The 57671-nt window shown below is 48.8% G+C and carries 51 protein-coding genes (2 of these 51 cut by a window edge); 31 read left to right on the forward strand and 20 right to left on the reverse strand.

Annotated features, from left to right (window positions below):
* The 3 genes from BP71_RS12415 to BP71_RS12425 all read left to right on the forward strand — a co-directional run.
* Positions 1-319: the 3' end of an Nramp family divalent metal transporter gene (locus BP71_RS12415; protein WP_496379599.1), read on the forward strand. Its footprint begins 1034 nt before the window's first position; 319 of the gene's 1353 nt are visible here — the last part of the coding sequence; its start codon lies off the left edge, out of view; it ends in the stop codon at positions 317-319.
* 87 nt (positions 320-406) lie between these two features.
* Positions 407-2353: a KUP/HAK/KT family potassium transporter gene (locus BP71_RS12420; RefSeq protein WP_496379601.1), complete on the forward strand. Its 1947-nt coding sequence runs from the start codon at positions 407-409 to the stop codon at positions 2351-2353.
* A 92-nt stretch (positions 2354-2445) separates the two neighbouring features.
* Positions 2446-4653, forward strand: coding sequence for an alpha-galactosidase (locus tag BP71_RS12425; RefSeq protein WP_496379603.1), 2208 nt, complete (start codon positions 2446-2448; stop codon positions 4651-4653).
* An 89-nt stretch (positions 4654-4742) separates the two neighbouring features.
* Here the strand turns inward: BP71_RS12425 and BP71_RS12430 are convergent, their stop codons facing one another.
* The 8 genes from BP71_RS12430 to BP71_RS12465 all read right to left on the reverse strand — a co-directional run bounded on the left by BP71_RS12430 (position 4743) and on the right by BP71_RS12465 (position 12372).
* Positions 4743-5261, reverse strand: coding sequence for a phosphoribosyltransferase family protein (locus tag BP71_RS12430; RefSeq protein WP_496379605.1), 519 nt, complete (start codon positions 5259-5261; stop codon positions 4743-4745).
* 59 nt (positions 5262-5320) lie between these two features.
* Positions 5321-6025 carry a glutamine amidotransferase-related protein gene (locus BP71_RS12435; RefSeq protein ID WP_496379607.1) on the reverse strand — a complete coding sequence of 235 codons (705 nt, stop codon included), beginning with the start codon at positions 6023-6025 and terminating at the stop codon, positions 5321-5323.
* Positions 6022-7416: an aldehyde dehydrogenase family protein gene (locus tag BP71_RS12440; protein WP_496379609.1), complete on the reverse strand. Its 1395-nt coding sequence runs from the start codon at positions 7414-7416 to the stop codon at positions 6022-6024. Before BP71_RS12440 ends, BP71_RS12435 begins: the two co-directional genes overlap by 4 nt.
* A gap of 76 nt (positions 7417-7492) precedes the next feature.
* On the reverse strand, positions 7493-8266 hold the full coding sequence (locus BP71_RS12445; protein ID WP_496379611.1) for a glucose 1-dehydrogenase: 774 nt from the start codon (positions 8264-8266) through the stop codon (positions 7493-7495).
* Between the two features lie 153 nt (positions 8267-8419).
* Complete coding sequence (gene tnpA, locus BP71_RS12450; RefSeq protein ID WP_496379613.1) at positions 8420-8887, reverse strand: IS200/IS605 family transposase; 468 nt, start codon at positions 8885-8887, stop codon at positions 8420-8422.
* Positions 8888-9326: 439 nt separating this feature from the next.
* Positions 9327-10703 carry a glutamine synthetase family protein gene (locus BP71_RS12455; protein WP_496379615.1) on the reverse strand — a complete coding sequence of 459 codons (1377 nt, stop codon included), beginning with the start codon at positions 10701-10703 and terminating at the stop codon, positions 9327-9329.
* A gap of 28 nt (positions 10704-10731) precedes the next feature.
* Entirely contained in the window at positions 10732-11355 is a 624-nt protein-coding gene (locus BP71_RS12460) for a DUF4230 domain-containing protein (RefSeq protein ID WP_496379617.1), read from the reverse strand.
* 3 nt (positions 11356-11358) lie between these two features.
* Positions 11359-12372, reverse strand: a complete 1014-nt coding sequence (locus BP71_RS12465; protein WP_496379619.1) for a bile acid:sodium symporter family protein — start codon at positions 12370-12372, stop codon at positions 11359-11361.
* A gap of 222 nt (positions 12373-12594) precedes the next feature.
* Here BP71_RS12465 and BP71_RS12470 point away from each other — a divergent pair, with 222 nt between their 5' ends.
* Positions 12595-13386 (forward strand): glycoside hydrolase family 16 protein, encoded by a 792-nt coding sequence (locus BP71_RS12470; RefSeq protein WP_496379621.1) that lies wholly within the window; start codon positions 12595-12597, stop codon positions 13384-13386.
* Between the two features lie 17 nt (positions 13387-13403).
* On the opposite strand, the gene BP71_RS12475 is transcribed toward BP71_RS12470, so the two are convergent.
* Positions 13404-14561, reverse strand: coding sequence for a PepSY-associated TM helix domain-containing protein (locus BP71_RS12475; RefSeq protein WP_496379623.1), 1158 nt, complete (start codon positions 14559-14561; stop codon positions 13404-13406).
* Positions 14562-14782: 221 nt separating this feature from the next.
* The gene (gene can, locus BP71_RS12480) at positions 14783-15412 is read right to left on the reverse strand and encodes a carbonate dehydratase (protein ID WP_496379625.1); all 630 of its coding nucleotides are present in this window, start codon (positions 15410-15412) and stop codon (positions 14783-14785) included.
* A 178-nt stretch (positions 15413-15590) separates the two neighbouring features.
* Between can and ileS the strand changes: the two genes are divergently transcribed.
* From ileS to BP71_RS12510, 6 genes are all read left to right on the forward strand, one after another.
* Complete coding sequence (ileS, locus tag BP71_RS12485) at positions 15591-19037, forward strand: isoleucine--tRNA ligase (protein ID WP_496379626.1); 3447 nt, start codon at positions 15591-15593, stop codon at positions 19035-19037.
* Complete coding sequence (locus BP71_RS12490) at positions 19037-19480, forward strand: DUF6934 family protein (RefSeq protein ID WP_496379628.1); 444 nt, start codon at positions 19037-19039, stop codon at positions 19478-19480. The genes ileS and BP71_RS12490 overlap by 1 nt, the downstream gene beginning before the upstream one ends.
* 25 nt (positions 19481-19505) lie before the next feature.
* Complete coding sequence (locus tag BP71_RS12495) at positions 19506-19664, forward strand: hypothetical protein (RefSeq protein ID WP_496379630.1); 159 nt, start codon at positions 19506-19508, stop codon at positions 19662-19664.
* A 6-nt stretch (positions 19665-19670) separates the two neighbouring features.
* Positions 19671-20450 (forward strand): 3-hydroxyacyl-CoA dehydrogenase, encoded by a 780-nt coding sequence (locus tag BP71_RS12500; protein ID WP_496379632.1) that lies wholly within the window; start codon positions 19671-19673, stop codon positions 20448-20450.
* A gap of 14 nt (positions 20451-20464) precedes the next feature.
* On the forward strand, positions 20465-20836 hold the full coding sequence (locus BP71_RS12505) for a hypothetical protein (protein WP_496379634.1): 372 nt from the start codon (positions 20465-20467) through the stop codon (positions 20834-20836).
* Between the two features lie 99 nt (positions 20837-20935).
* A complete protein-coding gene (locus BP71_RS12510) occupies positions 20936-21085 on the forward strand; it encodes a hypothetical protein (RefSeq protein ID WP_496379636.1) in 150 nt (49 codons plus the stop codon).
* Between the two features lie 13 nt (positions 21086-21098).
* Here BP71_RS12510 and BP71_RS12515 read toward each other — a convergent pair whose 3' ends face one another.
* Positions 21099-21848 (reverse strand): DeoR/GlpR family DNA-binding transcription regulator, encoded by a 750-nt coding sequence (locus BP71_RS12515; RefSeq protein WP_496379638.1) that lies wholly within the window; start codon positions 21846-21848, stop codon positions 21099-21101.
* Between the two features lie 113 nt (positions 21849-21961).
* Here BP71_RS12515 and BP71_RS12520 point away from each other — a divergent pair, with 113 nt between their 5' ends.
* Positions 21962-22513, forward strand: a complete 552-nt coding sequence (locus tag BP71_RS12520) for a 5' nucleotidase, NT5C type (RefSeq protein WP_496379640.1) — start codon at positions 21962-21964, stop codon at positions 22511-22513.
* On the opposite strand, the gene BP71_RS12525 is transcribed toward BP71_RS12520, so the two are convergent.
* From BP71_RS12525 to BP71_RS12535, 3 genes are all read right to left on the reverse strand, one after another.
* Positions 22503-22637 carry a hypothetical protein gene (locus BP71_RS12525; RefSeq protein WP_496379642.1) on the reverse strand — a complete coding sequence of 45 codons (135 nt, stop codon included), beginning with the start codon at positions 22635-22637 and terminating at the stop codon, positions 22503-22505. The two genes, BP71_RS12520 and BP71_RS12525, sit on opposite strands and share 11 nt — an antisense overlap.
* Positions 22638-22708: 71 nt before the next feature.
* Complete coding sequence (uvrB, locus tag BP71_RS12530) at positions 22709-24727, reverse strand: excinuclease ABC subunit UvrB (protein ID WP_496379644.1); 2019 nt, start codon at positions 24725-24727, stop codon at positions 22709-22711.
* A 79-nt stretch (positions 24728-24806) separates the two neighbouring features.
* A complete protein-coding gene (locus tag BP71_RS12535; protein ID WP_496379645.1) occupies positions 24807-25661 on the reverse strand; it encodes a cupin-like domain-containing protein in 855 nt (284 codons plus the stop codon).
* 272 nt (positions 25662-25933) lie between these two features.
* Here BP71_RS12535 and BP71_RS12540 point away from each other — a divergent pair, with 272 nt between their 5' ends.
* The 7 genes from BP71_RS12540 (at position 25934) to BP71_RS12570 (ending at position 32614) form a co-directional block, all read left to right on the forward strand.
* On the forward strand, positions 25934-26743 hold the full coding sequence (locus BP71_RS12540; protein WP_496379647.1) for a DUF6597 domain-containing transcriptional factor: 810 nt from the start codon (positions 25934-25936) through the stop codon (positions 26741-26743).
* A 67-nt stretch (positions 26744-26810) separates the two neighbouring features.
* Positions 26811-27197 carry a VOC family protein gene (locus BP71_RS12545; protein ID WP_496379649.1) on the forward strand — a complete coding sequence of 129 codons (387 nt, stop codon included), beginning with the start codon at positions 26811-26813 and terminating at the stop codon, positions 27195-27197.
* Positions 27198-27213: 16 nt separating this feature from the next.
* Entirely contained in the window at positions 27214-27588 is a 375-nt protein-coding gene (locus BP71_RS12550; protein ID WP_496379651.1) for an avidin-fold protein, read from the forward strand.
* Between the two features lie 24 nt (positions 27589-27612).
* Positions 27613-28149, forward strand: a complete 537-nt coding sequence (locus BP71_RS12555) for a YceI family protein (RefSeq protein WP_496379653.1) — start codon at positions 27613-27615, stop codon at positions 28147-28149.
* Positions 28150-28266: 117 nt separating this feature from the next.
* Positions 28267-30534, forward strand: coding sequence for a TonB-dependent receptor (locus BP71_RS12560; protein WP_496379655.1), 2268 nt, complete (start codon positions 28267-28269; stop codon positions 30532-30534).
* 35 nt (positions 30535-30569) lie between these two features.
* Complete coding sequence (locus tag BP71_RS12565) at positions 30570-31964, forward strand: HmuY family protein (RefSeq protein WP_496379656.1); 1395 nt, start codon at positions 30570-30572, stop codon at positions 31962-31964.
* Positions 31965-32032: 68 nt separating this feature from the next.
* On the forward strand, positions 32033-32614 hold the full coding sequence (locus BP71_RS12570; protein ID WP_496379657.1) for an HmuY family protein: 582 nt from the start codon (positions 32033-32035) through the stop codon (positions 32612-32614).
* A 41-nt stretch (positions 32615-32655) separates the two neighbouring features.
* Here BP71_RS12570 and BP71_RS12575 read toward each other — a convergent pair whose 3' ends face one another.
* Entirely contained in the window at positions 32656-33273 is a 618-nt protein-coding gene (locus tag BP71_RS12575) for a YdeI/OmpD-associated family protein (RefSeq protein WP_496379658.1), read from the reverse strand.
* 42 nt (positions 33274-33315) lie between these two features.
* Entirely contained in the window at positions 33316-34359 is a 1044-nt protein-coding gene (locus BP71_RS12580; protein WP_496379659.1) for a GNAT family N-acetyltransferase, read from the reverse strand.
* 443 nt (positions 34360-34802) lie between these two features.
* Between BP71_RS12580 and BP71_RS12585 the strand changes: the two genes are divergently transcribed.
* From BP71_RS12585 to BP71_RS12600, 4 genes are all read left to right on the forward strand, one after another.
* A complete protein-coding gene (locus tag BP71_RS12585) occupies positions 34803-35222 on the forward strand; it encodes a hypothetical protein (protein WP_496379661.1) in 420 nt (139 codons plus the stop codon).
* Between the two features lie 186 nt (positions 35223-35408).
* The gene (locus BP71_RS12590) at positions 35409-36560 is read left to right on the forward strand and encodes an efflux RND transporter periplasmic adaptor subunit (protein WP_496379663.1); all 1152 of its coding nucleotides are present in this window, start codon (positions 35409-35411) and stop codon (positions 36558-36560) included.
* 29 nt (positions 36561-36589) lie between these two features.
* Positions 36590-39745, forward strand: a complete 3156-nt coding sequence (locus BP71_RS12595) for an efflux RND transporter permease subunit (RefSeq protein WP_496379665.1) — start codon at positions 36590-36592, stop codon at positions 39743-39745.
* Positions 39746-39800: 55 nt separating this feature from the next.
* A complete protein-coding gene (locus BP71_RS12600; protein ID WP_496379667.1) occupies positions 39801-41243 on the forward strand; it encodes an efflux transporter outer membrane subunit in 1443 nt (480 codons plus the stop codon).
* Positions 41244-41311: 68 nt separating this feature from the next.
* Here BP71_RS12600 and BP71_RS12605 read toward each other — a convergent pair whose 3' ends face one another.
* Positions 41312-43435, reverse strand: coding sequence for a carboxy terminal-processing peptidase (locus tag BP71_RS12605; protein ID WP_496379669.1), 2124 nt, complete (start codon positions 43433-43435; stop codon positions 41312-41314).
* Positions 43436-43447: 12 nt separating this feature from the next.
* Positions 43448-44206, reverse strand: coding sequence for a BamJ family beta-barrel-assembly machinery protein (gene bamJ / locus BP71_RS12610; protein ID WP_496379671.1), 759 nt, complete (start codon positions 44204-44206; stop codon positions 43448-43450).
* 289 nt (positions 44207-44495) lie between these two features.
* On the opposite strand from bamJ, the gene atpA reads away from it, so the two are divergent.
* The 7 genes from atpA to BP71_RS12645 all read left to right on the forward strand — a co-directional run bounded on the left by atpA (position 44496) and on the right by BP71_RS12645 (position 51475).
* The gene (atpA, locus tag BP71_RS12615; protein WP_496379673.1) at positions 44496-46073 is read left to right on the forward strand and encodes a F0F1 ATP synthase subunit alpha; all 1578 of its coding nucleotides are present in this window, start codon (positions 44496-44498) and stop codon (positions 46071-46073) included.
* Between the two features lie 85 nt (positions 46074-46158).
* Positions 46159-47043 carry an ATP synthase F1 subunit gamma gene (atpG, locus tag BP71_RS12620; RefSeq protein ID WP_496379675.1) on the forward strand — a complete coding sequence of 295 codons (885 nt, stop codon included), beginning with the start codon at positions 46159-46161 and terminating at the stop codon, positions 47041-47043.
* Between the two features lie 124 nt (positions 47044-47167).
* Positions 47168-47902, forward strand: coding sequence for a LolA-like protein (locus BP71_RS12625; protein WP_496379677.1), 735 nt, complete (start codon positions 47168-47170; stop codon positions 47900-47902).
* Positions 47903-48028: 126 nt separating this feature from the next.
* Positions 48029-48556 carry a YceI family protein gene (locus tag BP71_RS12630; RefSeq protein WP_496379679.1) on the forward strand — a complete coding sequence of 176 codons (528 nt, stop codon included), beginning with the start codon at positions 48029-48031 and terminating at the stop codon, positions 48554-48556.
* 186 nt (positions 48557-48742) lie between these two features.
* A complete protein-coding gene (locus BP71_RS12635; RefSeq protein ID WP_496379681.1) occupies positions 48743-49738 on the forward strand; it encodes a mevalonate kinase family protein in 996 nt (331 codons plus the stop codon).
* 165 nt (positions 49739-49903) lie between these two features.
* On the forward strand, positions 49904-50767 hold the full coding sequence (gene galU, locus BP71_RS12640; protein WP_496379683.1) for a UTP--glucose-1-phosphate uridylyltransferase GalU: 864 nt from the start codon (positions 49904-49906) through the stop codon (positions 50765-50767).
* An 18-nt stretch (positions 50768-50785) separates the two neighbouring features.
* The gene (locus BP71_RS12645; RefSeq protein ID WP_496379685.1) at positions 50786-51475 is read left to right on the forward strand and encodes an SDR family NAD(P)-dependent oxidoreductase; all 690 of its coding nucleotides are present in this window, start codon (positions 50786-50788) and stop codon (positions 51473-51475) included.
* 1 nt (position 51476) lies between these two features.
* Here the strand turns inward: BP71_RS12645 and BP71_RS12650 are convergent, their stop codons facing one another.
* The gene (locus BP71_RS12650) at positions 51477-51608 is read right to left on the reverse strand and encodes a hypothetical protein (protein ID WP_496379687.1); all 132 of its coding nucleotides are present in this window, start codon (positions 51606-51608) and stop codon (positions 51477-51479) included.
* A 278-nt stretch (positions 51609-51886) separates the two neighbouring features.
* Positions 51887-53191, reverse strand: a complete 1305-nt coding sequence (locus BP71_RS12655) for a hemolysin family protein (RefSeq protein ID WP_496379689.1) — start codon at positions 53189-53191, stop codon at positions 51887-51889.
* A 145-nt stretch (positions 53192-53336) separates the two neighbouring features.
* Between BP71_RS12655 and BP71_RS12660 the strand changes: the two genes are divergently transcribed.
* Together BP71_RS12660 and BP71_RS12665 are read left to right on the forward strand one after the other, a co-directional pair.
* Complete coding sequence (locus BP71_RS12660; protein WP_496379691.1) at positions 53337-54542, forward strand: DUF763 domain-containing protein; 1206 nt, start codon at positions 53337-53339, stop codon at positions 54540-54542.
* 187 nt (positions 54543-54729) lie between these two features.
* Positions 54730-57671: the 5' portion of a PVC-type heme-binding CxxCH protein gene (locus tag BP71_RS12665; protein ID WP_496379693.1), read on the forward strand. The gene runs 487 nt beyond the window's last position; 2942 of the gene's 3429 nt are visible here — the first part of the coding sequence; the start codon lies at positions 54730-54732; its stop codon lies beyond the right edge, outside the window.

Here is a 57671-nt window from a genome sequence, read left to right on the forward strand (position 1 = left end):
CGTCATGGAGGGCTTTCTGAACATCCGGCTAAAACCCTGGATACGTCGCTTGCTTACCCGGGGCATCGCCATCATTCCGGCGTTGATCATATCCTACCTGTATGGAGAAAGAGGCACGGCGGAGCTGCTGGTATTCAGCCAGGTTATCCTGTCGTTGCAGTTGAGCTTCGCAGTGGTACCGCTGGTATTTTTCACATCCAACAGCAAAATCATGGGACGTTTTGCCAACTCCCGCCCGGTTAGCATGCTGAGCTGGACCATCGCTTTGATTATTATCGGGTTAAATGGCTACCTGCTTTACAATACGTTCGGAGGTTAAGCATCACTCAACAAATTAAATTTCGATTCCATAATATCTTCTTTGCAAGCGGTTTCCTAACTTTCGCCGTTTTCTTAAAATAGGTGGATGGAATCAAAACACAAAGTTGACAAGGTAACGGCAGCCGGTTTACTGGTGGCGTTCGGTATTATATACGGAGACATCGGGACGTCGCCACTCTATGTAATGCAGGCGATCATCATGAATGAGCTCATTACCGAAGAGATTATCTACGGGGCTATCTCCTGCATCTTCTGGACACTCACACTCCAGACCACCATCAAATACGTGATCCTGATCCTCCGGGCCGATAACCGCGGAGAAGGTGGTATTTTCGCATTGTACGCGCTGGTTCGAAAGCACGCTAAGTGGCTTACCGTTCCCGCAGTGATCGGCGGAAGTACACTGCTTGCCGACGGGGTAATCACCCCCCCCATTTCCGTTTCTTCCGCGGTAGAAGGTTTACAATTATTGTATCCTAATATCCAGACAGTTCCGATCGTCATCGCGATCCTCACGATGATCTTTGTCATCCAGGCCTTTGGTACGAAAGTCGTAGGCCGTGCGTTTGGCCCGCTGATGGTCACCTGGTTTGTGATGCTGGGCGTGCTGGGTCTGAACCAGATCAAGGATCATCCCGAGATCCTGAGAGCCCTCAATCCGATGTATGGCTATGACCTGCTTACCAAACATCCGGGAGGCTTCTGGATGCTGGGTGCCGTGTTCCTCTGTACTACCGGGGCTGAGGCACTTTATTCCGATCTGGGCCACTGCGGCCGCGAGAACATTCGTATCAGCTGGATTTTCGTCAAGATATGTCTTCTGCTAAATTACTTCGGCCAGGGCGCGTGGTTGCTTACTGAAATGGGTAATCTGCTGGATGCCCGCAAACCTTTTTATGAAATCATGCCGGAATGGTGGCTGCTGCCTGGCGTTGTTATCGCTACACTGGCTGCCATTATCGCGAGCCAGGCTGTCATAACGGGCTCATTCACTTTAATTTCCGAAGCGATCCGGCTGAATTTCTGGCCCAAAGTGCGACTTATCTACCCGAGCGATCAGAAAGGACAATTGTACGTACCTAGCATCAACTGGCTGCTGTGGCTTGGCTGCTGCGGAGTAGTGCTCTTCTTTCGTAAATCGTCGAATATGGAAGCGGCATACGGACTCGCCATCACGCTGACGATGATCATGACGACGATCCTCTTCTCGTACTACTTGTACGTGAAACGGGTGAACCTCTGGATCGTGATCGTGTTCATGCTGCTGTACCTCTTCATCGAAGGCATGTTCCTGGGCGCCAATCTGTTGAAATTCACTCATGGAGGCTGGTTCACGATCATGGTCGGTACGATTGTGGCGGGGCTGATGGCCGTGTGGCTGAAAGCATTTTATATCAAACTGCGTCTTACTGAATATACCAAACTCGAAACCTACCTCCCGGCCCTGCACGAGCTCAGCAGAGATATCAGCATTCCGAAGTATACGACACACCTGGTGTTCATGACCAACGCTTCCCGCGCTACGGAGATCGAGACGAAAGTGATTTATTCGATTTTCCAAAAACGCCCGAAACGGGCCGACGTATACTGGTTCATCCACGTCGACATTATGGATGATCCCTATACCATGGAGTATAAAGTACTGTCCGATGAAGACAACCACGACAATGTGATTAAAATCAACTTCCGGCTCGGGTTCCGCGTCGATCAGCGCATCAATATGTTCTTCCGAAAAGTGGTGGAAGACATGGTGTTGAACAAGGAAGTGGACATTACCAGCCGTTACGAATCCCTGAGTAAGCAGAATATCACCGGTGATTTCCGATTTGTGGTACTCGAACGGTTCCTCTCGTTTGAAAACGACCTGCCATTCCTGGAACAGCTCGTAATGAAGACTTATTTCTTTGTGAAAGACTTCACGACACCGGAAGACAAATGGTTCGGTCTCGACAGCAGTTCCGTGAAGATCGAGAAGGTACCGCTCATCATCCGCCCCGTCGAGAATGTCAAACTGAGGCGGGTATTCTCCTGACCTCCCCTGAAACCTTTTACAGGATCAATTCTGGCAAGTAACCCGGCCATGGTTGGTCCTTTTTTATTGCAAACCATTACTATTCCGTTCCCATGAATTTTCTCCGGCGCATTCCTATTCTCCTGTTATTATTTTGCCTGCACGCATTTGGATCTACTGCTCAAAACCAGGTGATTATTCCCGTAGAAACATCCCAAAATGCACTCGTTCTCCAAACCGACCGGGAGAAGCATTTGTCGATCATCTATTTTGGAAAAAAACTCAATCAGCCTGCCGAATACGAACTCGTAACCTCTCAAAGCAGACAGCGGGACGGCAATGCAGGCATCTATAGCTCGGCTTACACCCCGGCAGGTTCTTGGAGTGTCTCCGAACCGGCATTGCAGATTACGCACGCAGACGGGAACAGGTCGACGGACCTGGTTTACGTCAGCCATCAAACCCGCCGTGAAGGTGATAATGTAGCTGTTACAAGTATTCAGCTTAAAGATCCGGCGTATTCAGTAGAAGTGACGCTATTCTACAAAACCTACTTTCGCGAAAACGTCGTGGAACAATGGAGCGTGATCAAAAGCAGTGAAAAAGGAGAAGTTACCTTAAACAAGTATGCTTCCGCTAATCTCTATTTTGCAGGAAAGGACTTTTACCTAACCCATTACAACGGAACCTGGGCAAAGGAAATGAACCCCGAGGAAGAGCAATTGACAGCTGGAATCAGGGTATTGGACTCCAAACTGGGTACAAGGGCTAATCTATTCCAACCTCCCAGTTTTCAACTTTCCTTTGGTCAGCCCGCGACCGAAACAGAAGGAAAAGTCCTGCTGGGGACGCTTGCCTGGTCGGGTAATTTCAGGATGGATTTCGAAGTGGATTCCTACCATAATCTCCGTTTGATAGCCGGGATCAACAACTATGCCTCCGAATATCCGCTTGCTTCCGGCAAAGAGTTTAAAACACCATCATTTATCTATACTTTCTCGGAAAACGGCAAAGGCGAAGCAAGCCGTAATCTCCACGACTGGGCCAGAAAATACCGCATTCTCGACGGCGAAGGTTCCCGCCTGACCTTGCTGAACAACTGGGAGGCCACCTATTTCGATTTCAATGAAGAAAAACTAGCCGGGCTCTTCAAAGATGGTAAAAAACTGGGTGTCGACCTGTTTCTGCTCGACGACGGCTGGTTTGCCAACAAATATCCCCGCAACGATGACCGGGCCGGCCTGGGCGACTGGCAGGAGAATGTCAAAAAATTACCGCATGGCATTGGTTACCTGGTGAAAGAAGCCCAAAACGCTGGTATCAAATTCGGGATTTGGGTAGAACCGGAAATGGTGAACCCCAAAAGCGAATTGTATGAGAAACATCCTGATTGGGTGATCCGTCAGCCGCAGCGTCCGGAGCACTATATGCGTAACCAGCTACCGCTCGACCTCGCTAACCCTGAAGTGCAAAACTTCGTTTTCGGTATGCTCGATAAACTGTTCACAGAAAACCCCGGCATCGCTTACATCAAATGGGATTGCAATGCGATTACATTCAATGCACATTCGGCTTATCTTGAAAAGAGTAAACAGAAGCAGTCGCAGCTTTACGTGGATTATGTGAAGGGTTTATATCATGTACTGGAAAAACTGCGCGCCAAGTATCCGAAAGTGCCGATGATGCTCTGCTCCGGAGGGGGCGGCCGCGTCGATTATGAGGCATTGAAATATTTCACGGAGTTCTGGCCAAGCGATAATACCGATCCGCTGGAACGTATTTTCATGCAATGGGAATACTCCTATTTCTTTCCCTCGCTCACACAAAGCGCACACGTGACCGACTGGGGTAAGCAGCCATTGAAATTCCGCACCGATGTGGCGATGATGGGTAAACTAGGCTATGACATCGTGGTGAGCCATTTAAACGAGAAGGACCTGCAATTCAGCCAGCAGGCGGTGGCAACATATCATGCGATCAAAGATATCGTCTGGCATGGCGACCTGTACCGGTTGGCGGATCCCAAAAAGAACGATTTTGCTTCCCTGTTATTCGCCTCGAAAAACAAGGATAGGGCGATTGTATTCTCCTACCTGGTGAGCAACCGCAATGGCGCCGGTTCGGACGTTGCGGTAAGACTGCAAGGCCTGGATGCGGCAAAAAAATACAAAGTGAAGGAGTTGAACCTCTATCCCGATACCAAGAGCGCGGTCAAAGAAGATCAGATCTACTCCGGCGACTTCCTGATGACGGCCGGATTTAATCCGGTTGTGAATGCAGGAAGAGCCAGTGTGATCTTAGAAATTATGGAGGTGAAATAGGGCAAAAATAGCTCTGCTTTTCTCAATGATACATTTTTGTCAATCTAATGCAGATCAGTCTATATTAAATTGACAAAAATGTATACCTGTCACTTTAAATAAACTCCCTCCTCATCCGCACGACTCAAAACAACTTCCACTTTCTCGGTAAGCGTAGTACTGAGTGAGTAACCCACGTAATCGGCATGGATCGGGAATTTGTGATGGCTACGGTCGACGATCACGGCAACCTGCACCTTTTTCATCGGTACTTTCAGAAATGGTTCCAACGCGAACGCGAGCGTCCGGCCTGTATTGAGGACATCATCAGCAACGATCACGACCTGGTTTTCCACGTTAAGCTCACGGTCAAACAGGATCGGGCTTTGCTGGTGTACATTCTTATCAAACCGTAATTCGATCAGTTGAACGTCCAGCGGCGATATTTCCACCAGCTCTCCTGCCAGCCGTTTGGCAAAAGCATATCCTTCACCCGCTATTCCGGCGATGATAATGCCGCTTTCCTCAAAATTCTGTTCATATATTTCGAAAGCGATCCGGCGTATTTTCTGGCCTGTATGATGCGCGCTCAGAATCTGACGCCTGGATACCGTACTATTTTCAGTCATTGCAGGAATTGGTCTGTTAAAACTAAGTAGTGGTAAAATTAACAATACATATCACTACTTCATAACGCCGCAAAATTCTTTAACCAATTCGCAAAAGTCAATTCATGCAACGGAAGTTCGAGGCTTACAATGCCCATTTCGACTTTTGTTTTGCCAATACGCTCCGTCCGAATCTCCATCAGCGCCCTTTCGTAAGCTTTGGGAAATTCAGGATGCGCCTGGATACCGATCATGTGATCACCTACACGAAACATCCCAATCGGGCAATCCTGCGTTTCGGCGAGGAGTGTACTGTCCGGCGGCATTTCCATCACCTGGTCCTGGCACATCATCAGCAGGTTAAAGGATGTCCGGGCTGGCACCATCCATTCTTCATGGCTTAGTACCTGGAAATTATGCACGCCTACACACCAGCCCACTGCCGATTTCTGCACCTTACCACCTAATGCCTCAGCCAGCATCTGATGCCCGAAACAAATGCCGAGGTATTTTCTACCCGAGTCATATATTTCCTTTACAAATACTTTGAGACGTTCAATCCACGGCTCCTGGTCATACACCGAAAATTTGGACCCGGTACAGACATAAACGTCACATTCAGCCGCCGAACCGGGAAAATGCCCGTTGCAGACATCATAAAACATAAACTCCCAATCCGAGGCTACCTGCGAAAACAACGCAGGGAACATCTCCCGGTAATCGCCCGCGATCGGCAACAGTTCTTCGCGCACATGGTCGCATTCCAGCAGTCCCACTTTTGTCATGCCTGCCCTATTTTCAAATGGAAAGATTTCGGCCGGGTTAATGCCTCGTAACCGACCGTCGAAAGCGTGCAGCCGCGGCCGGAGTTCTTCACACCTGTCCAGGCCAATGCAGGGTCGAGGTAATCGCAGCGGTTCATAAACCAGGTCCCGGTTTCCACCTGCTCTCCGATCTGCAACGCCGCATCGACATCCGACGTCCATATTGAGGCGGTAAGGCCATATTGGCTGTCGTTCATCAGTTTGATCGCCTCTTCGTCGCCCGAAACCGGCATTATTCCAACCACGGGCGCAAAAGTTTCCTCGGTCATGATGTCCATCGAATGGCTCACATTCACCAGTACCTGCGGTGCCAGATAGGGCGTTCCCGACTGATGGGCAGGGAACAATGCAGGGTCGATCAGCGCGGTTGCGCCGTTTGCAATGGCTTCGTCGATCTGTTTTTGGGCAAAATTGGCTGCGGATGTTCTTACCATCGGCCCCAATGTCGTTTCAGGCTTGCGGGGATCACCGAGGACATAGGTTTTTGTCAGTTCTTCAAAACCTTTGACAAACTCATCATAAATATCCTGGTGTACATAAATTCGCTCGATCCCGCAACACGACTGGCCTGAATTAAAGAACGAGCCGTCGACCAAATTTTCCACAGCATCGGCCAGGTTTGCGTCCGCACGTACGTAGGCGGGATCTTTTCCGCCCAGTTCCAGCCCACCGATGATAAAACGCTCGTTAATGGCTTTCTGCACTGCATGGCCACCTTCCACCGAACCGGTAAAGGCAACGTAGTCAACCCGCGTGTCGCCGATCACCTGTGCGACCTGGTCATGACTCAAATGCAGATATTGAAATACCCCATCAGGCAAACCTGCATATTCGAAAGCGGCCGCATAACGCTCGGCACAAAGCGGTGTTTGCTGCGCATGCTTCAACAGCACCGCATTTCCTGACATGATCGCCGGAATCACCGAGTTTACAGAGGTCAGATAAGGATAATTCCACGGCGCGACGACGAAAACTACTCCCAGCGCTTCCCTTTTTACAAATCTTCTGAAACCCGGGATTTCATCGACTTCCACATCGGCCAATGCCTTTTCGGCCACCGAAATCATATAGTTAGCCCTTTCCTGAAAACCGCGACGGATTTCATTCGCCGTATAGCGTACAGGCCGGCCCATTTGCCACGTCAGTTCCAGACCGATCTCATCGGCATTATTCAGAAAATACTCTACGGCCTTGCGGCATATCGCTTCGCGTTCGGCCAGCGTTGTTTTTTTCCACTCCTTTTGCGCTGCAACCGCTTTTTCCAAAGCAGCTTCCACAGCTGCGGGGCTCGCCAATTCACGCTCCACATACACAGAGCCGTCGATCGGGCTTATCGTTTTTTGAATCGTCATTTTCTTGAAGGAGAAAAGGAAGGGGAGGAAAGGGAAAAAGAGGACTCCTCCATCCTCCCTTTCCTCCATCCTCCCGTTAAAGAGGTGTTACATAGGCAGAAGTAATACCGCCGTCGACCAGGAAGTCGGTGCCGGTCACGAATGATGCCTCGTCGGATGCCAGGAACAAGGCGGCATAGGCCATTTCTTTGGCTTCGCCGAAACGCCCCATCGGGATATGAACGAGCCTGCGCTGCTTTTTCTCTTCGGTATTCAAAAACTTCATCAGCAGTTCTGTGCGTAACGGGCCCGGGCACAATGCGTTCACACGGATGTTTTCACGTGCATGTATGACCGCAAGCTCGCGGGTCAGCGCGAGCACCGCGCCTTTACTGGCCGTGTAAGCCACCTGCGGGGTGGCCGCTCCCAAAATGGCCACAAAAGATGCGGTATTGATAATCGACCCGCCTCCTGCACGCTGCAAGGCCGGTATACCATATTTACAACCCAGGAAAACACCTTTCGCATTGATATTCATGGTGAGGTCCCAGATCGATTCTTCGGTGGTCATCGCATTGTCGTCGTCGCTGTGCATAATGCCCGCATTGTTGAAGATGATATTCAGTTTCCCGAATTTCTCTTCTGCAAATGCGACTGCGGCCTCGCAATCTGCCGCTTTGGAAACATCTGAATGCAGGAAGAAAGCCTCTCCCCCATTTTTTACGATTTCATCCGCAGTTTCCTGCCCGGCAGCGTCATTCACATCGGTCACGACGATTTTAGCACCTTCTTTTGCAAATAAAATAGCGGTTTCACGGCCTATCCCGCCGCTCCCTCCTGTAATAAGCGCGACTTTGTTTTCTAAGCGCATGGGGTTGTGATGTTATGGTTTGATAAATAGTAATTGAGTTAATACGTGCCGAACCGATTACGATCAGATATTGTTTTCGGGCCATTTTATGATGTACTAACATCTGTAAGGAGGCCGCTCTCCCAGGCCCGGGAGGGATCTCCCTACCGCATTTCAATCCTGGTCAAAGAATTCAAACAAATATCTCTCTTCGAACGGCACCTCAAATTTCTGCAACATATCCCGATATTCTTGGGCAAATGTGTGCTTTCGATGATGTTCCTCCTGACCGTGAATATACCGCACGACGCGATCTATATGCGATCGGGAATATGAAAAAACACCATAACCTTCCTTCCATCCAAATTTATGGTTTGTCCACCTTTTTTGGTTAACAAATTCATTGCTTTCAACCTTTATTTCCTTTATAAAATCAGAAATGGATAACGCCGGCTTAAATCCTACAAAAATATGTGTGTGATCAGGCATACAATGGATTGCGAGCATCTTGGCATTTCGCTTTTGTACCAGGCCGGTTATATACCGATGTAGTTCTTCCTTGTGGAATTTCGGTATCAGGCATTGACGATGTTTAACACTGAATACAAATTGAAGGTAGATCTGCGAATAAGTATTAGCCATTATTGTTCAAATTATAGTGTGCAAATGATGATAATGCCGTGTGTTGAGGGCCGCTTTGCGGCCGAACTCTTCGCATTGCTGCCTCGAAGAGGCATTCTGTTTATAGCACCAGGCATTTCTCCACACCGTCTTGGCTCTGTAGGAGCTTCTTGCAATCTCACAAACCAACATTTTTCATAAACCAGTTGCCGCTCTGCGGCCAAACTTTTGGCGGTACTGCCTCGGAGAGGCATTCCGTTTGTAGCACCAGATATTTCTCCACGCCGTTTTCGCTCCGTAGCCTTCAATCCTACCGACCGGGTTTTTAAAAACACGTCGCCGCTTTGCAACCAAACTTTTGCCGTTACTGCCTCAGAGAGGCATTCTGTTTATTGCATTGGGCATTTCTCCACACCGTTTTAGCTCCGTAGGAGCTTCCTGCCTGCTAAAACGCCACAAATCAAATCTGTTCAAAATACCGCTTCCGCTCCCAATCCGTTACGGACGTATCATATGCCCGCTGTTCGGTTTTGAAAAAATGGGTGTAATGCTCCACCACTTCCGGCCCGAACGCCTCTTTTGCAAAAGGACTGTGTTCGAACAATGTAATGGCTTCCGCCAGCGTGTAAGGCACTCGCGGCAGGTGCGCAGCCGCGTAAATGTCGCCGATAAAGCATTCTGGTGGTTCGATGCGGTTTCTGATGCCGTTGAGACCCGATGCCAGGGAGGCGGCAAATGCAAGGTAAGGATTGCAATCGGCACCCGGTATCCTGCACTCGATACGGAGACTTGCACCGCTTCCTACCACGCGGAAGCCCGCAGTACGATTGTCATAACTCCACGCAAGACGCGTGGGCGCCCAGGAGCCATCGACAAAACGTTTGTAGGAATTGATGGTAGGCGCGTAGAAAGGCATGACGTCCGGCACGTGTTTGATCCAGCCACCCAGAAACCAGCGGAAAATATCCGAGCCTTTGACCGGACCGAACTGCTGATCGCCATCGAAGATGTTCTGGCCATCTTTCCATAAACTCATGTGAATATGACTGCTGGAACCCGCCTGGTCGGTTGCGAACTTCGCCATGAAGGTCACGGAAACACCCATGGTATCCGCTACCTCTTTCAGGCATTGTTTGTAGACAATATGATTATCAGCCATGGAGAGCACATCGGCATACTTTACATTTAGCTCATGTTGTCCAAGCCCCCATTCCCCTTTGGAAGTTTCGACTGCTATACCCGAGTTTTTCAAATGCCTGCGTACTGCGGACGTGAACTTTTCATTTCGTGTACCCTGCATAATGTGGTAATCTTCCAGATAGTAGCCTGCCGGGCTCAGATTCTGATAGTTTTGCTGAAATGCCTGCTTGTAGCTGTTTTCCAACAAGTAGTATTCAAGCTCGGAGGCTGCAAAGCATTGCATACCGTTGCCATCGAGCGCCCCAAGCTGCTTTTTCAATATCGATCTCGGAGCTACGGATTCCAGGCTGTGGGATTTGTCGTTGTGAACATCGCAGATGACGATTGCGGTTTTATCGAGCCAATCGGCGGTCCGCAGGGTATTCATATCAGGTACCAGATGAAAATCGCCGTAGCCGAGCTCCCAATTGGCGTAACGGTAACCGGGAACGGGATCCATAGCCATATCGGTAGTGAGCAGGTAATTGCAGCCATGCGTCCCGGACTGCGCGACTGATTCCAGAAAATAATCGGCATCTACCCTTTTGCCCATCATCCGGCCGTAATGATCTGTAAATGCAACGACAACGGTCTCTATCAATCCCTCCCCTACCTTTACCGAAAGTTCACTTTGTGTCAGAAATCCTTTTGTAGTCATCAGAAAGGGTTAGTTTACAGCTTATATCTTATCGCAATTTCTCAACCTTGGTATTTAATGGAAATTTGATCACCACCTTTTTCCCGGATGCTTTTTCCAGCATCGGTGTCAGTATTTTCCTAGCATTCACTTCGGTTTGTTCCAGAATACCCATATCCAATGCCGATTTCTGGATCTGTTTTTCAGCCTGTTTATATGCCTCCTGAACCAACTTTGCCTCATCGGTGAATGCATATTCGGTATTGTAAACCTTGGATTTGCTATGGTCTATTTTAAAAACACACAACTCCGGCTCCGGCATGTTGATGACCAGGTTCTCGTCGTCGGAGGTAATGTCCTCCATCGATATTTTTGACAGATCCACACAGCCGATAGCCTCTCCCTGCACGATCAGGATGGCTTTCGCATTGGGTAACCACATCTTGACGATTTCCTGCTCCACTACATCTTTGAAATTGTACTTCACCACTTCCAGTTTACCCATGGAACTGATCTCCTGCAATACGACTGTATGCATGGTTTCTGTTTCATCTTCGCCCGTAAGCCAGCCCGGCCACCAGCTTCCCGAACGAAAACCTGACCATAATGCATGGATTCCCGCCAGCAATAAAACGAGCACCAGCAGGCGCACCAGCCATGATATGAGCCGCATAAGCTATTGTTTTAATAAAATACCTTCTGTTTCCTCTGCCTTCCGGGCTAACCGCTGAGCAATGACACTCGCCGCGATCAGCTGTAATGCGTGGTAGATCATGATCGGTAATAGCATCAGTCCGGCCTCTGCGCCTGAGAACAACACTTTTGACATGACCGCCCCCTGCACCAGCGATTTCTTGGAACCGCAAAAAACGGCAGTAACATTATCCTCCCGGCTGAAGTCCAACAGCCTTCCGATAAAAGTCAGCAGAAAATAGATCCCGAAAAACAGGCCAAGCATTCCTGCTCCTAAAAATACAATTTCTTTCCATCCCATCGAATCAAAGAGGTGCTCTCCGAATGACTCGGCAAAAGAAGTGTACACGATGAGCAGGATCGACGACTGGTCGAAGTAACGAATGTACTTTTTATTTCGCTCCGCCACATGGCCCCAGCGGCTGTTCAACGCGATACCGGCAAATACCGGTATTAATACTTGCACCGCCAGTTTTCCGACTACCGAAAGCAGATCGAATTGTCCGGGACCGCTTTCGAGCACCAGTCCCATCCATAAAGGCGTAATGAAGACGCCGATCAGACTGGAAATACTCGCATTGAAAATCGCCGCGGGGATGTTACCTCGTGCAATGGAAACCATCACCACCGAGGATGAAACCGTGGAGGGTAATGCCGTAAGAAAGAAAATCGCCACCCACAGATTCTGCCCTTCGTCGCTATGAAAAATAGGCCGAAAAGCCAGCGCGATCAATGGAAACAACAGGAAGGTCGACAAATGTACCATGACGTGCAACCGCCAGTTGACCAGCCCTGCCTTTAATTTTTCCGGACTCAATCGAAGGCCATAAAAGAAGAATATGACCGAAACGGCATAGGTTGAAACCGTTGAAAGGTGCAGCGGGCTGTGCTGCATACCGGGTTCAGGCCATAGCCAGGCGAGCGTGATCATGCTCAACAATGCGAGCATAAAACCGTCCAGCCCGGCCTTTTTAGCAGTATCAATGAATTTACGCATATTAAAAATCAACACCAGCCGGCAGACGCAGTGGCAAGCTGTTGTTTACAAGAAAAAGGAAAACTGTCAAAAATAAAACCCGGCACAACGATTAATAGTGTCAATTCTTTTCAATTTGCTATTTCGGGTAAATGACCGGCCAGGAACACTTTGCCCAATAACAACAAGAACCACAAATGACTCCCAATGACCAGGCCTGGTAAAATACTTCTTTCAATCATCATGACTCTCACCAGCCTCGTACCTGCGAGCGCACAATACAAGCTCGTGTGGGCCGACGAATTCGACAGCGAAGGCGCGCCGGATACCAATGTCTGGCAACCCGAAAAAGGTTTTACACGAAACCACGAAGATCAATGGTATCAGGGTGAAAATGCTTACTGCAAAGGCGGCTATTTGATTATCGAGGCGAAAAAAGAAAGGGTAAAGAACCCGAAATATGTCGCGGGAAGCACGAATTGGAAGGAAAACAGGGAGTATGCCGAATACACTTCTGCCAGCATCATTACCCGTGGCAAAAAAAGCTTTCAGTATGGCCGTTTCGAAATGCGTGCCAAGATCGACACGCGCTCAGGATTGTGGCCGGCATTCTGGACACTGGGCGAAAAAGGCGAATGGCCGGATAATGGCGAGATCGATATCATGGAGTTTTACCGGGGAATGCTGCTCGCCAACCTGGCCTGGGGCTCCAATGAACGTTATAAACCCATTTGGAATACCAATAAAAAGCAGATCAGTAGCTTCAACGACCCGGATTGGTCTTCCAAATTCCACGTCTGGCGGATGGATTGGGACGAAAATGCGATTAAAATCTATGTTGACGACGCACTTATCGCTTCACAGGATCAGGCCAAGGCGATTAATGCCAAAAACAAAGACATTATGCCTTTCAAACAGCCGCATTACATCCTGCTCGGACTCGCGCTGGGTGGCGATAACGGCGGTGATTTGTCAAAAACAGACTTCCCCGCCCGCTTTGAAGTGGATTATGTAAGGATTTATCAAAAACAATAATGTATTCCGGCGACCGATCAGATCGCTGCTTTCATTGCCGGAACACTTTTGCGAACTTTTTTGGGCGCTTTCTTCCTTCTCCCCCACCAGATCACAAAACCGGTGACGGGCAGCGACGCGCAGATCAGACTGGCAAAGAATACCAGGATCTTGCCGGGTAAACCGAGAATGGCACCGGTATGGATATCGTAGTTCATTCGACGAAGCAATTGAGCAAAATTCGCATCGGCATATTTGCCGGTATACGGGCCTTCCGCATCGATCTTTTTGACCGAATACTGATCGAAATAATTATAGTCGACATGATAGTAAGTTCCTTCCCGGAAATTCACATAGGAATAAATGGATTCCGCTTTTTCTGTCGGGAATGAGATGTTCAGACTGGAATATTTTGGATACTCCTTTTGTAACTTATACCAGGCTTTATCCACAGCCTGCATCGGGCTGGTAACTGACGCGGTTGAAACGGTGTCCGAAGGCGGATTATAATACATATCCGAACCTTTTCCACCGGTGACCGTATACAAGCCCTGCGAGAACCACTGAAAGCCCCAAACCAGTCCCGTTACCGCCAGTATGACACCGATTGATATGATGTAAAAGCCCAGCACATTGTGCAGGTCATAGTTCTTACGCCGCCATGCCGCATTCCACTTGATTGAAAAGCGCTGTTTGGCGGCCGATTTATTTTTGGGCCACCAGAGCACCATTCCGCTGATCATCATGAAAAAGAAAACCAGCGTCGCTGACGCTGTCACCGGCTGTCCGATCTTTTCAGGTAACCAGAGATAGTAATGTCCGTGGAGTATAAAATGGAAGAAATCGCCGTCCTCGTTCCAAATCTTCTCCACTTTTCCCGTGTACTGATTGATGTAGGCGACGTAGTAATATTCGGGATCGAGGTTGTAAAAACCGACTTGCGCATTGCGGTCGGGCGTGTCGTAGAGTACCCCTTTTGCCACTTTGCCGGGGAGCGCTTTCTTCGCGATCTCCGCCAGGTCCGAAGGAGGCAGCACTTTACCGCCGACAGGGCCTTTTACAAACATGTATGGCTGCGTAATAGTCTTGATTTCCTGTTCAAACGCCAGGATACACCCCGTGATGGAAATGATGAACACCATAATGCCCGAGACAAGCCCCAGGTACAGATGCAGTTTTCCAATCAGTTTTTTCATCCGTTTTCGCGTCTTGTTATCTTATTTAGACTCAATTAAGACTACGAAGATAAGGCGAACGATGTGAACTACCAAAAAGGGAGGAAAGGAGGAAGGAGGAAGGGGAATGTCATGCTGAGCGAAGTCGAAGCACTTGTTACCACGATACAATCCACCGTATGGACTGTCTTCGACCGCCGGGCGGCCCCGTGCGCTCAGACTGACATTTTTCTCATCTATTATCAGAAATCATACCGATAAATCCCTTCCACCTTCGTGGTCGGCGGCATATGGGCCAGGGTTTTCAAAAGTCCGTCGTGCAGGCCAAATACCCAACCATGCAAATGCAACTCCTGTCCCTGATGCCATGCACCCTGCACAATACTTGTTTGTGCGAGGTTATGTACCTGCTGGATCACATTAAGCTCCACCAAACGGTCAAAACGCTTTTTCTCGTCTTCGATCGCGTCCAGTTCAGCCGCAAACTTGTCGTACACATCCTTGATATTATGGAGCCACCGGTTAATGAGTCCCAGGTCCTTGTGCATCATCGACGCTTTTACGCCTCCGCATTGGTAATGTCCAACAACGAGGATATGCCTCACTTTCAACACTTCCACCGCATATTGCAACACGCTGAGCATATTCATATCCGTATGTACCACGAGGTTAGCCACGTTACGGTGTACAAACATTTCGCCGGGCTTCGAACCTGTCAGATCTTCTGCGGGAACGCGGCTGTCGGAACATCCGATCCAGAGAAAATCCGGCTTCTGATCTTTGGCCAGTTCGTCAAAATACGTTTCGTCAACTTCGAGCTGCCGTGCGGCCCAGGATTTATTCGCTGACAACAGGGTGTTGATAAGTTCCATTTCGTGATTGATGATTGAAGTACCAAAATAATACAATCTCTCTCAGATTCATTCAAAAGCGTACATCCTTTTAGCGGAAAAAAATCCGTAATTTTGCACTCTTAAAATCCGGAGAGGGTTATAAATAGTGCTATTTACTTGATCGGCCAGGGCCAATGCCGGACGCCAACCATGCAATATGAAATACAACGAATATAAAAATCTGAGTTACCCGCAAATCGGGGACGAAGTACTGAAATTCTGGAAAGACAAAAAGATCTTTGAAGCGTCCGTAGAAACCCGTGAGGGCTCCCCTACTTTCACATTTTATGAAGGACCGCCGTCGGCCAACGGTACGCCGGGCATTCACCACGTAATGGCCCGGGCGATCAAGGATATTTTCTGCCGTTACAAGACATTACAGGGCTTTCAGGTTAAGCGTAAGGGCGGCTGGGACACGCACGGCTTGCCGGTTGAACTCCAAGTTGAAAAAGAACTGGGCATTATCAAGGATGATATCGGAAAGAAAATTTCGGTAGCCGATTATAATGAAAAATGCCGCCAGACGGTCATGAAATTCACCGACCAGTGGAATGACCTGACCGAGAAAATGGGTTACTGGGTCGATCTCGACGATCCTTACATTACCTATAAAAGCGAATACATCGAAAGCCTCTGGAACCTGCTTAAAAAGCTGTATGACAAAGGCTTGCTATATAAAGGCTACACGATCCAGCCCTATTCACCCGCTGCGGGAACGGGTTTGTCGTCGCACGAATTGAACATGCCCGGCACGTATAAAGACGTGAAGGACACGACGATCGTGGCGATGTTCAAGGTGAAAGAAACCGCCAAATGGCCTGCATTAGCAGGTTCTGCAAACGAGGACATTCGCATTCTTGCCTGGACGACCACACCCTGGACGCTTCCCGCAAACTCCGCATTGACGGTGGGCGCGAACATTACTTATGTTTTGGTTAAAACATTCAATCCTTACACGCACGAGCCCGTAGCGGTGGTGCTCGCAAAGGACCTGGTAGGCAAATATTTCTCCGAAAAAGGCCACGACGGCGATTTCGAAGGCTACGCGGCCAGCGATAAAAAAGTGTTGCCTTGGAGCATTATCAATGAATTCAAAGGCAAGGACCTGGAAGGCATCGAGTACGAGCAGCTTCTGCCTTACATTCAACCAACCGTTGGCCCGGCGGATGCACCTGCATTCCGGGTAATCCTTGGCGATTTCGTGACGACCGAAGATGGTACCGGCGTGGTGCATACCTCTCCTACTTTCGGTGCGGACGACTTCCGGGTAGCGCAGGCCAACGGCATTCCTTCCATCATGGTGAAAGACGAAAACGGCAAAGAAGTGCCTATCGTCGATCGCCAGGGCCGTTTTGTAAAGGAGATCACCGATTACGCAGGCCGTTTTGTAAAACCTGAATATTACTCGCAGGCTGAACAGGATGATCCCGAGTTCCGCCCTACCGACGTGCTGATCGCCATTAAACTCAAAGAGGAAGGCAAAGCATTTAAAGTTGAAAAATACGAGCACCCGTACCCGCATTGCTGGCGTACGGACAAACCGGTGCTTTACTACCCGCTCGATAGCTGGTTTATCCGCACCACAGCGGTGAAAGACCGTTTGGTGGAACTGAACAAAAGCATCAACTGGAAACCCGAAAGCACCGGAACAGGCCGTTTTGGCAACTGGCTCGAAAACCTCGTTGACTGGAACCTATCGCGTTCGCGCTACTGGGGAACGCCGCTGCCTATCTGGCGGAACGATTACGGCGACGAAGTATGTATCGGATCTATCGAAGAGCTGAAAGATAAACTCGAAGAAGCCATTATCTCGGGCCATTTGACCCGGGAGCAGGCATTGCATAACTCGGATTACCTGCAAAAGCTGGAACACGGCGATTATGACCTGCACCGTCCATACGTGGATGATGTAGTGTTGGTTGGTAAAACCGGCCATATCATGCACCGCGAACCGGACCTGATCGACGTTTGGTTCGACTCGGGCGCTATGCCGTATGCACAATGGCACTACCCGTTTGAAAATCAGGAGATCTTCGACAAGGCTTATCCTGCGGACTTTATTTCGGAAGGTGTAGACCAAACCCGTGGCTGGTTCTTTACGCTCCACGCCATTGCGGGTATGCTGTTCGATTCGGTCGCATTTAAAAATGTGGTGTCAACCGGACTGGTATTGGACAAGAATGGCAACAAAATGTCGAAACGTCTCGGCAATGCGGTCGATCCGTTTGCGACGCTAGGACAATACGGCCCGGACGCGACGCGGTGGTACATGATCACCAATGCGGAGCCTTGGGATAACCTGAAATTCAATATCGACGGCATCGGCGAAGTGCAGCGCAAGTTCTTCGGAACGTTGGTCAATACTTACAATTTCTTTGCATTGTATGCCAATCTCGATGGTTATGAGTTCCATGAAGCGAATTCAGTGCCTATCGAAAAACGCACCGAGCTCGACCGGTGGATTTTGTCGAAACTGAATACATTGATCAAGGAAACAGGCGAACAGTTCGACGATTACAACCCGACCAAAGCGGGCCGTCTCGTTCAGGACTTCGTGACGGACCAGCTTTCAAACTGGTACATCCGCTTGAACCGTCGCCGTTTCTGGAACCCGTCAGCTGAACAGGGTACCGGTTTAACGGAAGATAAGGCAGCTGCTTATGAGACTTTGCACCACTGCCTGGTAACCGTTTCCCAGCTGATGTCGCCTATCGCGCCGTTTTTTGGTGAATGGTTATATAAAAACCTGACAGACAGCGACCGCGAAGCTTCGATCCAGCACAATGCGCCATTTAAATACGAATCGGTTCACTTGACCTACTGGCCAAAAATCGAGGCCGAAGTGGTTGATACCGATCTGGAAGAAGCAATGGATTTGGCGCAGCGCATCAGCTCGCTCGTACACTCGATCCGGAAAGGGCATAAACTGAAAGTTCGTCAGCCGTTGTCCAAAATCCTGATCCCGGTTTTGAGTGATAAAACCAAACGTCAGATCGAGCAGGTGGCTTACATTATCCTCACCGAGGTAAATGTGAAGAACATCGAGTTTGTGCACGACGACAGCGGTATCCTGAAAAAGAAGATCAAACCCAACTTCAAAACCCTCGGCCCGAAATTCGGACCGAAAATGAAAGAAGTTGCGGCCGCTATTTCAGCGATGACAGAAGATGAGATCCGCGAAATCGAAATCAGCAGCACGATCACATTAACCACCGCCAGCGGCCCGATCGAAATCGCATTAACCGACGTGGAAATCATCGCAGAAGACGTTCCGGGATGGCTCGTAGCGAGCGAAGGCGGCCTTACCGTTGCCCTCGACATTACCGTTACCGACGACCTGCGTCTGGAAGGCATCGCCCGGGATTTCGTCAACCGCGTTCAGAATCTGCGGAAAGACAGTGGTTTCGAAGTAACCGACAAGATCCGTATCACCTTACAAAACAACGACGGCCTGCTCGCCAGCGCAGTAACCGCTAACAAAGATTACATCTGCCAGGAAGTGCAAGCCCTGGACCTCAACCTCGTCGGCGACCTGAATGGGGAGGCCACGGAGATTGAAATGGATGAGTTTTTGTTGAAGGTGAAGATTGAGGTGGTTGGCTGATGGGGCAATATGAGGCATATCTGACGACAAGCAATGAAGAAAACACCCGCTTCCAATTCCTGAGTGTGGGGAAGCGGGGTGTTTTCGATAAGGTTGTTTTCTTTACGCCTTTGAGAATAGACACCTACAATTTATCACTGCTCGACTACGACGCAGAGTCAGGAAGCTATGATGACCTGTCTGTGACAGACAATGGCGACATGCCGGAAATTCTCGCAACGGTAATCACAACAATTCATCAATTTCTTGGCTCAAAGCCAGGCAAAAAAAATTATTTCGAAGGAAGCACACTGGCTAGAACCCGGTTGTATCAAATAGCCATTTCAAAGGTTTACGATCCGACACAGTCTGACCTACTTATTAGCGGTCTTCAAGACGGTGAATGGGTTACATTTGAACGCAATACCAGTTTTGAAGGTTTTTTAATAGAGAAAATGCCTTAACTTTATAAAAACAGCGACCCTGGAAATGAAAGTTTTAGATAAAAAGTCAGACAAAACCGGCAATATTACTTACGATCCGAAACTGGACAATCTTCCCATACCCAAAATCGTATTGGAAAAAACAGAAAGAGCTCGTAAGACGCTTGAAAAATATCCGGCCCCCGAACGCCTGCTAAGGAAATAACCCCTTATGCAACTCCAAACCTCCACTGCCCTCGTCACCGGCGGCGCTTCCGGTCTTGGTGAAGCGACTGTGCGGCTATTCGTCAATCAGGGAGCAAAAGTTGTAATTCTTGATTTAAACGAAGCTGCCGGACAGACACTCGAAGGCGAGTTCCCGGACCAGATCAAATTCGTTAAAACAGACGTCACAAGTGAAAGCGAAGTTCAGCATGCATTGGACGTTGCTTTGCAAACCTTTGGCAATATACATATCGTCGTCAACTGCGCAGGCATTGCACCTGCACGCAAGATCGTTGGCAAAACCGACGGCATTTACGGCCCGCATTCCTTTGCGCTTTTTGAAAAAACCATTCGTATTAACCTGCTAGGCACATTCAATGTAATGCGGCTGGCTGCATTTGCGATGGAGAAAAACGAACCGAACGCGGAAGGAGAACGCGGCGTGATCATTAATACTGCGTCTGTCGCGGCCTATGACGGGCAAATGGGCCAGGTTGCCTATGCCGCCAGCAAAGGTGGTATTGTAAGCATGACATTACCCGTTGCCCGCGACCTTGCAAAATCCGGTATCCGCGTCATGGCTATTGCGCCGGGGCTTTTTGAAACACCCCTGCTCATGGGCCTGCCCGAAGAGGCGCGCATTTCATTAGGTCAGCAGATTCCATTTCCCTCGCGGCTTGGAAAACCTTCGGAATATGCATTGCTTGCAAAATCTATTGTTGAAAATCCGATGCTGAACGGGGAAGTGATCCGTCTGGATGGGGCGATCAGAATGGCTCCGAAATAGTAAAAACGGTCATTATGCGAGGACATTACTTTTTAAAATGGCTATTCCTGACGGTACTCTCTGTCAGTACCGTTCATTTTCGTGAGAGCAGCAATGCGGGCCATAACCGGATCGAACGGGTTTCTTTTGAGCAAAACTTCGGTCAAAAGCATCACTACCTCGATTTTTCGAAATTCAAATCCAACTGTGTTCAGTCGCAGGTTTTTTCCCGTTTCAAAAACGCGCAACACGCGCAGTTCATCCTCCTCTCCACTTCGCTCAGCACCGCACTTGCCTGTTGTCCGGAGTTAAGAATTCATCGCACGCTCAGCAACTTTCACATTCAAAATCAGCATTTCAGGAGTCGAACGCTTCCCTCCGACGATTTTTCCATTTCCCGATCGTAATACGACATCCGCATCTGGCGGCTGGTTGTAACGATGCGTCAAAGCGCATCCAGGCTCTGCTATGCGCAGCGCTTACGTTTCATTTAAATCAAATGGAAAATGGGAATCAAACGAACTGTTTTCTTCCTGCGGAAATGGCTTCTGCGGCTGGCTATTTCGTTTATGCTCGGGTTTTCGAACGCCATTAATCAGGATTCGAAGAGCATCGACGATACATCTTTCAAAATTGAAGAAACTACAAAAAAATAAAAGGATCTGGGAATCAGACTAAACTGATTCCCAGATTTCTATAAATATCAAACGCCTCGTTTTCAGCCTCTTTATCAGTTATTATCATCGACAACCGCGCGGTAGGACAAACATAATAAGCCTCGGCAGTGCCCAGCTTTTCGGTTGTAGCCAATGCGATCACTTCCTTGGAAGATTCGATCATGGTCCGTTTAACTTCACTTTCTTCAAAATCAGGCCCGGTTACACCGAGGTCCGCGTGGATACTGCAAATCCCAAGGAGGCAGATATCAGCCCGGAATTTCCTGAAAAACTGAATCGAATCGTTACCGATCGTCACGAACGAGTTTTTCAGCAAACGACCACCGGCGAACAGAACTTCGACGTGCTCATGCTCTTCCAGGATGGAGGCAATGGGAAAGCTATTCGTTATTACCGTCAATCTCAGGTCTTTGGGAAGCATTTGAGCGATCAACATCGCCGAGGTACCGCCATCGAAAATCACGACCTGGTCATCTTTGAGAAACTGCAATGCCTTTTTTGCGATAATCTGCTTCTGTTCATTATCATATTTGACCCGGTCGCGGAAATGGTGCGGACCGGGCGAATGCGGCACTGCGCCCCCGCGAACCGATTTCAGCAAGCCCTGGTCGGCCAGCTCCTTGATATCCCTTCTGACAGTATCCTCGGACACATTCAAAAGCGTGCTCAGATGTCCCAGATAGACTTTCTGCTCATGCCCCAGTTGATCCAGTATGATCTGGAAACGTTCTTCTTTTAACATAGTTACCCCGATTATGTTTGCAAATTTAACAAACATTTTAAATTTAATATTGCAAAATATTGCATCAATAACTTATATTTGTTGCAAATAATTGCAAATATTAATTGATCATTATGAAAAAATCGATTGCAGTGGATATGGACAATGTCATTGTCGACATTGAGGCCAACTGGATTAACCATTACGCCGATGCATTTGGCGTGAGAGTGACGAAAGAAGACATGCACGGCATACCCGAAGACCAGGCTTTCCCCGATCCGCTCGCCGCTCGCAGCCTCCTTTACATAACGGGCTTTTTCCGAAATGCCCCGCTCATCCCCGGAGCGCAGGAAGCGATCATCAAATTGCAGGAAAATTATGAGGTTTACATTGTGTCGGCTGCTATGGAATTCCCGAATTCACTCCCTGAGAAATACGACTGGTTAGCCGAACACTTCCCATCCATTTCTTGGAGAAACATCATTTTCTGCGGCGACAAAAGCGTCATCAACACCGACTACCTGATTGACGACCACCTGAAAAACCTCGATTTCCACAAAGGAAAACCCATCCTGTTCACAGCCGGGCATAACCACGGAGTCGACAGGCATACGCGGGTTAATAATTGGGAAGAGGTGTTGGAATTGCTTGAACGATTGGAAGAGCCTCAACAGGTCACTGAATAACCTCCACGATCGTCTGGGGAACCTCATTGATCTTTTTCGCACGGGTCAGCCCCGCCTTTCGAATGATGATAGTTTTATCAGCCGCGAAGAGTCGTGTTGGCAAACCTTTTACAAATTTCCCCATGCTTTTGAGACGGTTGCTAATGTTTAATAAGTTCAACAACAATATCCGCATTTCGCAACCTGGCCTCAGGCTTAACCCTGCTCCTGCACCCGCGCCTTCAATTGCAGCAATTCATCCCGCAATCTCGCAGCTTCCAGGAAGTCAAGATCCTTCGCAGCTGCTTCCATTTTGCGCTGGGTTTCGGCGATGAGTTTTTGCAGATCCGTTTTTCCCATGTATTGAACAACAGGGTCTGCTGCAATGCGTACCTCTTCCGGCTCGACGTATATCTTGCGAACTTTGGAATCCGCAACGGAAGTTTGCTCCATGATCGCCTCCTTCGACTTACGCACGGTCGTGGGTGTAATGCCGTTTTCAATATTATAATCCATCTGAATGCTGCGACGACGATTGGTTTCATCGATCGCCTGCTGCATTGATCCGGTTATTACATCGGCATACATGATCACCTTCCCGCGGTCGTTACGCGCCGCGCGGCCGATCGTCTGGATCATCGATCGGGTGTCCCGCAGGAAACCCTCCTTGTCGGCATCCATGATCGCCACCAGCGATACCTCCGGCAAATCGAGCCCCTCGCGCAAAAGGTTTACGCCCACCAGCACATCAAAAACACCCAGACGCAACTCGCGCAATATTTCGACACGATCCAGCGCTTTCACCTCGGAGTGAATATACCGGCACTTGATGCCAACCCGATCGAGGTACTTGCTCAGTTCTTCAGCCATCCGTTTGGTCAGCGTAGTCACCAGGATCCGGTCACCCATTTTGATCCGGTCCGTTATTTCTTCAAGCAGGTCGTCTATCTGATTCAAACTTGGCCTTACATCAATTTCAGGGTCCAGCAGGCCAGTCGGACGTATAATTTGCTCTACCACAACACCTTCCGACTTACGCAGCTCGTAGTCAGCCGGTGTAGCGCTCACAAAAATGGTCTGTGGTGTCATGTCCTCAAATTCCTGGAATGTCAGCGGGCGATTATCCAGTGCCGAGGGTAACCGAAAACCATATTCTACCAAAGCCTCCTTCCGGGATCGGTCGCCGCCCCACATGGCGCGGATTTGCGGCATGGTTACGTGACTTTCATCCACCACCATCAGAAAATCGTCAGGGAAATAATCCAGCAAGCAAAAAGGCCGCTGCCCGGGCATCCGGCGGTCAAAGTACCGGGAATAGTTTTCAATACCTGAACAATACCCAAGTTCCCGCATCATCTCCATATCAAACTCCGTACGTTCCTTGACACGCTCGGCTTCCGCCAATCGCCCTTCAGCCGTAAAGTACTTGATCTGCATGGCGAGATCGTCCTGTATTTCTTTGATGGACTGCATGAGCACATCGCGTCCTGTCACAAACAAGTTCGCCGGGAATATCGCGATCGCTTTTTCCGATGATAACTTCTTACCTGTTTCCGGTTCGATACGCTGGATTTCCTCAATCTCGTCGCCAAAAAAAATAAACCGGTAGGCAAAATCCGCGTAGCCTGGGTAAACATCCACGGTATCCCCTTTCACCCGGAACGTGCCCCGGTTGAACTCCACTTCTGTGCGGCTGTAAAGAATTTCCACCAGCCTGAAAAGAAACTGGTTACGGCTCACAATGTCCCCCAATTTGGCACTGACAATGCTTTTCTTATATTCCATGGGATTGCCTGCACCATAGATACACGACACCGAAGCCACCACGATCACATCACGTCTTCCGCTCATGAGCGAAGAAACGGTGTGCAGGCGTAATTTCTCGATCTCCTGATTGATCATCAGGTCCTTTTCGATGTAAGTATTGGTGCTCGAAATGAAGGCTTCCGGCTGATAATAGTCGTAGTAGCTGATAAAATACTCGACTGCGTTATTGGGAAAGAATTGTTTGAATTCGCCGTAAAGCTGTGCTGCCAGGGTTTTGTTATGGCTGAGTACCAGTGTCGGTTTATTGACGTTCGCTACGACATTGGCCACTGTGAACGTTTTACCCGAACCCGTTACCCCCAGCAACGTCTGCGAGGGCTCACCGGCCTCTATTCCTTGAATTAGTTGTTGAATGGCAACGGGCTGATCACCCGTAGGTTCGTATTGAGAAGTGAGTTCAAAGTTCATAACAAGTCGTAAGTCCGTACCGGAAACAACGCATTTCAAAGATAGATTAGTTTCCTTGAAATGCGTTGCCGGCTTGTCGCTAAGCTTGTTTCATCAAAAGCGGTTCTGCATTTTCAGCCGCTTTCTTTTCTTTCCAGTGTTGCCAGTCAATCCCCAGCAGTTTGGTCATGCTCTTATCCACGAAAGTATGGCGTACGAGATTCATCCCACCACGAACCGCGGTAAAGATCGAGTTGTTCGCACGCAGCGCAAGGCTGAATCCTCCGTCCACATAACGGATATAATGCCACCAGAGCGAAGGAATGAAGATTGTTTCGCCATGATGCAGGATCGTTTCGTAGCCGGTAGCTCCTTTCAGAGCCGGGAATTTTTCGTAATCCGGATCAATAGGATTCACCTTGCTCATCACTGTGAACGGGTGATGGTACAGGCGGCGGCTTTCTTCGGGAGAGAAGAGAATGACCTGCTTACGGGTCTGGAACTGCGTCAGAAACACATTCGAGCAATCCATATCATAATGCAGGTTGGTGATAGAGCCTTCCCCGCCAAAGAACACGAACTTATAAGATTTTAAAAATCCGTCCATGATCGTCGGGAACCGGATGTCGTTTGCCAGCTCAGGGATTTTCTTGAAAATATCAAAAAGGAAAATACGGAGATCCGTCGGGCCTTTCTCGATCAGGCTCAAGTAATCACCAAATTTCATCGTCTTGGCTATCTGGAAATATTTGTCGGCGTCGTGGATGTGGTTGTCCACCAAAGGAACATCGAGATTACCGTGGTTTTCACGTAACCAGTCGAACGTCCATTTCTCAACGGCCGGCCAATCCTTTGCCAGGTCAGTAAATACTACCGGGCGACTTGGTTTTAAGTAATTTTCGATGAATTCCTCGCGCGTAAGTCCGCTGCGCTTCTCTATGGGCACTAATTTCATAGCAAGAAACTGAGTAGTAGGTAATCGACTATTTAATGAACTGCCGGAAACTGATTCTTTCCTGCAACGCCTAACCATCTGTTTCAGGCGGTCATACGGGCGTCAAATGTATTAAACAGATTTCAAAAAATATAAATTTCGCTGAATATAATAAAAGATTACCCTTAAACCAGATAGAATTAATAGGATAAGTAAATCTATCTTGGCATTAATCTTTTAGAATACAATCTGTTATTTTACAGAAGCCTTTCTGTGGCACAGCCCAACCAGCCATGAAATATTTCACCATTCCTCCACCCGCAGACCTCGCCAGATTCATACGGTTTTTCTGGGTATTGGAGCATGACGTTGCGGATATCGAACCCTATTTCCACCGGACGATGGCAGATGGTTGTGCCGAACTGGTTTTTCATTACCGGGGCCGATTCGACGAAATCATGGCTGACGACAAGAAGCAGCTCTCCTTCCGGTCAGGAATCCATGGGCAGTCCCAGTCATTCCGGCGATTTATCATCGGTGAAAACTTCGGGATTTTCGGAGTTTACCTTTACCCTTTCGCCATTCCGGCACTGCTCGGAATTCCTGCTTCCGAATTCAGTAACCAAATGCCGGACCTTACCGAATGTCTGGGCAAGACCGGCGCTGAACTGGAAGAAAAAATGATGCTCGCCAAACACCACACCGAACGTGCCGACATTATCGCCACATTTTTACGCGGCTATCTCCTGCGCGCACCCGCATATGAGCCCGCGGTTTTCTCAGTCATTAACGAAATTATCCAAACCAAAGGCTTCGCCAAAGTCCCGGAGCTCGCCGACCGCAGTTTTCTCTCGACCCGGCAGTTTGAAAGGAAGTTCCTGGCCTTCTCCGGTTTCAGTCCCAAGCTATTCAGCAGGATCATTCGTTTTCACGCGGCGCTGAACGAATACGGCAATCGTGAAAAGTCGTTGACTGAAATTGCCTATGAATGCGGTTACTACGACCAGTCACATTTTATCCGCGATTTCAAAGCATTTTCGGGCGCGCATCCCAAGACTTACTTTTCCGGCAACGCGGAAGGGATGGGTTACCGCGATGTATGATGTCGTATTTTTCCAATTTTCAGGTTTCCCGCCATCCTAGTTTTGTCTAAACCAAAAACAAAAACTCATGAGCGCAACAAAAATTCCCCAGGGCCACCAGACCATCATGCCTTACCTGATGCTGGATGGTGCGGCACGGTTCAAAGATTTCACGATCAAGGTTTTCGGCGGGGAAATCTCTTCCACCCATTACCAGGAAGATGCCCCTGAAATGATCAAACATGCAGAAGTATCGATCGGCGGAAGCACCATCATGTTCTGCGACAGTCGCGCCGAATGGCCCGCGCAACCTGCCAATATGTTTGTATATGTGGAAAATGCAGATGACACTTATCAAAAAGCACTCGATGCAGGTGCTGCCAGTGTTATGCCCCCGGCCGATCAGGATTACGGCAGGAGCTGCGGGGTTATCGATCCATGCGGCAATACATGGTGGATAACCTCTGTCTTGTAATTGCAATGCCATCTTTATGGCTATATTTAGGTCTGAAGATGGCATTTTTAGCATGATTAACTACGACAACAAGACTTTTGTCCCTCTGTCCAATTCGGAAAACGGTGAGGTTGACCTCCGGATGCAGTTTGTATACAAACAAACCGGTAACATTGTCACCTCCACCTACTCAGGCGGACGTATCCGCTCGGGACATCTTATCGCATTAGTTGATGAGCACGGAAACCTCGATATGCGCTACCATCAGGTCAACGACAAAGGTGAGATCACCACAGGTATTTGTAAGTCAACACCAGAGCAACTTCCCAATGGAAAAATCCGTATACATGAAAAATGGCAATGGACCTCCGGCGACCGCTCCGAGGGGGAATCGCTGCTCGAAGAACTGTAACAATTCATCCAAACTAGAATATTTATGGCACCCCGGCTTCACCTCGCACTGCTCGCCGTACTAATGATCGTTGTTGGAACCGCCTCGGCGCAAACCAGCAAAATCGTCTCCGGCTCGACCAAATTCAGCGTCAAGTTTATACTCGGCACTTGTAACGGCACATTCGATGCGCCCAGAGGCGAAGCTGTTTTCAACGAAAAAACACCTGAGAATTCGTCGTTCGACGTCAAAATCGCCGCGGCTACCTTCAAAACCAATAACAACAGTCGCGATAAAGATTTGAAAAGCGCGAAATATTTCTGGGTCGAAAAATATCCCGATATACATTTCAAGTCTTCGAAAGTCGAAAAAAAGGATGGGAAATACCAAACCACCGGTACACTCACCATGCGCGACGTGTCCCGTACCGTTACCCTGCCGTTCGAAGCCAAGAAGAACGCGGATGGCACCTACGCCCTCGCCAGCACCTTTGATGTAAACCGCCTGGATTACAAAATCGGCGATAAGGACTGGAAACTCAAGGACATTGTCACGGTTAGCCTGCAAGCTATTATTAAGTAGTCACAGGCTTCCGGTTGCTCTGGGGATCAGGTAAATAAAAAATTATTTTTCAGTAATTGTAATTAGTCTAAATAATATATTCCTTTGTGAATGTAATTAGTCTAAATTAGATATACTGTGAAATATCTTTTTACCCTCGTCTCTATCCTATTGGTTACCAATGAAGTGCTTGCCCAGCAGGAGGGCGGACTTATTGAAGGGAAGGTATTTTCAAAAAACGGCCAGGTAGTAACAGGTGCCAGCATATATCTTAGAAACACTACATTTGGGACACAAACTGACGGCGACGGTCACTTTGAATTAACCGCTCCCGCGGGTACTTATTCGCTCATCGTCAAAACGATCGGTCATAATGACCAAGCATTGGATGTATCCGTTCAGGCAGGTCGGACCGCCAGACTGGGAGAGATCATAGTCGACGAAATCCCCCTGGACCTTGGCGAGGTGGTCATCACAGGCCAGTCCGAACCACAATCGCTGCGAAATTCCGTGTATCAGGTACGTACGATCGATAGCGAGCGCATACGTCTGCGGGGAGCGACCAATCTGCAAACAATCCTCAACACGGAGCTGGGAATACGGTTTTCCAATGACCTTACGCTAGGTACCAGCGATATACAGCTCATGGGGATGTCGGGCCAGGGTGTCAAGATCCTGCTCGATGGCACCCCCATGGTGGATCGGGGCAGCACCCGTGAAAGCCTGGGACAGATCGATATCAATACCATTGAACGCATTGAAATCGTCGAAGGCCCCATGTCGGTCATCTACGGCACCGATGCATTGGCCGGTGTGATTAATATCATTACTAAAAAGGGCCAAAGCGGCACCTCGCTTACGGTCAATGCGAGAGTTCAGGAAGAAACTGCTGGTGACGAATACGATGCATTCACCAAGAAAGGCACGCATAACCAGGGAGTGGGTATCGTTTGGCAGAATGAACATCTGCAGTTTTCGGGAAATGTTACCCGCAACAATTTTGGAGGCTGGCAAGGTGCTTCGACAGGCCGCGCCAAAGCCTGGATGCCCAAAGAACAGATGCTTTACACTGCCGGAATGCGTTTCAGCGGCAAGAAATGGCATATCTGGTACCGCTTCAATGGTACCGACGAGACGATCAAATACCTGGGGGACTATAATCCTTTAAATGAAGCTGTCGACAAAGACTACATCACCAAACGCTGGTTTCATCAGGTACAATCGGAGCTCAAAATCAACGATAAATTAAACCTTACCGCCGTCGGCTCTTACACAGACTATTCCCGCCAGACATTAACCACCAAACTTGATCCTGCCGGTCGCCGGACATTGTCGCTGGAACCCGGCTCCCAGGACAAATCGGTTTTCACGACTGCGTTCTTCCGCGGAACTGCATTTTACAAGGCGACCGACTATCTTTCCATATTGGCCGGAGTTGATTTTTCAAACAACAATGCATCCGGAGCGCGAATTCTTGACACCCCTACTATCAATGAATATGCCTTTTTTCTGGCACCGGAAGTTCGCATCGGCCATTTCCTGAAGCTGACTCCCGGCGTGCGGTTCCTTGGAAATTCTGTCTATGACGCCCCTCCCGTCATTCCTTCACTGAACGGAAAACTGACACTGAGTAAGTCCCTGGATTTCCGGTTCGGCTATGCACGCGGTTTTCGCTCCCCGGCCTTGCGCGAATTGTATTTCGATTTTCATGACGCCTCGCATTCCATTAACGGAAATGTTAACCTCAAAGCCGAATACTCCAACAGCTTCAACTCATTCCTGGTTTGGCAGGCTGTCAGGCGCGAGGGTTTCAGAATCAGCTCCACACTCGGTGGATTTTACAATGTCTTCCACGACATGATCGACCTTGGGATCGATCCGAATGACGCAACACAAACGACCTATCTGAATATCCACCTTAATAAAACCACCGGGATTACACTCGAAAACAAGCTATTCTGGAAAAACCTACAAGCGACCATGGGCGCGACCTATATCGGCAGATACAACAAATTCTCGGCCTCCCCCGAACAATTCGGCTCTTTACCCCAATTTGAATGGTCAGCCGAAATCAATACCAACCTGCTTTATACATTTAAAAAAGCCGGGGCGAGCATTAATCTTTTTTACAAATACTCCGGCAAACGCCCTGTGTACGAAAGCGCGGATCAGATCAATGTCCGCCTCGCCGAAACCGAAGGCTTCCACATGGCCGATCTGACGGCCAGTAAAACACTTGGCAAGCATATCAACCTGCTGGGCGGCATCAAGAACCTTTTCGACGTCACTAACCTGCAAAATACATCCACGGACACCGGCGGAGCACATAGTACCGGTGGCGCGGTACCGATGTCGTTCGAAAGGTCATACTTCGTCGGTCTCAGCTTTCAATTCACAAAAAATTAACAATCCATTACCCTTTCATTAAACTCCAATCAATTATGAAGAAAATAATCCGGTCGCTATTACTTGTTGCTTTCCTGGGAACTTTCAACGCTTGTAGTGACGACGAACCGCCATTGCCGGATAATCTCGCGGCTTTCGAAAGCACTGAAAAAGGTTTTGAGGGTGAAGAAACCGAGATCAAAATCGCGCTTTCGAGAGCCGTTGACACTGCTACGCCCATTTCTGTGTCACTCACGCCGACACAACTTACCTACGACACCGAATTTACCACTACACCGGCGGCCGCAAACAACAGCATTGCATTGTCGGTGCCCGCGGGACAGTCGTCCGTTTCATTTAAGGTAAGCAAGAAAGCAGGAATACTGCTGGACGGCGATGAGAGCATTGCATTCAAAATCGCATCTGTGGGCAATCCTGTATTGACAGGAACTAATTCCGCTTTGAAACTAAGCTTTAAAGCGATCGTTTCCGAAGGTACCGCCATTCAGCTCAATGGAATCGCGGACAAAGAGCCCGGCAGCAGCGCAGCAAATTCGGTGTTCCTCGACCTGAGCAGCAATGTGCAAACGCCCGTCCTCCGCGACAGCTGGGATCTCGGATTTTATAACGGTACCGATTTCCGCGTGACCATCAACGGGCCCAACGGTGCTTCGGCCCTCCCGACGGCAAAAACAGATATCAATGCGATTTCCGACAAGGATTTTGTAGCCGATTCACTGGCAGTTGGCCAGGGTTCCGGAAAACTGGCCCTGGTTGACAATGCCAGCGGAGATCTTACGAAGACCGTCATCCAGGCTGTTTCAGCCACCGATGCCGACAATAAAGTTTACATCCTGAACCGCAAGGGCGGGGCCGGCGCGGTACTACCCGTCGCTGACCTTTACAAAATCCGCGTTCTGCGCAAAGGAACGGGTTATACGCTGCAATATGCCAAAGTGAATGAAACTACTTTCAAAACGCTCGACATTAGCAAAGATGCAACCTACAACTTCGAATTTGTATCGCTTGAAAAAGGGGCTACTGTGGACGCGGAACCAGCCAAAGGCCGCTGGGATCTGAAATGGGGATATAGTATGTATTTCACCAACTTCGGCGCCGGTCTGATCCCTTACGGGTTTTCCGACCTGGTATTTACCAACAACCTTGCAAACGTAGAAGCAGCAGAAGTACTTACTACAACCGCTACTTACGATGCATTTGCAGAAAGCAACCTCAACGGTGTTACATTCAGCAAAGCGGCTGACGCCATCGGTTCTAAATGGCGTGTGACTTCCGGCGGCCCGATCGGCGTGAAAACAGACCGCTTCTATCTCATCAAAGATCCGGCCGGTAATATCTACAAATTACGTTTCCTCAGCTTCCACGCAGACGACAGCGGTGTACGCGGCAAGCCCAAACTGGAATACAAGCTCGTCAAAAAAGGGGCCTGACATTCAAAAATATTCATACGGCCACCTGAATACCTTCCGGCGGCTGTATGAGCTAAACACTCCCGAATATGCTATTGAAATCCATTATCCTTTCTGCCTGTGCCCTGGCAGCGGCACCGGAAATGATCACGACGCAGCACGTCGCAACGCAAGTAATGCATGTCAAGCCGGAAATAAAGGTCATCAAAGACTTGAACGCCAACACCAAATCCTACGTCTATTTCAGTTTAGCCACCGGCAAAGAAGTGCCCGCAGGCGATGCCAAAACGAAGAACTGGGACATTGCATTCAGCAAAACAACAATCGCGACCAACAGCGGCACCAGCGGTCCTGGTGAAGGCGGCGCCCTTGTTTTGGAAAAACCATTTGATCAGGTAACTGAAGCTGCTAAGGATGGCTACAAAACCGACAGCGATGCAGGCTTTGCAATACCGGGCGGCAGCGGTAATTCCTGGTATAAATATGATATGAGCGTCCATGCTATTTTGCCGATCCCCGGAAGGACAATTCTACTAAAGACCGCAGACGGGAAAATAGTCAAGCTTGAAATTATCAGCTATTACAAAGGGGCGCCGGAAGACGTACCGACCGAAGAATCCAGCTACTACACTTTCAGATACGCGGTTGCCGACAACGATGGTCATTTTTAGAAGTTCATGTATTCCGGATACGCACGATCCGGAATACATGTTTAACGAATGTACTTCCAATTCCGGATCTTCCCCTCGGCAAGCCATTCCAGCGAAGTAGCTATCCTTTTCTGCCTCGTAGCCTCCGTCTTCGCGTCCACTACCCATTCGACATACTCTTTTTTCTGGGTATAACTGAAACCAGTAAACGTTTCGAGCGCTTCCGGGTTTTGCGCCAGGGCCTCCAGGAAATACTCCGGCACCACCAGATCCCTGCTTGCCGGAGGTTTAGACTCCTTCGACATTTTCACCCCACTATCTATCAGTTGCATGGCCTGCTGTATAAATCCTTCCAGATGCTCCTTGGCAGGAAGATCCTCCATCCCTCCGATTTTCCCGAGGCTGCCCATTCCCACCCTTTCCCCGTTTGCCGCGAGTAACTTTTGAGGGTCGTTCAGCCGTGATTCGAGCCAGAACCCAAACGAGCAATGCTGCTTGAATGACGCCATGCTGCAGAGAATGCTTCCCTTGTATTCAAAGTGGGGGAAACTCCATTTCATTGTTTCCTTTACATCCGGACAAACCTCGTGTACGACTGAACGCAGGTACTCGAGAATTGGAACCGCGAAATCGGCCGATTGGGCGATGTAGTCATCTATACGGGAATCCGTGTGTTTCATTTTATTTGCTTTCGGGCCCCGGATCGTTACCCCGGATGCCACTCATTGTTTTTCCAATATTCCCTTCATGTTAGTGAGCCCGTCCTGAAAATCCTTCCCGATGGATTCTTCCATGTTCAGAAAGGGGAGCATTAAATTCATCGGGATCGGCATCTTGCCTGTAAAGCCCCATCGCACTTTGGTCGAGGTCGAGTCAACGGCTTCTGTAATCATATATGCATCGCTGGTACTTTCAAACGGTTTCAGAAAACGGAGCTGCGTATCGATCCGCAGACCTTCTTCGATTTTGGTGATTTCCTGTTCCCCCTTGCCTACATCGTCATTCCCATCCCACATCGAAACAAATCCTACCGTGCCATCCGTGCCGGAAAACTCCTTCCTCATGTTGGGATCGCGACGACCCCACACACTCCAGTCATTTTGCTTTTTGAGGGATTTGAGATATTCAAAAACCTCGGCCTTCGGTTTGTTAACCACAATTTCCTTTTCGACAGAATAATCTTTAGGCATCATGAATGCGGCGATCAGCGCTAGCGCAATAAGGCCCAGAATAATGTAGAGCACTTTTTTCATCGAGGGACTGTTTTTGGGTGAATAATTGAATTTATACTTGACTTCATCAAGATCTTCGATGGTTTCGGTATTGACCATTCCGGCTTTTTCCAAAACCCTGACGGAGGCGGTATTCGCTACATTAACATAAGCAATCACATCCCTGGCTCTCAGTACCCGTTTTGCGAAACGGATCAACCCTGTTGCAATTTCGGTAGCTACACCACGCCCCCAGAATTCTTCCATTACCCGGTAACCAATTTCGATGTCCCCTCCGATCTTATCCAGCTTCGCCGCTCCGATCAGCTCCCCGGAAAGCCTGTCTTCTACCAGATACCTACCCAGGTAAGTATCCATCCCATATTCTTCCAGAAAACCCTGCAACATTTTGTCAGACTCGGCCCGCGTAAGCGAGTAGCCAGTCACATACTTCATAACGTTGGAGTTGTTGCTCAGCCTGAAATACTTGTCCCCGTCCGACGCCGTCATCTTGGTAAGGACAAAATGCTCGGTATGAATTACTTTTAGCGCCATTGGTCACCAGTGTTACCGTTTTCTGTGGATTCCCGTTAGCAGGTTGTAATATACATTTTTTATCAAAAAGTCACATCACTCAGCGCCAAGAGGTTTCCAGTAGTCAAGATCATTGTTTAACCGGAAAAACGCAAGCCCGAATACTCCCATTCGATTGAATCAGTTGCCTTACTGTCTGACTAAGCAGGGTCCGGGCAACTGCATTTTCAGGCCGTATGCACTGCAGCTATCCATGTATCTGAACGGCCCTGTTTGGTTTCTTATGCGGCTTTTTTCTCCTGTTAACGATCATTAACAATCACGAAAATTTGCAATCTACATTTGAAACGTTATATTTGAATTATTGCCTGTTTGTATCACAATTCCATCCCCAATAGTTCCAATCATTCTTGAATTCATTATAAAAGTATGAATTTTTCAATGAACTGATCTATATCAGCATCATGACAAAAAGAACTTTTGTATTGTTTTTCTGGATCGCACAATTTGCGGTTTCCTTGCTGTTTTCGCAGCAACGGGCGCTAGCGTGCAAGATTGATATCGGTACCGGCGCGTTTTCTCCATACGCCGTCGAGGAAAAATCAGGCACCGGAGATTTTGTGTTAATCGATGATACGGTCTGTAAAAATGAAACGATCGTAAGAGCCGATGAGTCGGAATGGAAGGAAAGCCTTTCGGACCTTCTGAGCCACCGCCATTCTACGTACCGTTTCCTGACACTGGTTTCCCAGGCAGCCCCTTATTACGAAATTACACGGATTCCCAAAGTGATCAGGGAGTCCATACAACTGCTTACCCCTTGTAAAGGCGGGATTACGCTGCCCGATTATTACAGCTTTCTCCACCGCCTTTGCCCTTTTTGACCTCGCCGCAAGCGTTCTTTAAATCACGTCTTTCGTAGCAGACAAAGTATGTCGTTGTGCCACATCGCGCATATACGACCTCATTTGCCTTTCATGCTATATGTCCTTTGTCTGCCGGCCCTGCCGTGTAGCAACAAGGCTATTCCTATTCCCGTGAACTTGCCAACCAATTTATACAAACGCATCATGAAAAATTTTAAATGGCCATTCCTTGTACTGATCAGCATTTTCACCTACGGCTGCGCTTCAAAAAGTGAAACTGTCTCCAATACAAAGGATAGTATTTTAACCATCCCCGTAACGGAATTAAGGCCTCAGAAAACAGAACTACACCGCGAATACGTAGGCGATATCCACGCCATGCGCAACGTTGAAATATATGCGCGGGTAAAAGGGTACCTGGAAGAAGTATATGTGGATGAGGGCAAAGAGGTTAAGAAAGGCCAGATTTTGTTCCGTATCAATAATGAGGAATACGAGGCACAGCTCGCCAAGGCAAAAGCGACGCTGCAAAGTGCGATTGCCGACGCAAAAGGGGCCGAACTCGAACTCAAAAGGGTAAAATTACTGGTAGAGAAAAATGTAGTTTCAAAAACTGAAATAGAGGTAGCCGAAGCAAAACTCGCTGCTGTCAATGCCAAGATCGAAGAAGCAAAGTCTGAAAAATCGAATGCTGCCATTCAGCTGGCCCACACGGCCATCAAAGCTCCTTTCGATGGGGTAATCGACCGGCTTCCTCATAAAATGGGCAGTTTGATCGACGAAGGTACATTGCTAACCACGCTATCGGATACCAAAATGGTTTATGCCTATTTCAATGTCTCCGAAAACGAGTACCTGGAATATGTAAAAGCAAGAGGCAAAGCGGACACAAAAAACGCCGTTGTCGAACTCGAACTGGCCGACGGCTCATTCTTCAAGCACAAAGGCAACATCGAAACCATGGAAGGGGCATTTGACGAGGGAACGGGCTCCATCGCGTTCCGCGCCCGTTTTTCAAACCCTGAAAAACTGCTCAAACACGGCTCTACCGGCACGATCCGCCTCACCAACACCGTGGACAATGCAATACTCATCCCGCAGAAAGCCGCATTTGAAATTCAGGACAAGAACTTTGTATATGTGCTCGGGAAGGACAACAAGATCAAGACTCGCAGCTTCGTGCCACGGTCACGACTGTCTACTTTTTACGTGGTAAAATCAGGTCTGGAACCAGGAGAAACGATTGTTTACGAAGGGCTTCAATCTTTGCGGGATGGGGTAACCATCAACCCAAAGACGGTCTCCATCGACACAACCGATGTATCTGCCGACAAAATCGAGCTCACCTCGCGGTAGCCGCCCTTCTTTCACCTGAATTGTAGATCATGTTTCAAAAATTCATTGAGCGACCCGTTCTCTCACTGGTTATATCGATATTTATAACCCTCCTTGGGCTGCTGGCAGTAGTTGAATTACCTGTTTCGCAGTTTCCCGATATCGTTCCTCCTTCCGTTGTGGTTACGGCGACCTATACAGGTGCCAATGCCGAGGTTTGCGTGGACGCCGTGGCAGTACCCCTCGAAAAAGCGATTAACGGGGTCCCTGGCATGACTTATATGACCAGCGTCTCCGGTAACGACGGCGTTACCACGATCAGTATTTCCTTCAATGTCGGCGTCGACCCGGACCTGGCTGCGGTAAACGTTCAAAACCGTGTTCAGACCGTCATCGATGAGCTTCCGGAAGAGGTGATCAAAGCTGGTGTAACCACCGAAAAGGAAGTAAACAGTATGCTCATGTACCTGGACATCATGAGCACCGACAGCGCAGCGGGTGAAGATTTCGTTTACAACTTCGCCGATATCAATATTCTCAAAGAGCTGAAAAGGATCGACGGTGTCGGCCGCGCACAGATTATGGGTAGCAAGGACTATTCGATGCGCGTATGGTTGCAACCCGACCGCATGAACAGCTATAATGTTTCCGCAGACGAGGTAATCCAGGCCATCCGCGACCAGAACGTGGTGGCCGCTCCCGGAAAAACTGGTGTGAGCTCGGGCCGTGAAAAGAACGTATTGCAATATGTGTTGAAATACACCGGAAAACTATTCGAGCCCGCGCAATACGAAAATATCGTACTTCGGTCGAATCCCGATGGTTCTGTACTCAAGTTGAAAGATGTTGCCAAAATCGAATTCGGAACATTGGAATACGATATGGCGTCGAAGTCGAACGGGCGCCCTTCTGCTTCCATTATGATCAAGCAACGTCCTGGTTCCAATGCCCAGGAGGTTATTCAGAATATCAAAGAAAAAGTTGCCGAGCTGAAAAAGACCACATTCCCCCCCGGAATGGACTATTTCGTGTCTTATGACGTTTCCCGCTTCCTCGACGCCTCCATTCACGAGGTGATCCGTACGCTGATCGAAGCATTTATACTCGTAATTCTGATCGTGTACCTGTTCTTGCAGGATTTCCGCTCAACACTCATCCCGGCATTGGCCGTGCCTGTAGCGCTTGTAGGAACGTTTGCTTTTATGCAGCTATTCGGGTTTTCCATTAACCTGCTGACACTTTTCGCGTTGGTACTGGCAATTGGAATTGTCGTCGATAATGCCATTGTGGTCGTCGAGGCGGTGCACGCCAAGATGGCCGAAAAGCATCTCGGCGCAAAAGAGGCTACGATCGAATCCATGAAGGAAATGAGCGGCGCCATCATCGCGATCACCCTCGTGATGTCCGCGGTATTCGTTCCGGTTGCATTCATGTCGGGACCCGTTGGAATTTTCTACCGGCAATTCTCCATTACCCTTGCTATTTCGATCGTGATCTCGGGTATCAATGCCCTTACGCTAACACCCGCATTGTGTGCATTAATGCTGAAAAATACCCATGGACAACCGGTTAAGAGCAATCCCCTCACAAGGTTTTTCAATGGATTTAATAAGGGTTATGATGGTGTGCAGAATGGTTATCGAAAGCTTTTGGCGTCCATCGTCAGCCGCAGGATGATCACCATCGGGCTATTGCTGGCATTCTGTATCGGCACTTATGGCATTAACACCATTCTTCCCAGCGGGTTCATCCCTACCGAAGATCAGGGGGTGATCAACGTAAACGTAACAACACCGGTGGCCGCCACCGTGGAAAGAACGGAGGCTGTTTTGGATGAAATTCAGAAGGTGGCCGAAAGTCTCGAACCTGTCGAATCCGTTTCCTCCCTCTCGGGTTACAGCCTGCTCACCGAGTCGGCAGGCTCCTCTTACGGGATGGCTATGATCAACCTGAAACCCTGGGATCAGCGTAAAGCCTCTGTCAAAGACATCATTGCCGAAATGGAAGCCAAAACGAAGCATATTACCGATGCCGAAATCCAGTTTTTTCCGCCTCCTACCGTACCTGGTTTCGGTAATTCCAGCGGTTTCGAACTGCGGGTGCAGGACCGCTCCGGTAATGAGGATTTGCAAAAAACCGCGGAGGTTACCAATAAGTTTGTAAAAGACCTCATGGCCACGCCGGAAATCGCCGCCGCATTCAGCAGCTTCGATGCGAGTTTTCCGCAATACATGATCCATGTGGATTCCGACATCGCCGCCAAGAAAGGGGTTTCCGTCGACATCGCCATGAGCACGCTCCAAACCATGATCGGTAGCTATTATGCCTCCAATTTCATCCGGTTCGGGCAGATGTACAAAGTAATGGTGCAGGCCGATGCCAGTTATCGCAAAAACCCCGAGGACATTCTTAAACTGTATGTCAAAAACAACCGGGGCGAAATGGTTCCGTTTTCAACCTTTATCCGCCTCGAAAGAGTGTATGGACCTGAGTTGCTCACGCGCTATAACATGTATACGTCGGCAATGATTAACGGAGACGCCGCACCGGGTTACAGCAGCGGGGATGCCATCAAGGCCGTGGAGCGGGTGGCAGCCACCAGTCTTCCCAAGGGTTTCACCTACGACTGGTCGGGTATGACGCGTGAAGAGATCCTTTCAGGTAACCAGGCTATTTTCATCTTTGGGATCTGTCTCATTTTTGTGTACCTGCTCCTTGCCGCACAATACGAAAGTTTCCTATTACCCTTACCGGTTATTCTTTCACTGCCAACGGGTGTTTTCGGTGCCTTCCTGGCCCTTAAATTAATGGGCCTCGAAAACAACATTTATGCACAGGTTTCGCTGGTCATGCTGATCGGTCTTTTAGGCAAAAATGCAATTCTGATTGTAGAATATGCAATTATCAGGCAAAAAGAAGGTCGCACCGTGACCGAGGCAGTGCTGGAAGGCGCAACGGAGCGGCTTCGCCCCATCCTGATGACCTCTTTTGCGTTCGTCGCAGGACTTATCCCGCTGGTCATGGCTTCGGGTGCCGGAGCCATTGGCAACAGATCGATCGGAGCCGCTGCCGCCGGAGGTATGCTGATCGGTACCATTTTCGGGGTGATCATCATTCCGGGGCTTTATGTGCTTTTTGCAAGCCTCGCAAAGACAAAAAAGACTCCTCCGCCAATAGTGGCGCAGGAAGAAGCATTACTACACTGATTTCCTTTCAGGCCGCGGCAACTGGTCCGCGGCTCTCATATCAGCATTTACATTAATGAAAAACTATAAAAGGCTTTCACCCTTACTCCTGGCTGCATTGCTCATATCTGTTTCGGGGTGCAAACTGACGCAGCCTGTCGAGCAACATACCCGGATAAATACACCCGAGACATTTGCAGGCAAAGTCGATTCTATGGGGATCGGCGCCATTCAATGGAAGACATTCTTTACAGACCGGCATTTGGTAGCCCTGATCGATACGGCATTGCAAAACAATCTCGACCTGAAAATGGCTGTGCAACGTATCGAAATCGCCCGCGCGGTTATTACAGCCGCTCATGGGGCATTGCTCCCTACGATATCCGGTGATGTCTCCGGTGGTGGCCGGAAATTTGGTGATTATACGATGGACGGCGTCGGCAACTATGATACCAACTTCTCCGGAAACATCGACAACGACCGCCGGCTACCAGCTCCCTTCATGCCCGACTATTTCCTGGGCCTTCGCAGCACCTGGGAAGTAGATATCTGGGGTAAATTAAAGAGTCAGAAAAAGGCCGCATACAATAGATTCCTGGCCAGCGAAAAAGGTCGGCAAGCCATTGTAACAGGTCTCATCGCCGAAATCGCCCGCGACTATTACGAACTGATGGCCCTGGATACGGAACTCGACATTATCAGAAAGAACATCGCATTGCAGGAATCCGCTGTTGAAACGATTAAGATTCAAAAAGAAGCAGGTAGGGCGAATGAACTGGGTGTCCGTCAGCTCACTGCACAACTCCTGAACACCCGGGCCCTGGAATATGAGGTTGCACAAAAGATCATCGAAACCGAAAACAGTGTCAATCTGCTAACCGGGCGTTTTTCGCAAAGGGTGACAAGAGGTACCACCCTTGAACAGACAATGCCCACATCGATCAGTGCCGGAGTTCCTGCCCATATGCTCAGGAGACGTCCGGACATCCAGCAGGCTCAACTGGATCTGCTTGCCAACTATTCGGATCAGCAGGCCGCTCAACTGGCTTTCCTGCCATCTCTGAATATTACGGCATTCCTGGGTTTCAATGCATTTAAAAGTAATCTGTTGTTTTCATCGGGCTCGCTGGCTTATAGCGCATTAGGCGGGCTCACTGCCCCGCTGGTCAATCGTAAAGCATTGAAAGCTAACCAGAAACGGACCGAAGCCGCGAGCCTGGAAGCACTGTATGCTTATAATAAATCAGTATTAAATGGATTCAGGGAAGTAAATACCAGTCTCAAAAAACTGGAAAATACCAAGCAGATCAGTGATTTGAAAAAGCAGGAAGTCGAAGTGCTTCAACAGGCTGTTGCAACGTCCAAAGATCTCTTCCTCACCGGCTATGCCTCGTATCTGGAGGTAATCACCGCACAGAGAAGCGTACTACAGGAGGAACTGAATCTGACCAATGTTCAGAAAGAACAGTTCCTCGCACTTATTGATCTCTATCGTGCGCTGGGGGGTGGTTGGGAGTGACCTGAATTGGTTAAACCACAAGAGCCCGGATCGCGCGATCCGGGCTCTTGTGGTTTAACCATGTATTACTATTTCTTTTTAGTCCCCGCCAGGCTCGGCTCTTTGGAGATCACGATCAGATCGGCCAGCATTCTTCCGGTTTCAGTAAGATAGATGTCCTTTTTCTTCTTCACGTCTTTCGGGGCTTCGGCCACTTTTGAATCCACTTCCTCCTCTTCATCGTCTGCATTGTCTTCGCCGAGCTGCTTCATGGCCGCGCGTTTCTTTTCAGCCTCATCGCGCTCCAGTTTCCGCTTCGATTCTTGCAACGACACGATTTTGTTCTCACGGGCCTGCTTGAAATCATCCAGCGTTTTCACCAGTGTTTTAAGCTCCTCGTCTGTTTTCAAACGGTGTTTGTATTTGTCGCGAAGTTGCTCAACGACCTTCACATTGATATTATTGGAAACTTCGTAGCGCGACGATGCAATCTGATCCCAAGGCAATGCGCTGGGCTGCGAACCTTCTCCGTATTCATTTACCTTAAACGCCGTTGGCAGTTCCAGGTCGGGCATAACACCTTTCAATTGCGTGCTGCTGCCATTGATACGGTAAAACTTGGCAACGGTCAATTTTACCTGTCCAAGCTGATCCGTTTCTTTGGGAACCCATTGATTGAGATCGATCAGTGTTTGAACAGTACCTTTTCCGTAAGTCTGCTCCCCCACGATGATGCCGCGTTTGTAATCCTGAATGGCAGCTGCGAAGATTTCGGAAGCCGATGCACTGAAACGGTTTACCATTACGGCCATCGGGCCATCATATGAGATGCTGGGGTCGTTATCCGACTGTACTTCAATTTCTCCCTGACCTTCCTTCACCTGCACGACTGGACCGCGGTTAATGAAAAGACCTGTCAATGAGACGGCTTCTGTCAGCGAACCACCTCCATTATTACGAAGGTCAATCACGATACCATCGACATTAGATGCCTGCAAATCCGTGATCAGCTTTTGAACGTCACGTGTTGTGCTTGAAAATTCCTTTTCGCGGTGCTGGGCTCCTTCAAAATCGCGGTAGAATAATGGAATATCGATCACCCCGATTTTGAAATCCTTGTTGCCATTATTGATAGAAACGATTTCGCTCTTCGCACGCTGCTCTTCCAGTTTGATCTTTTCACGAACAAGCCGATACTCTTTCGGCTGAGCTCCCGCGATCGCATCCGCAGATATCACCTGCAAGCGCACGACTGTCGACTTAGGCCCTTTGATCAGCTTCACCGCATCATCCACAAACCAGCCAACGATATCGACAAACTTACCTTCATCGCCCTGCGCTACGGCAATAATCTTGTCCTCTTTTTTAAGCTGTTTCCCTTTAAATGCAGGTCCACCCGGAATTACCTCCACGATCTTGATGTAGTTATCCTCTTCCCGAAGCAATGCACCGATCCCTTCGAGGGACTGGCTCATTTCCTGCTTGAAACGATCTGCGGAAGTGGGTGCCATGTAGCTGGTGTGCGGATCCAATGATTCGGCATAGGCATTCATAAACATCTGAAACACCTGTTCCGTACGAATCCGGCCGAGCGCACGGTCCCGTGTTTTATAACGGTCACGAAGTGTCGTGATCACCGCAGTGTCCGCCTTACCCGACAGTTTGAGGTCTAATGCCTCGCTTTTCAGATATTTGCGCCAGGTATCGTTCAGCTCGTCGGTATTTTTGGCCCAGGCCGCTTTTTCGCGGTCGGTGTTCATCGACTCGTCCTGTGTGAAATCAAATGGTTTGGGTTCTTTCAGGAGTGTCTGGATGTACTCGCTTCTTTCTTTGTAACGCTTTCTGAAAACGTTGTACATCTGAAAAGGAACGTCCAGTTCTCTTTTTTGCAAATAATCGTCGAAAGAGTTCTTATACTGCTCAAACTCGGTGAGATCTGTTGCCAGATAATAGAGCTTGCCGTGGTCGATCGCGTCGATGTACTTATCAAAAATCGCTGCCGAAAGAGAGTCATTCAGCTTCGTCTTTCTGTAATGATAGCTGGATAAGATTCTCGTTGTCAGCTCCTCCGCTTTGTATTGCGCTGGAATCGGCTTGATATCTTCATCCATGGAGGCGGCCGTAGGTGCCGTTAACTCCACTCGTTCCTGAACAGGGCCCCGCTGCCAACCCAGCAACACAACCGGAATAAGAGTGATAAGATACTTTTTCATTTGCACGTTTTGCTATTTTACGATTTCCAATAATTCAACCTCAAACACGAGGGCCGAATAAGCCGGTATCTGAGGTCCTGCCGCACGCTCACCGTAAGCCAGCTGATATGGAATAAAAAGCTTCCATTTCGATCCGACAGGCATTAACTGAAGCGCTTCGGTCCATCCTTTGATAACACCATTAACCGGAAATTCGACAGGCTCGCCTCTGTCGACCGAGCTGTCAAAAACCGTTCCATTGGTCAATGTGCCGTGATAGTGTGTTTTTACTTTATCGGTGGCAGCTGGCTTGGGGCCTTCGCCTGTTTTGATGATCTGATATTGCAGGCCGCTTTCCGTGGTCACTACTCCCTCCTTCTTCTTGTTTTCTTCCAAAAACTTCTCCCCTTCCACACGTACCACCGCACCTTTTTCCTCCATGATCTTCTGGAAGTAACCCTGGATAAACATATTCGCGTCTTCAGGTGCGAATGCTGTTTTCTCTCCTTTCAGCGCCGAGGTAATGGTTTTGGTAAGCAGTTCAGTATTAATACCGTTGATTCCTTGAGAAGATAACGAACTTGCAAAGCTGACGCCAATCGCTGCGGACAAAGAATCCGCCTGGGTTTTGAGTACGACGGGGGTCGTTGTTGCTTTTACTGGTGTAGCCGTTGATTTCTTTACAGTTGCGGCGGGTTTAGTGGTTTTCTTGATAGTCTGTGCTGTGCCTTCTGCGGTTGCCAATACTCCAAATGCCAGGGCTGCTAAAATGGTTTTCTCTAATTTGTACATTGTACTGATTGACGGTCAATAAGATTGAAATTGATTATATAAGTGTTATTAACGAACTCAATTACAACAAAAACACAATCAGTACCTAAAAAAGTTTTAAAAATGTTCCTACCGGTGGATAAACGGCAATTTCGTGCCGGAGAACAGGCAGGGTGCCTTATCCTTGGAAAAATCTAATTTTATATCTTAGGTTTTAGTCAAATCATTCTGTTTTTACCAAAATAAAACTCTACCTTTGCGGCAGTTTTCAGAAAACTTACTACTATACTCTAAATAAGTCAATTATACTATGGTATCTGTTAGACCGGATGAAGTTTCGGCCATCCTGCGCGAACAACTTGCAGGCGCTCGATCAGAAGCAGAACTCGAAGAAGTAGGAACAGTCCTTCAGGTTGGTGACGGTGTTGCCCGCATTTATGGTCTTTCCCAGGTACAAGCGGGTGAGCTGCTTGTTTTCGAGAATGGCCTTAAAGCCCTCGCACTTAACCTCGAGGAGGACAATGTGGGTGCCGTTTTGCTGGGGGATTTCAGTGACATCAAAGAAGGTGCTACTGTAAAACGTACCAAAGAAATCGCTTCCGTAAAAGTAGGTGACGGAATCATCGGTCGTGTCGTGAACACGCTGGCTGAACCGATCGACGGAAACGGCCCTATTTCAGGAGAGTTGTTTGAAATGCCGATCGAGCGTAAAGCGCCCGGCGTTATCTATCGCCAGCCGGTAACCGAACCGCTCCAGACTGGTATCAAATCGATCGATGCCATGATCCCCATTGGCCGTGGCCAGCGGGAATTGATTATCGGTGACCGTCAGACGGGAAAAACCGCCGTCGCGATCGATACGATCATCAACCAGAAAGAATATTTCGAAAAAGGCGAACCGGTTTATTGCATCTACGTAGCCTGCGGACAAAAAGCTTCGACGATCAAAAGTATCGAAGCAACGCTTCGCAGATATGGCGCAATGGACTACACGGTGATTGTGGCCGCTGGTGCATCCGATCCTTCTCCGATGCAATTCTACGCTCCGTTTACAGGTGCCGCGATCGGTGAATATTTCCGTGACACCGGCCGTCCTGCATTGGTTATCTACGATGACCTTTCAAAACAGGCGGTTTCTTACCGCGAAGTGTCCTTGCTGCTCCGTCGTCCTCCGGGCCGCGAAGCTTACCCAGGTGACGTATTCTACCTCCATAGCCGCTTGCTGGAACGTGCTGCGAAAATAATCTCTGATGACAGCATCGCAGCCAACATGAACGACCTTCCGCCTTCACTGAAAGGCAAAGTAAAAGGTGGTGGTTCACTGACCGCCCTTCCGATCATCGAAACACAGGCTGGTGACGTTTCGGCTTACATTCCTACGAACGTAATCTCGATCACCGACGGCCAGATCTTCCTTGAATCCAACCTGTTCAACTCGGGTATCCGTCCTGCAATCAACGTAGGTATCTCGGTATCCCGCGTGGGTGGTAACGCGCAGATCAAATCGATGAAGAAAGTTTCGGGTACCCTGAAACTCGATCAGGCGCAGTTCCGCGAGCTGGAAGCATTTGCGAAATTCGGTTCCGACCTCGATGCTGCTACCAAGCTGGCGATCGACCGGGGACGCCGCAACCAGGAAGTTTTGAAACAAGCTCAATATTCTCCGGTACCGGTTGAACTTCAGGTAGCCACTGTGTACGCATCCACCAAAGGTTTGCTGGACAACGTAGACGTAGCACGTGTAAAAGAATTCGAAAAGGACTTCACCACCGTGCTGGCCGGACAATATAAGGAAGCGCTTGCTGGTTTGCGTGCCGGAAAACTGGACAACAGCGTAACAGACGTTATCGAGAAAGTAGCTAAGGAAGTTGCTGTAAAATATCGTTAACCGGTAAAAGGCCGGGTTTACCCAGCTTCGGCCTTTCCTACTACATATTCAATAGGATCACCGGATCGCTTAAAACACCCAGATAATGGCAAGCTTAAAAGAAGTACGTAACCGCATTGTTTCGGTTAATTCCACACAGCAGATCACCAAAGCCATGAAAATGGTGGCGGCCGCAAAGCTGCGTCGTGCACAGGACGGCATCCTTCAGATGCGCCCCTACGCACAGAAGCTTGGTGAAATGCTTTTGACAGTGTCGTCGGGCGCAGAAAGCGCTGCTGACAGCCCTTTGAAAGCGGTTCGCGCCGTTGAGAAAGTGCTGATCATCGTCGTCACTTCCGACCGTGGATTGTGCGGAGCATTCAATACGAATGTAATTAAGGCTACACTTCAGCTGATCGAGCAAAAATATCCGGCTCAGGCAGCAAAAGGAAATGTAGAAATATTTTCAATTGGTAAAAAAGGAGCAGAATCGCTGGTACGCCGCGGCTTCACCGTAAACACGGCTTACACTGACCTGTTTGGCAGACTAAACTTTGTGAACGTGAAGAATGCAGCCGAAGAAATCATGAAGGATTTCTCGGAGGGCCGCTATGATGCAGTGGATATTGTGTACAACGAGTTCAAAAACGTAGCGACACAAATCATTCACGCTGATCCTTATCTGCCGATTCCTGTTGAAAAGAAATCGACCAAGTCGAAGAAGACCGAGGTTAACTATATTTTCGAACCAGCAGAGGAAGAAATCCTTGCGGAGTTGATCCCAAAATCGCTGAAAATCCAGTTGTACCGTGCTGTTCTGGAATCGAATGCTTCTGAACAGGGTGCGCGTATGACAGCCATGGACAAGGCGACTGAAAACGCACAGGAGCTTCTGAAAGACCTCCGCCTGATCTACAACCGTACGCGTCAGGCAGCGATTACGAAGGAAATCCTCGAAATCGTGGGCGGTGCCGAAGCTTTGAAGAACTAAGGTTTTTTCACCATATCGTAAAACGGCCGGATAACAACAATCCGGCCGTTTTTTTGTTTATTTATTAAATGTCATGGTGGTTTCTTCCAAACCTCAGGCTATATCACAAACCAAATATCAACCTATGCCGCATTCAAAAAACCTTTTCAAACTACTCACATTCCTCATTATTACCGGCTTCGCAACGATCAGTCACGCGCAAAACCTGGATGACATCATCGCAAAACATGTTCAGGCCATGGGTGGGAAAGACAAGCTATCCAAACTTGAAAGCATGAAAATCACCGCGGAAATGGATGTGATGAATATGAAGGTCCCTATCAGCACCACCATTGTACAGAACAAGGGATTCCGGAGCGAAACAACCATGCAGGGAATGACCATCGTGCAGGCGGTCAATGGAACCACAGGCTGGGCTATTAACCCAATGTCCGGACAAGCGAAAGCGACCGCATTACCCGAGGAGGCTGTTAAATCGATGGCTGCAGAAACAGACCTGACCGGACTTTACAACTATAAGGAAAAAGGATATAAGTTAACGCTCGACGGTGAAGAAGATCTGCAGGGAGCCAAAGTTTACAAAGTAACCATGCTGTTGCCGAATGGCATCAAACGGGTCAACTACATCTCGAAAGACACGTTTTATATTCTAAAAATCGTAGCACAAACCAATGTCAACGGACAGGATGTGATGTCGGAAAATATACAGTCGGATTTCAGGGCTGTGGATGGGATCTACTATCCATTCTCGTCCGAAGTGACAACCTCTGCCATGCCGGGAACCAAAATGGGCCTAAAAATCACATCGCTGGAGGTCAACCAAAAAATCGACCCGAACATTTTCGTAATGCCTCAATAGAGCCAGCGAAGCCACTTTCTAACATCCCGGAAAAATATTTCGGGATTTTTTTTAACCGTTTGAAACTAATATTTACAAATAGATGTATATACATTAAATGTAAATACACATAAAAACAACATAGACATGGCTACTACTAAATGGGTAATCGACCCAACACATTCCGAGATCCAATTCAAAGTGAAACACCTTGTGATTTCCACCGTCACCGGCGCATTCAAAAGCTTCGAAGGCGGAATTGAAACCGAAAACGACGATTTCGACGGTGCCACCGTCCATTTTTCCGCTGACGTGGAAAGCATAGATACCAACCAGGCGCAACGTGACGCACATTTAAAATCAGCTGATTTCTTCGACGCGGAGAATCATCCAAAGTTGTCCTTCACAGGTAAGCTTGCCAAAAAGGGCGATGACAGCTATAAACTGGCCGGTGAATTGTCCGTGAAAAACGTGACCAAAGCTGTTGATTTTGCAGTTGAGTACGGTGGTAACATGACCGACTTCTACGGCAACAACAAATCGGGTTTTGAGATCTCGGGAAAGATCAATCGTAAGGAGTTCGGTCTCGAATGGAGCGCTGTAACCGAAGCAGGCGGCGTAGTGGTAGGTGATGACGTGAAACTGATTGCCAACGTACAGGTTGTGAAGCAATAACATTCAACAAGCCGTTCCTCTTAAGAAAGCGTGGATATTTTTTATCCCGCTTTTTTTGTTTCCAGCTGGTTCGTTAATACATTTCAATTTCCATTGGGTAAACAAATCGGGATAGTAGCTTATCAGGGGAGAACGGTATTCTATCGTCCTAATAGTTATTACTTTCGGCTCAAAACGATATTTACATTGATCATTGAAACACGCGCCTATGCCCGTGCGGGACTTTTAGGCAATCCTTCTGATGGCTTTTTCGGAAAAACGATATCCATATCTGTAAGAAATTTCGGCGCTTCGATTTCGCTCTACGAATCACCCGAGCTGCATATCGAGCCGCAACCCCAGGATCTTAACACTTTTCGCAGCATTTTCCATCTGCGTGATTCCGTGAATATGCTCGGCTACAACGGGGGAATTCCACTCATTAAAGCCGGTATCAAGAAGTTTGGCGACTACTGTGAGGAAAAAGCGATCAGGCTGCCTAACAAGAACTTTACAGTTCGCTACCGCTCGTCAATTCCCCGGCAGGTTGGCATGTCCGGATCCAGCGCGATTATCGTAGCATTGTTCCGCGCATTGATGCAGTTCTATAAGGTTGAAATCCCGCTGGAAATATTGCCACAACTCGTAATGGTCACCGAAACCGAAGAATTAGGTATTACTGCCGGCTTACAGGACCGAGTGATCCAGTGTTACGAGGGATGTGTATATATGGATTTCGATAAAAATATGATCCAGACCAAGGGTCACGGCCGTTATGAACGCATTAATCCTGAATTGTTGCCCAAACTTTATGTCGCATACAATACCAACCTGAGCAAAGTATCAGGCAAGGTACACAACGACGTGCGCACGCGATTCGACCGCGGTGAACAAGACGTAATCGATGTGCTGGGACAGATCGCGCAAAAAGCCGAAGATGGACGCACCGCGCTATTGGAAGGTCGCGCGGATGATCTGCATCAGCTGATGAACGAGAATTTTGACCTGCGTTGTAAGATCTATAATGTTCCCGAATCCAATAAACAACTGATCAATGCGGCGCGCGCCTGCGGTGCATCCGCTAAATTTGCGGGCTCGGGTGGTACCATCATAGGTATTTACAAAGACGACGACATGCTGAACCAGCTCTTTGTGCAACTGAAAAAATTCAATGCGCGGGTGATCAGGCCGTTTGTGGTTTGACGGCTGTCGGCTGTCGGCTGTCGGCTGTCGGCTGTCGGCTAAAAATTTAGCTGAATTATTTTTTACTCACTTAATAAAGAAAATGGCAACGGCCAATTGCCGGAAGCCGAAGTTAATCACCAAAATGCCGACGGCCTAAAGCCGAAAGCCGAAGTTCTCAAAACTATGATTCGCAAAGCCGTTATACCTGCCGCGGGGCTCGGAACCCGATTTTTACCGGCAACTAAATCGATGCCCAAGGAAATGCTCCCGATTATCGACATTCCGACCATTCAATATGTCGTGCAGGAAGCAGTCGATTCCGGCATTGAAGATATCCTGATCATTTCAGGAAAAGGCAAACGTGCCATCGAGGACCATTTCGACCGCAATGTGGAACTTGAAAGCCGCCTGGAAGAAAAAGAAGATCTTTTGTGGTTCAATGAAATGCGCCGCCTCGCGGACATGGCCAACGTCCACTTCGTACGCCAGAAAGAAGCCAACGGGCTGGGCGACGCGATCTATTACGCCCGTCATCACGTCGGAAATGAACCATTTGCCGTCTTGCTGGGTGATACGATCATGGATTCTGTGATTCCGGTGACCCAACAACTCATGGACACTTATGAGCAGTATGGCGGATCGGTGATCGCGGTAGAGGAAGTTCCAGCCAACAAGGTAAATCGATATGGAATCGTAGGAGGCAACTCCCTCAGCGATTCGATCATGGAACTGAGTACGCTCGTCGAGAAGCCAGCGATTGATAAAGCCCCGTCGAACCTGGCCATTGCGGGACGCTACATCCTGACTCCGGAGATTTTCAATACGATCGAACAAACTCCGAAAGGCAAAAACAATGAAATCCAGCTCACCGACTCACTCTTGCTGCTTTTAAAGCGTGAGAATATCTTTGCACACCACATCGAAGGCAAGCGTCACGATATCGGTGATAAGCTCGATTACCTCAAAACCACGGTTGAATTTGCATTGAAAAGAAAGGAATTTGCAGAGCCATTCCGCCAGTTCCTGATCGATATTTTAAACAAGTAATAAAAACAAGCCATAACCATGCCCAAACAAGTTGTCGTCAGCGGAGCCACCGGGAATCTCGGTAAAGATGTCGTCAGAAAGCTTACAGAGCTTGGTTATGGTTTGCATATCAATGTCCGCCAGGGCAAAACGGACGCCTACCACGACAATACGAGCGTTTCCAACTATCTGGCAGATCTTGCTGATGCTGAACAGGCAGAGTTGTTCGTAGCGGAGGCAATAGGCAATGCCGGAAAAATCGAAGCAGGGATATTGCTGGCAGGCGGGTTCTCAATGGCCAGATTAACAGAGACCAGCGATGCGGATATCGAGCGGATGCTGACCATGAATTTCACGACGGCATTTCACCTCGTGAAGCCATTGATGAAGCATTTCGAAGCAATTGGTGGCGGGCAGTTCATCTTCATTGGTGCACGTTCAGCGCTCGTACCAGAAACAGGAACGGGAAGCTTTGCTTACACACTTGCCAAATCATTGATTTTTCGGATGGCTGATCTGGTCAATGCGGAAGGAAAGGACAAAAACATTACAGCGACCGTGATCGTCCCCAGTATTATCGATACCCCCGACAACCGTGCGGCCATGCCCGGTTCGGACTTCAGCAAATGGATCCCGGCGGCGGATATGGCCGAGGGTATTGCATTTGTATTAAGCGATACAGGGAAAAAATTGCGGCAAACGGTTTTGAAGCTCTATAACAAAGCCTGACTCAATCCTTCCTGATCTCATAATCAATCCGGATGATTCGCTTTCCATTTGACTCTACGGGGCCAATAGAGACGCTTTCTACCATACCACCCTTCTCGTCCAGTTCTTTTTCAGCCCTTTTCTTACGCTTCATTTTTCTCCCATTTAAAAAATGTACAGCAGTCCCTTCCGGATAGCTGAATGCATCGAGATACGAAGAGGCAGTCACAGTCCTTTTGACAATTGTCCAGGAACCGCCATTCGGGTGAACATAGTCGACCGTCTCGTGTTTATTTCCGCGTATTTGCTCATAGGTAGGGAAATTATCTTTCCCTGCCCTTGGTTTGGGCGAAAACCCGCGTAAGCATGAATGGTAAAAGCAGAACACCGATCGACATTCCAAGCAGCTTATTCATAAGACGGATGTTTAGATCAAAAAATATTGGGGGTATCCAGCATGGTGATCTTGACCTGTGAAATGGTGCTTCTCTGCTTTTTCAGAACGGTAAACTCGTAATGTTTCGTTTTGAACTTCTCCCCCACTGCCGGGATCCGGCCGAATTTCCATATTATATAACCCGCCAAAGTTTCGTAGTCAGGTCTTTTGGTAATATCATGGGGCAATTTGTCATTCAAATCGCCTATTGCCGCCGAACCCTGGACTGTATAGGTATTATCCGCTTCATTTTTAACGATAGGGGCCTCGTTGTCGTATTCATCCTGGATTTCGCCTACCAGTTCTTCCAGAATGTCCTCCATTGTCACAATCCCGTCAACTCCGCCATATTCATCAATGATCACGGCCATTTGCTGGCGGTTTACCTGAAATTCACGCAGCAATATGCCGATTGGCTTGGATTCATGTACAGTCGTAATCGGCCGGATCAGTTCGCGGAGTACAATCTCCTTACCCTGCCGCATTTTCAGCAACAGGTCTTTCAAATGCAGGACCCCTATAATCTGGTCCAGCGAGTCTTCATAAACCGGCATTCTCGAATACCCCTCTTCTATCACCTTTTCCAGTTTGGCTTCGGAAAAATCATTGACGTCAACGCCTACTACCTGCGGGCGGGGGATCATGATCTGGCGCGCAACCCTTTCCGAGAAATTGAATGCATTTTTGATAAGGTCATAATCCGCCGCTTCAATCATTCCGCTATCTTTCTGCTGCTGCACCAGGTACCGCAACTCATCGCTACTATGCACCTCGCTCCCGTGCGACGGTGTAATGCCCACGCCTTTCAGAATTACATTGGCAATACCGTTCAACAACCAGACAACCGGCCTGAATACCAGGAAAAAGCCATGTAGCGGGTAAGAGAGCATTAATGTTGTTGCTTCCGGCCGCTGGATGGCGATGGACTTCGGCGCCAGCTCTCCAAAAACGATGTGAAGCACCGTGATAATGGCAAATGCCGTAGGTAACGCGATCTGATGCGCGAGTTCCGGATCGAGCGAAATTCCGACCAGCTCCATGGCGCTAATGAGAATCTTCGACACCACCGGCTCACCAATCCAACCCAAACCAAGACTCGCCAGGGTAATACCAAACTGCGTGGCCGCCAGATAGCCGTCGAGATTCGCTACGATTTTTTTTGAAAGAATAGCCATCCGGTTACCTTCCTGGGCTTTTTGTTCCAGCTGCGATGCCCGAATCTTGACTATAGCAAATTCGGCAGCTACAAAAAAACCATTTAGTAATACGAGTACTAGTGTGATAAGAACCTGGATAACCATTGAGTCGGATGGGTCAGTTAAGAAGTGAAAATGTGTTTCAAAGCTGCATTTTAACAAAAAATTATACCATTGGGAAACCGGTCAGGGCTTTAATGCATTTCCACATGCCCGACGCCATCCCTATTTTTTGTAAATTGAATCCCTTATGAAAAGTGGTCACGCCGATTTACCATTACATTACGGGAAAGTCCCGCTCTGGCTCGCACAACGCATGAGCGCGCTGGGAGGCTCCATTGTAGAGGCCGTCGTCACGGAATATGGACGCGACGCACTGCTGCAAAAAATGAGTGACCCGTTCTGGTTCCAGTCCCTGGGATGCGTGCTGGGCATGGATTGGCATTCATCGGGCATTACCACCTCGGTAATGGGGGCATTGAAACAGTCGGTAAACCGTAAATCGACCGAGCTCGGTATTTACATCTGCGGAGGCCGGGGTAAGTATTCCAGGCAAACCCCCGCTGAGTTGCTGGCCATAGCCAGTAAAACGGGCCTCGACGGCAACCTGCTCGTCCATCATAGCAAACTGTCCGCCAAGGTTGACAATACCGCCATTCAGGACGGGTTTCAGCTCTATCTCCATTCATTTGTCCTTTCCAAAGAAGGCAACTGGGCAGTAATACAGCAAGGAATGAATACCGACGACAGGCTGGCCCGGCGCTACCACTGGCATTCGCCAAGTATTCAATCATTCGTCGAAGAACCGCATACTTTCGTCTACGGCCAAAACCAAGGTAGTATATTGAACCTTACCGCCAACGCGGCCGCCCCCACGCGGACCGGCATCCTGGATCTGACCAAAGAGAATCCCGACCGGATCATGCGCGAAGTATCCAGGCTCATCATGCCCGATCACCACGACGTTCGCGCTAAAGATGTGAACTTGAAAAGGCTCGGTGCCGTACTCGCATTGGCACACGACAGCCCGGTTGATAACATGGAATCACTATTAATGCTGGAAGGCGTGGGTCCGAGGACCATTCAATCGCTCACATTGGTTAGCGAAATCATCCACGGAACCCCTTCGAGATTCAGCGATCCGGCACGCTTCTCATTCGCCCACGGCGGAAAGGACGGGCATCCGTTTCCGGTACCCATTACCGTGTACGACGAATCCATTCTCACGCTCGACCGGGCTATCCAGAGAGCTAAAATGGGAGAAAAAGACAAGTCGGAAGCATTGAAGAACCTTTCCAAAGTATCTGCCCAGCTGGAAAAGGATTTTCAACCTAACAACCGCTTCAACGACATCATCCAGCAGGAAAGGGACAACTCCTGGAAATACGAAGGCAGGACCGTGAAAGGCAAAGCGCAAAAACCCAGGGGATGGGACGGGCAATTGGAGTTGTTTTGACTGGACTACAACTTCGGACTTCACATTTGCCCGGCTGCTTCCGTCATGACCGATTTGGAGATATTTGTTAAAGAACCGCTTTCTACATGCCATTCCGGGCAATAAATGCAATAAATTCTTCCTTTTTTAATTCCTTTGTACCGGTTCTTACGGAACCTGACTCATTCTGCATTAAGCAACGTTCTCAATGATCTCCAAAAAACATCTCAAAACACCCTTGACTCTCATGGCTGCCACCACGATTGCGGTGGTCTCGTGTATGAAAATGGCACCGTCTTCCGGGCCGGTCTCTAAAACCAACAGCACCAGGCTGATCGTGAAAGAAGATGCGGCAACAGGCAAGGCAAGAGCCAAAGAAATCCGCGAAAAAACCGTTGTTAAGCTGGCAGACGGCCTCAAACTCGATCTTTGGGCTTCCGACTCGCTCGCACCCGACCCGGTTGCCATTGCAATGGATGATGCCGGAAGGGTATATCTGAACAGAACGAATCGCCAGAAGAATTCAGAGTTTGACATCCGTGGACACCGGAACTGGATGACCGAATCCATTGGACTTCAAACCGTGGAGGATCGCCGGACTTTCCTCCATAAAACATTCGCTCCCGCAAAAAGCAAAGAAAACAACTGGTTGAAAGACCTTAACGGCGACGGCTCACATGACTGGAAAGATCTGGCCGTGGAAAAAGACGAGGTATGGCGGATTGAAGACACCGACAACGACGGCATCGCCGACGTGTCTATGCGTATTCTCGACGATTTCTTCGATGAGGTTTCCGATGTTGCAGGGGGATTGCTGGTGCGTGCCAAAGATGTATTCGTAACCATCGCACCGGACGTGTGGCGACTGAAAGATACCAATGGAGACGGTGTACTCGACGAAAAAACATCGATCAGTCACGGTTACGGCGTGCACATCGGATTCAGCGGACACGGGATGTCCAACCCGATCGAGGGACCTGACGGTAGAATTTACTGGAACATCGGGGACATCGGGGCCAACATAACCACCGCGGAGGGCGTCAAACATGAACATCCCAACTCGGGAATTATCGCGCGCTCAAACCCGGACGGCAGTGATTTTGAAATATTCGCGCACGGGTTGCGTAATACGCACGAATTCGTGTTTGACGAATATGGCAACCTCATCAGCTCGGACAACGACGGCGACCATCCCGGTGAGAGCGAAAGGCTCGTACACGTCGTGGAAGGTTCCGACGCAGGATGGCGATCCAACTGGCAATATGGTAAATACACCGATTCCAAAAACAATAGCTACAAGGTTTGGATGGATGAAAAACTATTCAAACCACGCTGGGACGGCCAGGCTGCATACATTATTCCCCCGATTCAGAACTTCCATAATGGCCCTACCGGAATGCAGTACAATCCCGGTACCGCGTTGGGCAAGGAGTGGAAAAACAAGTTCTTCCTGGTCGAGTTCGTAGGTAACCCTGCACGTTCGCCGATCTGGTCATTTGGTTTGAAACCCAAAGGCGCTTCTTTTGTACTGGATGGTGAAAAAAATATTCTGACAGGTATCCTGACCACCGGTATCCGTTTTGGCCCAGACGGCGCATTGTACGTGGCCGACTGGATCAATGGCTGGGATACCAAAAACTATGGACGGGTATGGAAACTAGACGTCACCGACGAAAAGAACGATCTGAAAGCGGTACGCACGGAAACCAAGCGCCTGATGCAGCTGGATTACACCAAACAATCCGACGATGCATTACTGCCATTGCTTTCTTACGAAGATATGCGTATCCGCCAGAAAGCGCAGTTTGAACTGGCTTCCAGGGGCGCAAAAGGCGCGGCTGTATTAGCTAAGTCCATTGCACAGACGAGCAACCAGTTTGGGCGCATCCACGGAATCTGGGGAATGGGGCAGCTCGCGCGTCAAGACAAGTCCTACGCCAATGTGCTGATGACTTTACTAAAAGACTCGGATGAAGAAATTGCGGTCCAGGCCGCAAAAGTACTCGGCGACGCTAAAATCGCGGAAGCAGGACCGATGCTGATCCCGATGCTCACAAGCAAAAATCCTCGCGTACAATTCCACGCAGCACAGGCGCTGGGACGTATCCGTGACAAAAATGCGGTAACGCCATTGCTTGGTATGATTAAGGCCAATAATGACGAGGACGTGTATCTGCGTCACGCGGCGGTGCTCGCGCTCTCGCGCATAGGCGAGGTTTCACCGATAGTCGCATTGGCCGGCAGTCCTGAAAAGTCTTTGCGTATCGCAGGTGTGCTTGTGCTGCGCCGGATGAAAAACGAGCAAATCACTGCTTTCCTGAAAGACAAGGACGAATATATCGTTGCGGAAGCCGCCCGCGGTATCAATGATGATACTTCCATCCCGGCCGCATTGCCAGCACTTGCCGCTGTTTTAAACGAAAAACATTTTACCTCAGAACCACTGTTGCGTCGGGCTATCAATGCGGCCCTGCGCGGCGGCGGCGAGGCTCAACTGAACGACCTGATCGCATTTGCAAAAAGAAAGGATGTCGACAAAGAGATCCGTGCGGAAGCCCTGGCTACACTTGGAACCTGGGCAAGCCCATCCGTAATGGACCGGGTCGATGGACGGTACCGTGGCCCGATGGAGCGCGACCCCGCTATTGTAAAAGCGAAGATCAAGCCGATGGTGGCGGATCTTTTGCAGGAAAACGAGGCTGAAATCCTGATCGCAACAGCGCAAATGCTGACGAATCTGAATGTAAGCGACAACAACGCCGCGTTAGCAAAAATCCTGAATGATAGCAAAGACCCAAAAGTCCGCACTGCGGTACTCGTGGCATTGAACGGGCTGAAATATACGGATATGGAAACCGCGATGAAGAAAGGTATGAGCGATTCCGATGCTGATGTTCGAACAGCGGCCCTGGGAATGGTAGGAAGTGTTAATATGTCAAAAGAGGCGTTGACCGATATTTCGAACACCATCTTTGATAAAGGCAGTGTTCGTGAACAGCAGCAAATCCTGAAAGTACTGGGTAGTCTGCCTGTGGCGAAAACCGAAACGATTTTTACAGGTCTGATCGGGAAAATGGCGGATAACAAATTGCCTCAAAACCTGTTACTTGACCTTGGCGAAGCGGTTGACTCAACCAAGTCGAGCGCGCT

The sequence above is a fragment of the Dyadobacter ginsengisoli DSM 21015 genome (assembly GCF_059568735.1).

What these genes read in the sequence shown, in the direction of transcription:
- BP71_RS12420 (WP_496379601.1), top strand. Translation starts at nt 407, where the DNA reads ATGGAATCAAAACACAAAGTTGACAAGGTAACGGCAGCCGGTTTACTG.
- BP71_RS12425 (WP_496379603.1), top strand. Translation starts at nt 2,446, where the DNA reads ATGAATTTTCTCCGGCGCATTCCTATTCTCCTGTTATTATTTTGCCTG.
- BP71_RS12430 (WP_496379605.1), bottom strand. Translation starts at nt 5,261, where the DNA reads ATGACTGAAAATAGTACGGTATCCAGGCGTCAGATTCTGAGCGCGCAT.
- BP71_RS12435 (WP_496379607.1), bottom strand. Translation starts at nt 6,025, where the DNA reads ATGACAAAAGTGGGACTGCTGGAATGCGACCATGTGCGCGAAGAACTG.
- BP71_RS12440 (WP_496379609.1), bottom strand. Translation starts at nt 7,416, where the DNA reads ATGACGATTCAAAAAACGATAAGCCCGATCGACGGCTCTGTGTATGTG.
- BP71_RS12445 (WP_496379611.1), bottom strand. Translation starts at nt 8,266, where the DNA reads ATGCGCTTAGAAAACAAAGTCGCGCTTATTACAGGAGGGAGCGGCGGG.
- tnpA (WP_496379613.1), bottom strand. Translation starts at nt 8,887, where the DNA reads ATGGCTAATACTTATTCGCAGATCTACCTTCAATTTGTATTCAGTGTT.
- BP71_RS12455 (WP_496379615.1), bottom strand. Translation starts at nt 10,703, where the DNA reads ATGACTACAAAAGGATTTCTGACACAAAGTGAACTTTCGGTAAAGGTA.
- BP71_RS12460 (WP_496379617.1), bottom strand. Translation starts at nt 11,355, where the DNA reads ATGCGGCTCATATCATGGCTGGTGCGCCTGCTGGTGCTCGTTTTATTG.
- BP71_RS12465 (WP_496379619.1), bottom strand. Translation starts at nt 12,372, where the DNA reads ATGCGTAAATTCATTGATACTGCTAAAAAGGCCGGGCTGGACGGTTTT.
- BP71_RS12470 (WP_496379621.1), top strand. Translation starts at nt 12,595, where the DNA reads ATGACTCTCACCAGCCTCGTACCTGCGAGCGCACAATACAAGCTCGTG.
- BP71_RS12475 (WP_496379623.1), bottom strand. Translation starts at nt 14,561, where the DNA reads ATGAAAAAACTGATTGGAAAACTGCATCTGTACCTGGGGCTTGTCTCG.
- can (WP_496379625.1), bottom strand. Translation starts at nt 15,412, where the DNA reads ATGGAACTTATCAACACCCTGTTGTCAGCGAATAAATCCTGGGCCGCA.
- ileS (WP_496379626.1), top strand. Translation starts at nt 15,591, where the DNA reads ATGAAATACAACGAATATAAAAATCTGAGTTACCCGCAAATCGGGGAC.
- BP71_RS12490 (WP_496379628.1), top strand. Translation starts at nt 19,037, where the DNA reads ATGGGGCAATATGAGGCATATCTGACGACAAGCAATGAAGAAAACACC.
- BP71_RS12495 (WP_496379630.1), top strand. Translation starts at nt 19,506, where the DNA reads ATGAAAGTTTTAGATAAAAAGTCAGACAAAACCGGCAATATTACTTAC.
- BP71_RS12500 (WP_496379632.1), top strand. Translation starts at nt 19,671, where the DNA reads ATGCAACTCCAAACCTCCACTGCCCTCGTCACCGGCGGCGCTTCCGGT.
- BP71_RS12505 (WP_496379634.1), top strand. Translation starts at nt 20,465, where the DNA reads ATGCGAGGACATTACTTTTTAAAATGGCTATTCCTGACGGTACTCTCT.
- BP71_RS12510 (WP_496379636.1), top strand. Translation starts at nt 20,936, where the DNA reads ATGGGAATCAAACGAACTGTTTTCTTCCTGCGGAAATGGCTTCTGCGG.
- BP71_RS12515 (WP_496379638.1), bottom strand. Translation starts at nt 21,848, where the DNA reads ATGTTAAAAGAAGAACGTTTCCAGATCATACTGGATCAACTGGGGCAT.
- BP71_RS12520 (WP_496379640.1), top strand. Translation starts at nt 21,962, where the DNA reads ATGAAAAAATCGATTGCAGTGGATATGGACAATGTCATTGTCGACATT.
- BP71_RS12525 (WP_496379642.1), bottom strand. Translation starts at nt 22,637, where the DNA reads ATGGGGAAATTTGTAAAAGGTTTGCCAACACGACTCTTCGCGGCTGAT.
- uvrB (WP_496379644.1), bottom strand. Translation starts at nt 24,727, where the DNA reads ATGAACTTTGAACTCACTTCTCAATACGAACCTACGGGTGATCAGCCC.
- BP71_RS12535 (WP_496379645.1), bottom strand. Translation starts at nt 25,661, where the DNA reads ATGAAATTAGTGCCCATAGAGAAGCGCAGCGGACTTACGCGCGAGGAA.
- BP71_RS12540 (WP_496379647.1), top strand. Translation starts at nt 25,934, where the DNA reads ATGAAATATTTCACCATTCCTCCACCCGCAGACCTCGCCAGATTCATA.
- BP71_RS12545 (WP_496379649.1), top strand. Translation starts at nt 26,811, where the DNA reads ATGAGCGCAACAAAAATTCCCCAGGGCCACCAGACCATCATGCCTTAC.
- BP71_RS12550 (WP_496379651.1), top strand. Translation starts at nt 27,214, where the DNA reads ATGGCTATATTTAGGTCTGAAGATGGCATTTTTAGCATGATTAACTAC.
- BP71_RS12555 (WP_496379653.1), top strand. Translation starts at nt 27,613, where the DNA reads ATGGCACCCCGGCTTCACCTCGCACTGCTCGCCGTACTAATGATCGTT.
- BP71_RS12565 (WP_496379656.1), top strand. Translation starts at nt 30,570, where the DNA reads ATGAAGAAAATAATCCGGTCGCTATTACTTGTTGCTTTCCTGGGAACT.
- BP71_RS12570 (WP_496379657.1), top strand. Translation starts at nt 32,033, where the DNA reads ATGCTATTGAAATCCATTATCCTTTCTGCCTGTGCCCTGGCAGCGGCA.
- BP71_RS12575 (WP_496379658.1), bottom strand. Translation starts at nt 33,273, where the DNA reads ATGAAACACACGGATTCCCGTATAGATGACTACATCGCCCAATCGGCC.
- BP71_RS12580 (WP_496379659.1), bottom strand. Translation starts at nt 34,359, where the DNA reads ATGGCGCTAAAAGTAATTCATACCGAGCATTTTGTCCTTACCAAGATG.
- BP71_RS12585 (WP_496379661.1), top strand. Translation starts at nt 34,803, where the DNA reads ATGACAAAAAGAACTTTTGTATTGTTTTTCTGGATCGCACAATTTGCG.
- BP71_RS12590 (WP_496379663.1), top strand. Translation starts at nt 35,409, where the DNA reads ATGAAAAATTTTAAATGGCCATTCCTTGTACTGATCAGCATTTTCACC.
- BP71_RS12595 (WP_496379665.1), top strand. Translation starts at nt 36,590, where the DNA reads ATGTTTCAAAAATTCATTGAGCGACCCGTTCTCTCACTGGTTATATCG.
- BP71_RS12600 (WP_496379667.1), top strand. Translation starts at nt 39,801, where the DNA reads ATGAAAAACTATAAAAGGCTTTCACCCTTACTCCTGGCTGCATTGCTC.
- BP71_RS12605 (WP_496379669.1), bottom strand. Translation starts at nt 43,435, where the DNA reads ATGAAAAAGTATCTTATCACTCTTATTCCGGTTGTGTTGCTGGGTTGG.
- bamJ (WP_496379671.1), bottom strand. Translation starts at nt 44,206, where the DNA reads ATGTACAAATTAGAGAAAACCATTTTAGCAGCCCTGGCATTTGGAGTA.
- atpA (WP_496379673.1), top strand. Translation starts at nt 44,496, where the DNA reads ATGGTATCTGTTAGACCGGATGAAGTTTCGGCCATCCTGCGCGAACAA.
- atpG (WP_496379675.1), top strand. Translation starts at nt 46,159, where the DNA reads ATGGCAAGCTTAAAAGAAGTACGTAACCGCATTGTTTCGGTTAATTCC.
- BP71_RS12625 (WP_496379677.1), top strand. Translation starts at nt 47,168, where the DNA reads ATGCCGCATTCAAAAAACCTTTTCAAACTACTCACATTCCTCATTATT.
- BP71_RS12630 (WP_496379679.1), top strand. Translation starts at nt 48,029, where the DNA reads ATGGCTACTACTAAATGGGTAATCGACCCAACACATTCCGAGATCCAA.
- galU (WP_496379683.1), top strand. Translation starts at nt 49,904, where the DNA reads ATGATTCGCAAAGCCGTTATACCTGCCGCGGGGCTCGGAACCCGATTT.
- BP71_RS12645 (WP_496379685.1), top strand. Translation starts at nt 50,786, where the DNA reads ATGCCCAAACAAGTTGTCGTCAGCGGAGCCACCGGGAATCTCGGTAAA.
- BP71_RS12650 (WP_496379687.1), bottom strand. Translation starts at nt 51,608, where the DNA reads ATGAAGCGTAAGAAAAGGGCTGAAAAAGAACTGGACGAGAAGGGTGGT.
- BP71_RS12655 (WP_496379689.1), bottom strand. Translation starts at nt 53,191, where the DNA reads ATGGTTATCCAGGTTCTTATCACACTAGTACTCGTATTACTAAATGGT.
- BP71_RS12660 (WP_496379691.1), top strand. Translation starts at nt 53,337, where the DNA reads ATGAAAAGTGGTCACGCCGATTTACCATTACATTACGGGAAAGTCCCG.